This is a genomic window from Cohaesibacter gelatinilyticus (assembly GCF_900215605.1).
GTDB classification, from domain to species: domain Bacteria; phylum Pseudomonadota; class Alphaproteobacteria; order Rhizobiales; family Cohaesibacteraceae; genus Cohaesibacter; species Cohaesibacter gelatinilyticus.
In genome coordinates this window covers 115,344-171,578 of sequence record NZ_OBEL01000003.1, presented here as the reverse complement: position 1 = coordinate 171,578, position 56,235 = coordinate 115,344, and the positions used below count along the sequence as shown (strand labels likewise).

The following is a 56,235-nucleotide window of genomic DNA, read 5'->3' as shown; positions in this document are numbered from 1 at the left end:
CCAACTCTCGCGCTCGTAAACTTAACGACGTCGCGAAAGCCAAGGTTGCTGCAGAAAAGGAAGCTGCCAAAGCTGCCAAGGAAGCTGCTAAGGTTGCCAAAGAAGCAGAATAGGAATAGATCTCTATTCCATTGTGAATTCAAAGGCCTGATACCAAATTGGTGTCAGGCCTTTTTTCTTTGCGCACAAGGCCTATTTATAGGATAATCGAAAATGAAAGACCTCTGCATAATGGTCTTTTTGCACTCTGACTTTGTCAATGTTCGCTTCCGGTTCTCAAATAGGTTCGCCTATGTTCCGATCCTCAGCTTCACATTTTCGCGTCAGATCACAAAAATCCTCATAATGCAGAGGTTTTAATGAGCGATATCGACTGCCCTTTTGGATAAAACATTCGTCTGGGAATGCATTTCTTGTCGGATATTGCTTGACGTTGGCCCTCATTCTATCGCAATACAGTGCCAACACATTTTAGGCCCGCTGGCGGGGATGGACCAATCCCGATATGCCAAGTGATATTGAGCTCCCACAAGGCAAAACACATGCTTTGGAATGGAGCGCAATTGCCGGCCTTTCATCAACACTCTCTAGAGGACTGATAGAAAGCAATGTCTGCAGCTAAGACCCTTTATGACAAAATCTGGGACGCCCATGTGGCTGATCAACAGGAAGATGGCACCTGTCTGTTGTATATCGACCGTCATCTCGTGCATGAAGTGACGTCTCCGCAGGCCTTTGAAGGTCTTCGTATGGCAAAGCGCCAGGTGCGCGCGCCTCAACGGACTTTGGCTGTTGTTGACCACAATGTGCCGACCACTGACCGTAGTCAGGGCATTGATGATCCGGAATCCAGACTGCAGGTCGAAACCCTTGCAGCCAACGCTGCCGAGTTTGGCGTTGAATATTATGATGAGCTGGACAAGCGCCAGGGTGTTGTTCACATCGTTGGTCCCGAGCAGGGCTTCACCCTGCCTGGTATGACTATTGTTTGTGGTGACTCTCATACCTCCACTCATGGTGCATTCGGTTCACTGGCTCACGGTATCGGTACGTCTGAAGTTGAGCATGTGTTGGCTACCCAGACCTTGGTGCAGAAAAAAGCCAAGAACATGAAAGTGGAAGTCACTGGTAAGCTTGGTGAAGGCGTGACTGCTAAAGACATCGTTCTGGCCATCATCGGCAAGATTGGTACTGCTGGCGGCACCGGTCACGTGATTGAATTCTGTGGTGAAGCTATTCGCGATCTGTCCATGGAAGGTCGTATGACCGTTTGTAACATGGCGATTGAAGGCGGTGCACGCGCTGGCCTGATTGCTCCGGATGAGAAGACCTTCGATTATATCCAAGGTCGTCCAAAGGCGCCCAAGGGCGCTGATTGGGACAAGGCTGTTCAATGGTGGAAGACCCTGTTTACCGACGAAGGTGCTGACTTTGATACCGTGGTGACATTGGATGCAGCTTCCCTGCCTCCGATTGTTTCCTGGGGTACCAGCCCTGAAAATGTGGTGACCATTGATGGTGCTACGCCGGATCCGGAAAAAATCGAAGATGAAGGTCGCCGTACTGCTGTTAGGCGTGCGCTGGACTATATGGGTCTCGAGCCAAATACCAAGATGACCGACATCAAGATTGATCGCATCTTCATCGGTTCTTGCACCAATGGCCGTATCGAGGATTTCCGTGCAGCTGCCGAGATTCTGAAAGGCCGCAAGATCAAAGACGGCATTCATGCCATGATCGTTCCAGGCTCTGGTCTGGTGAAGGATCAGGCTGAAGAAGAAGGTCTGGACAAGATCTTCATCGAGGCTGGCTGTGAATGGCGTGAGCCTGGCTGTTCCATGTGTCTGGCCATGAATGCTGACAAGCTTGCCCCGGGCGAGCGTTGTGCATCCACTTCCAACCGTAACTTTGAAGGCCGTCAGGGCTTCAAAGGCCGCACCCATCTGGTGTCTCCGGCCATGGCCGCCGCTGCGGCTGTTGTGGGGCACTTCATTGATGTGCGCGATCTGGACTAATTGGTTCCAGATTTCAGAGATTTCAAAGCCGGGCTCGTTGTAGTCCGGCTTTTTTGTGTCTGCTGAAAGGGCTAAAGGTCTGGATCAATGGTGCAAAACTATCAATTCTTTGTGTGACATTGCGTTAAGTCCTGTGTTCATCTCTCAAAGATTGCTAGGCTTTGCGATAGATTGATTTGAACCAGCACTCATTGGCTGGCCATGCTGATGTGAAGACCTCAACCAAGCGGTAGATATATGAGCAAGATTACAACAAAAATTCTGGATCAGGATGCAGCTGCGGGCTTGGCTCCGTTGATTTCCGCCCACGCACAAGAGCGTAAACGTGGTGCTCCGCGCCAACCGGATCTTTATTATGCTGAAACACTGCTGAATGACCGCACGGCAGAAGTTCTGGGCGCTTTTCGCGGCGATGAAATGGCTGCTTTTGCGACTTTCTTCGATTTGCCAGAAACCGTCTCCGGCAAGCGCGTTGGTCATGTCGATGTTTTGTTCGTTGGCCAGGATTTCCGCAACAATGGCATTACCAAAGCCATGATCGAAGCTCTGGTGGATCTGGGTCAGGAGCGCAACTGGCTTGAACTGCAGTGGAATAGTCCATCTGGCAGCCAGCAAGAAAAGATTGCGCAAGTGTCTGGCATCAGCAGCACCGCCAATGTGCGTGTCAGTGTCGGCATCCATGAGGATTTCACCAAGGTGAAGTAAGGTCTTTTGGGATAGTGGATATTTTCGACCCCTCGCCAATTTTGCGGGGGGTTATTTGTTTGGAGAATGCTGATTAAGATCTGCGAGAAACTTCATCATTGTTTCGCATTCTTGATCCAGCTGGTTTGTCATGAGACGTTGCCACAAAAAGCTCATGAGGAGCTCGGCTCTGATTGCCAGATCAGGTATTTCTGTACACTCACCGCGCTTTTCGGCCCGGGTGAAAAGATCAATCAACCCATCCAGACGTTCCTTGCGATAAGTATCCAAAGACAAGGCAATATCAGCGTTTGATTGGGCTTCGGCAATAATGGCTTTGAAAAAGACACCGATCTCGCCTTTCCAAATATTGGTAAGCTCGTTGGTAAACCAGGTTAAATCGCCCAGCAAGGAGCCGGTGTCTTTATACACAAAGTTTGGTTTGCGGCTTTTATAGACTGCCAAAATAAGTGCGCCACGTGTGGGCCACCATCGATACAATGTTGCCTTACCAGCCTTCGCTCTCTTCGCTACTTCTTGCATGTTGAAACCGGCGAGGCCTTTTTCGGCAATCAACTGTGCTGCGGCATTGAGAATAGCTGCTTCTGTTTCAGGATTGCGGCGTGCACCAACAGATCGTCTTGTGCCCGTTTTTTTAGGTTCAGTTGCCATGGTCATCGCCATTCTTGACAAAACGGAACGTTCCGTTCATATATATCTCCGTTATCGAAACACTGCGTCTCGAAAGGAAGATTGCATGTCTGATACAGTTCGTAAACCATCCCGCATACGATTTGCGCTCCTGATTTTCTGTTTTGTCTATCCAATGGTGACCATCCTGCTCTATGGGCTTGTTGTCATGACGCCAGATTGGGCTCTATGGCAGCGTTCTCTTGTTCTTGTACCGATCATTATTGTCATGATGGTCTTTGTTATTGTACCGATCATTCAGCGTTATATGAACAGATGGATTACCAAACCCGCCTGATGGGATGAATGGATAGTCGTGCAAGGTTTGAGTTGTCGGACAATCAGACCCTGAAGCGCCAGACCTTGGTGGAGCGGATCTCATAATCTTCCAGTTCTCTGGTCACAGGCACCTGATAGGTCTCAATCAATTCAAGTCGGTCTTGGGGAAGACAGGAGCGATTGGGATCGCCAACCAGAATCTCGGTTCCCCGTTGCGCCAATGGTTCCAGTAAGGCTAGCACCGCTTTGGTCATTTCAGCGTCATAAAAGACATCGCCAGCCAGAAAGATGTCAGGTGGGTTTTTGCGTAAATGATCAATGGCATCAGAGGTGAGCAGGTCATCAATGCTGGCTTGAAGCGTGACATTGTTATGCTCTGCATTGATTTGAATGGCTTCAACGGAGAAGGGATCGATATCGGTGGCAAGGACCCGGTTTGCCCCTGCTTTGGCTGCGGCAATGGCAACAAGGCCGGATCCTGAGGCAAAGTCGATAACACTTTTGCCGTTGGTAAGATCCGGATTATCAAGGCAATAGCGAGCCAAAGCTTGGCCGCCAGCCCAGGCAAAAGCCCAGAACGGGGAAGGGAGCCCAAGCTCGAGAAGGTCTTCCTCACCCAGTCGCCAAAGAGGCGTCTGATCATCGGCCAGATAAAGCTCGATTTCCGGTGTCAAGGGAACGGGCAAAAGGGCGGCATGATCCAAAATGAATTGCCGTTTGTTTTCAATCTTGCCCATTCCAGTCGCGCTCTAGGCTTCGATACCCGCCATTTGGCAGACAATTGCCCACTCTTCCTCACTGACCGGTTGTACCGACAGACGGGAATTGTTGACCAGAATCATATTGGCGAGATCCGGGTGGGCCTTGCAGTCGTCCAATGTCACTGGATTGACTACGGACTTAATGGCCTTGATGTCGACGCAATGCCATTTTCCGGTATCGTCCGTAGTGTCTGGATGCGCTTCAGCACAGACTTCCACCACTCCAACAATGCTCTTTTCATTGATGGAATGATAGAAGAAGCCTCTATCGCCGAGCTTCATCTTTTGCATGTTGTTGCGCGCCTGATAATTGCGCACGCCGTCCCATTGCTCACCTTCTTCGCCTTTGGCGAGCTGCTGATCCCAGCCCCAGGTGTTGGGTTCGGATTTGAAAAGCCAATAAGCCATGAATATCCCTCCTCAATGCCTTAATAAATGGATCCCATTATTTGGGAGCGCCGACAACCCATTTCCAAGGTTTGATATCAACGGACTGAAACAGACCAGCTTTGGCATATGGATCATTGGCTAGCACTGCTTCGATCGCCTCGCGGCTTTCTGCTTCGCAAATCAGGCAAGAGCCGATCATGCCACCATCATCATTCAGCAGTGGACCCGCGACAGGAATGGACGCATTATTCTCGGCCAGAAAAGCCAGATGGGCATCACGATTGGATGTACGAACTTCCAAAGCGCCTTCTTTATCGAGGCAAGTTACGACGAAATGCATGTTTTTTCCTTGTCGAAGCGTGATTGTGATTGGTTTGAATGATCTAGAAACCGCGCATACTTTTCGGGAATATGCTCTAGTCGGTCTCTCGCCGCAAGGGGCGGCTCATGAGGCCCGCGACCGCTTCATCAATGGTGATGGATTGGTCCAGAACATTGGCAACAGCCTGCGCGATCGGCATTTCAATGCCGTGCTGGCTGGCCAGTTCCACGGCAACACCGGCAGTGTAAGCACCTTCTGAGAGTTTGGCATTGGGGCCAAACAGATCTGCCAGACTTTTTCCTTCGCCAAGGGCAAAACCAAACGAGAAGTTACGGCTCTGGGCAGAGGAGCAAGATAGTGTCACGTCGCCGAAACCGGAAAGTCCCATCAGGGTTTCTGGACGGGCGCCGAGTTTGCCGGCAAGACGCTGTATTTCTGCAAAACCTCGGGTCATCAGTGCGGCATGGGCACTTGCGCCAAGTTGCTTGCCCTGAACGATGCCGCAAGCGATGGCGAGAACATTCTTCAAAGCACCACCCATTTGCACACCGATCAGATCTGAGCTTGCATAGGGACGAAAAGCACCATTGGACAGGCTGGCGCAGAGTTGCTCGGCCAACAGATCTGTCTCCGCTGCGATTGTTACCGCAGTGGGTAGGCCACGCGCCACATCAGCAGCAAAGGATGGACCGGAGAGGATGGCGGCGCGGGATTGAGGAAGATAGTCTTTCAGCACCTCACTCATCATGCGCTGGGTATTCTTTTCCAAGCCTTTGGCGGCGAGAATAACCGGTGTGCCCTTGCGCACAAAGAAGCTGATGTCTTCGGCGATTTTGGCTGTTGTCTGCGCTGGGGTGACCATCAGAATGCAATCAACATCGGCTGCTTCTGTAAGGTCGGTCGTGACTTCCAGTGGTTGATCGAAGGTGATATCGGGTAGATATTTGGGCAATTGCCGCTCGCTGGCAATTTTGCCCAAGGCTTCGTGATCGCGGCCCCAAAGAATGACATCACGTCCGGCACGCGCTGCGTTGAGGGCCAAAGCGGTTCCCCAGGCTCCGGCACCCAGAACGGAGATGCGTTGAAAGGGAGTTGTCATGCTTTGGCTCCTTTTCGGCCAGAGCCGATCTTATGTCCTGCATTGGGATCCAATGGCCAGCGCGGCTGGGCAGGGCTATCCAGCGGATCGCTCATGCCAAGGGCAAGGCGTTCGGCACCCGCCCAGGCGATCATGGCACCATTATCGGTACAAAGATTGATCGGTGGAGCGATCATTTGTGCATCACGCTTGGCAAGCACGCCATCCAATGTGGCTCTAATAGCTTTGTTGGCAGCAACGCCCCCAGCGACCACCAATTGCGGTGTTTCAATGTCCGGGAAGCGTTCCTTGAAGGTTGTCAACGCCTTGGAGATGCGATCATCAAGAATATCGCAAATGGCCGCCTGGAAAGATGCGCAAAGATCTGCCACATCCTGATCACTCAGAGGAGCAGTTTTTTCAGCTTCGCGGCGCACAGCACTTTTCAGACCCGAAAAGGAAAAATCGTATCCCTCCCGACCCTTCATGGAGCGGGGTAAAGCAAAGCGTTTGGCATCGCCTTTCTTGGCAGCCAATTCCACCTGCGGTCCGCCGGGATAGGGAAGGCCCAAAAGCTTTGCAGTTTTATCAAATGCCTCGCCAAGGGCATCATCAATTGTGGTGCCCCAGCGCTCATAGTCTCCCACGCCCTTGACCAGTAGAATCTGGCTATGGCCACCGGATACCAACAGCAAGAGATGAGGAAATGGGGCATGATTGGTTAGCCGTGCGGTGAGGGCATGGCCTTCGAGATGATTGATGGCAAGGAGCGGCAGTTTGTGTGCGGCAGCAATGGCTTTGGCACTCATCAAACCAATCAATACGCCGCCGATCAGTCCAGGGCCGGACGTAGCCGCAACGCCATCAAGATCAGTAAAAGTCAGATCTGCTTCATCCATGGCTTGCTTGATGATGCCATCCAATGCGTCGACGTGAGCACGCGCAGCGATCTCTGGGACAACACCACCGAAGATGGCGTGATCTTCAATCTGGCTCAGCACCACATTGGAGAGGATTTCCCCTTGTCCATCCTGAGTGCGTTTGACGACAGCAGCCGCTGTTTCATCACAGCTTGTTTCAATGCCAAGTATGATCATGGGGCGGCGTCCCAGCTCCTGATACCAACGTAGGGAAAGAATAACTCATATGACCGGGCTTTCCGATTTTTGTGGTGAGGAGCTGATGCCGCCATGGTCTGGTTGACCATAAGGCAGCAGGGACGCTGTCCACAAAGCTTGGAAAATCGGCCTTTGGTGCTTATCAATGATTTGCTGAACATCGTTATCTTTCTAGGAAAATGCCCCGGCATTGTCCGTCGAAAGCTGCCTTGTCAGCAAGCCATTGATAAGCATCCTATGTGTCATTGTTTCCCTCCGTTGGTATTATTTATTTATCGGTCTCGATATGGTGCCATCTGACAAAGTTTTCACTTGTGGTTTGTGCGTACGGACCGTTAAGTGATGCTTTTAGAGCAATTGTGGGATAATTGGCAGTATTTTATTGCCACATGTCGCCGGCAATTGATCAATTTCAAAGAGCCGGGTCCAATTCGCTGTATAACGATTACGGACTTTTACACAGATCGCCCTGTTTTTGCCATTGCAGACCCGGGCTGACCATAAATTCAGGGACCATGCTTTATGCCCTCAAAATTCGTAAAAATCGGTACACGCGGCAGTAAACTGGCTTTGGCGCAGGCTTATGAAACACGTCAGCGACTGATGGATGCTCATGGCATGAGCGAAGATCAGTTCGAGATTGTGGTGATCAAGACCACCGGCGATATGATTTTGGATCGTCCTCTCTCCGAGGTAGGTGGCAAAGGTCTGTTCACCAAAGAAATCGAAGAAGCACTGCTGGATGGCCGGATTGATCTGGCGGTTCATTCTTCCAAGGATATGCCGACGGTTCTGCCAGATGGTCTGGAAATCTCGACCTTCCTTCCCCGCGAAGATGTGCGCGATGCTTTCATTTCGAATAAATATAAAACCTTGGCAGAAATGCCGGAAGGTGCCGTTGTTGGAACATCTTCCCTAAGGCGTCAGGCCATGGTGAAAAAGCTGCGTCCAGATCTGGAAGTGATCACCTATCGCGGCAATGTTCAGACCCGTCTTGAAAAACTGGAAAAAGGCGTTGCCGATGCCACGCTTTTGGCTTGCGCTGGCCTGCGTCGTTTGGGCGAAGCGCAAGTGATTACCTCTGCCATTGAAGTGGAAGATTTCCTTCCGGCTGTCGGTCAGGGTGCAATTTGTATAGAAAGTCGCGTTGGCGATGAGGAAACGCGCTCCATGCTTGCTGCAATTCATCATGCCGAGACCGAAAGTGCTCTTCTGTGTGAGCGTGCGTTCCTTGGTGCATTGGACGGATCTTGCCGTACTCCAATTGCTGGTCTGGCGAAACTGGACGGCGATCAGTTGAGCTTTACCGGTTTGGTTCTGTTGCCAGATGGCACTGAATATCACACGATCGAAAAGAGCGGATCCGTATCTGATGCTGCCGAGATTGGTCTTGCAGCTGCCAATGAGATCCGCACCAAGGCTGGACAAGCCTTTTTTGATGCCATCCTGTCCGTTTGATCCTATCTAACTGGTTGGATTTGCATCGAAAAGACAAGGAGACGTCATGCGTTTGTTGGTCACCCGACCAATAGAGGATCAGGACCAAACCCTGAAAGCGTTGGAAGCGAAGGGAATGAGCGGACTTTCTGCCCCCGTCATGGAGGTAGAGCGGGTTTGCGGCACCGTTCCAAATGAGCGCTGGCAAGGATTGATCGTGACCTCTCGCAATGGACTTCGTATGTTAAGTGATGAAGAGCTGGCCCCTTTGAAGGGGTTGGCTCTTTTTTGCGTTGGTCGCAAGACAGCAGAACTTGCACGTTCTCTCGGCTTTGAAAATCTGATCCATATTCAGGGTCAGATTACCGGACTTGCTGATGTCATCTCTGATGCTTCTGATCCCAAGGCTGGACCATTTCTTTATTTAAGTGGTGTTCACCGTACTGGACAGCTGGATCAGGATCTGGCTGATCGTGGCTTTTCCTGTCATTTGCAGTCCATTTATGAAACTCGTCCGGTTGCGCACTTTTCTTCAGTGATTCGCGAGGCTGTTCAGGAAGGGTTCATTGATGGCGTGTTGCTCTATTCTGCAAGAAGTACCCAGATTTTTTTGGATCTGATAGATCGGGATAATTTGACGCAATATGCGGCAAATCTTCGCTATTATTGCTTATCAAGGGCTGTTGCCGCGCCTTTGGAGGCTAGAGGTTATCCTTTGGTTGTGGCTGAAATGCCAAATGAAGCATCACTGCTTGTTTGTGCGCAAAATGACCATAACTATTTAAGATAATATCGCTAGAAGCGGTGAAGAGGTAAGCTTTGACTAGGTTATGGTGGCGGGATCTGCTCGTTATGCGAGAAATTCGCGAGATGCGAGAGAGAACCCTGCCCATGCTGGTGGGAATTGAGGAACGACATGACAGCTCGTAAATCTGATGACAAAGGTAAAGGTACGGAGCCAAAGGCTGACGACAATATCAAGGCTGAAGCAGAAACTGGCCCGGTGATTGATCTGGAAGCTGAGGAAATTTCCGAGCTGGTGGCTGAAGAGGAAGCCAAGTCCGAGCTAGGCGACGAGAAGTCTCAAGAGGGTGTTGAAGCTGAAGCATCTTCCGATGTTGATGAAGCCAAGCCTGAAGACGAAAGTTTGGTAGCCTCTGATGAACAAGTGGCTGCTGATAGCGATGATGCACCAGAGGAAATCAAGCAAGAGCCCGCATCCGAGGCCGTTGAAAGCACTCCTGTTTCTCCAGCAGTGGCTCCCACACCGGTTGAAGCCAAAAAAGGCGGTATGGGTGGTGGCCTGATCGCTGGTTTGCTCGGTGGCGTTGTTGCGCTTGGCCTTGGTTATGGTGGTTTGCAACAAGGCCTTATTTCCCTACCGCAGGATAATGCGGCTTCTGCTGAACAAACTGCTCAAACCGAGCAGTTGGACGCTTTGAAATCTGCTTTGGCCGAGCTTCAGGGCAAAGTATCGGAGCAAGGCAGCGCACCTGAAGTTGATGTCTCCGGTCTTGAAGGCCGTCTGAGCGAAGCTGAAGGTAAGTTGGCTGAGTTATCATCGCAATTTGCCAATCTCGCCACTTCTGAAGCTCCTGGTACCGACGTTGGCAATGGTGCTCCGGTTGTCGCTGATAATCAGAAATCTGGTGACACAGTGGGCAATGGTCAGAGTGTCTCAGAGAACACCAATGTTGCGGCGGTTGATCTGACACCATTGCAGGATCGTCTTGGTGCTTTGGCAACAGATTTGACTGCGCTGGCTTCTCGTGTCGATGGATTTGCTGCTTTGTCTGATCAGATAGCTGCTGCTGAAGGCAAACTGGCCGATCTTGAGAAACAGGCAAGTGAATTTGCAGGTTCTGTCGATACCCGTCTGACAGAGGCCAAGGATACCGTTCTTGCTTCGGCTGATCGTCGGATCGACAATGTCGTGACTGATCTCACCAATATGCGAAACAGCATGGGTGAAGAAGCCAAGGCACTTGGCGAGCGACTGACCTCACTTGAAGACAACAATCTGTCTGAGAAGATGCAGTCTTCTGCCAGAACCATCGCACTTGCCGGTTTGAACAATGCAGTGGCGTCGGGTCAGAGCTTTGCAGCGGCGCTCAGCACTTTTGCTGAAGTTGCAGCAGACAATGAAGCGGTGAAAACACTTCAAAGCTACGCAGAAGCCGGCGCGCCGACTGCTCAGGCATTGGCGGGTGAGTTCAGAACCCTGTCTGGTAAATTGTTGAAAGCAGCAGAAGAAGCTGGCGCAACAAGTCTCGTCGACAAGATTATGCTCAATGCTCAAAATCTGGTGCGCATTCGCCCGATCGGCGAGCGTGAGGGTGAAAGCCTGACTGATAAATTGGCCCGTATCGAAGTTCGCGTCTCTGAAGGACGTCTTGGTGAGATTTCCACGGAATGGGACAGCTTGCCAGATGCTGCCAAGGAAGCAGGCAAGAGCTGGTATGAAGGGGTTCAGGCCCGTCTGGCAGTTGATGGATCCATGGATCAGATCCGAGCCGAATTTAGCAAAGATGCAGCGCAGTAAGTTGGGGACTATGAGTTATGATTAAGACACTGATTTTCATCGCGCTGTTGCTGGTCATTGCATTTGGTGGGGCTTGGCTTGCAGATCGTCCTGGCGTTGTGACCGTCGATTGGCTGGATTATCGCGTTGAAGTGACATTTCTGACTGGCGTTGTGGCATTTTTTACCTCGTTGGTGGTTGCTATTGCGATCTGGATTACCATTCGCACCATTTGGCTATCACCAAAGATGGTTGGCGGGTTCTTTTCTTCTCGTCGTCGTGACAAAGGTTATAAAGCGCTCTCCACCGGTATGATTGCTGTTGGTGTGGGTGACTTGGCATTGGCGCAAAAGCAGGCGGCAAAGGCGCGCAAGCTGATTGGTCAGGAACCCATGACCTTGATGCTGGAAGCCCAAACCGCGCAATTGGCAGGCAATGTGACCAAAGCGCGTCAAAGCTTTGAATCCATGCTGGATCATGATGATACCCGTGCACTTGGTCGTCGTGGCCTATTCATTGAAGCGCAGCGCCGTGGCGATGGTGAAGAGGCCATGGAAATGGCGCGCTCTGCAATGGAGGGTGGCAAGTCTGCCAATTGGGCAGGGGCTGCGTTGTTTGACATGCAAACTGCCGCAGGCGATTGGTCGGCTGCTTTGGTCACCTTGTCGCAGAATCAATCTGCCAAACAGATCACCAAAGATGAGTTCCGTCGCAAGCGTGCCGTCATTTTGACTGCTCAGGCGCAAGAAGTGGAGCAGTCTGGTGGATCTGATCAGGACATGCGCCCATTGCTGCTTGAAGCCACCAAACTGGCTCCAGGCCTGACTGCCGCGGCAATTCTGTCTTCCAAGGTCCTCAAAAGTCTTGGTGAGCAGCGCAAAGCTGGCAAGATTGTTGAAGCGGCCTGGAAGCAAGCTCCGCATCCGGATCTTGCGATTGCTTATGCTGATATCAAATCTGATGGCACCGCACTTGATCGCTTGAAATATGTGCGTAGCCTGACCGGTCTGATGCCAGATGATCTGGAATCCAAACTTGCTCTGGCTAAAGCCAGCCTTGAAGCGCGTGAATGGATTGATGCTCGTGCTATCCTTGAGCCATTGGCGGAAGAGCATCTGACCCCCCGCATCTGCATGTTGATGGCACAGTTGGAAGAGGGTCAGGAAGGTGACTTTGGTCGGGTTCGTGAGTGGCTTGCCCGCGCAGTGAGTGCTCATCGTGATCCTGCCTGGACTGCCGATGGTCAGGTGAGCGAGAGCTGGAAACCGACCTCACCTGTAACAGGCAAGCTTGATGCCTTTGAGTGGAAAGTTCCAGTTCAGGAATTGGCAAATTATGATCGTCCATTGATTGATGCGGACAATGCCGAGGCGACCTCCGATGAGGAAGAGGTTGTTCTTTTGGCGCCTAGTGAGGTGTCTGAAACAAAAGACGACGAAGCTGTAGCGACAGTTGTGGATGACAAGGTTGAGGTTCTGGCACCAGAAGGCAAGGAAGTTGAGCCTGAGGTCGAGGCTGACGAGCCTGTCTCAGAGGATGCTGATAAAGAACCAATTGTTGTTGATGCATCTGATGACGAGGATGATGGTAAGGATTCTGGTGAGGCTGAGGAGAGCAGTGAAGAGAAGGATATTTCTGACGATGAAGATCAGAAGGAAGTTGAATTCGCCATGCCTCACGCACCTGACGACCCAGGGCCGAAGAAGAAAGAGGTTCCCAACACCCCCGAGAAGCGGTTTCGTCTCTTCTGACAGAGTGAATTGAGCTTTTATTGATGAATGAGAACCCGGATTTTTCCGGGTTTTCGATTACTTGCTGCCAAGCATGCACAGATCCTGATTTCCCCTCTTGCATCTGGCCAAGCAAATGGTTTAAGAGAAGCGCCATTGCAGAGGGTTTTCACAGTCATTTCTGCAATCTTAAGGGTCTTTCCAGACCCAGTTTGGTGAGCCGCTGTAGCTCAGTTGGTAGAGCAACGCATTCGTAATGCGTGGGTCGTAGGTTCAAGTCCTATCAGCGGCACCATCTTTCTTTGCGCTTTGCTACCCACCCACCCAAAGTGTTTGGCTTGGTTCGAGGTTTCTGTTCTCACCTTCTCTGTTATTTTCCTCCTTGCCAATGGCAAAAACTGTTCTCGCAGAATTCGCTTAATTGATGGGTCCAGAGCCTGGATCTCTGGTTTTTTCATTCTTGAGATGGACAGGCGGTAAGGTTTTTCGTGAGCGGTTCCAGATCTGCTTCTTTTTTCAGATCCACATCTCGTAGAAATGGGAAAAAATCTTCCTGACTGGATGGTTTCAGATAAATTGTCACCAGATAGGATTTCTTTTTGGTGTCAGTTTTATCTGAGCTGGTACCCAAGTTGCAGCTTGCCGCAGTTATAGACATGGATCCTTCCATGTCATCGCCGTGCTGGGATTCCAGCATCTTGAAATTGTTGCGGAATCTTGCCCATCGGAGGATTGCCTCGGGTGGGAGACGGAAGATTTCGATTAGGGTATCGGCTTTTTGTTCTTTTGCCAATTCGGGTGGGAGCGTATGTTCCGGCGATTTTTTCAGAACGAAAGTTTCACTTATTTCAGGCTGTGTCGAACCACCTTTTTGTTTCGAGTTTATGATGCCTGCCATTATGATCAATGCGCTGTCAGGCATGACGCGCATATGGTTGGGTGTGCGTACCGCAATGCGGATTGCAGCAGGATTTGTTTCCAAAATATCCATACGAGATAATTTGATCATGCTTGTAACCGGCATATGGCTACAGCCAGCCACGGACATTCCTGCGATTAACATGCATAAAAACCGGGAAAGCGAAAAAGGCATTTCTGTCTCCTGATGTTATATATTGAGTGATTTATATGGCTATAATTATCGTAAAACAATAATTTTTATATATTTTAAAATAAATTTAACTCAATTATCTGGTTTGAGATGCTTTCTTGGCGAATGGCTTTCGGTCGGAATGAGAGGTTTTTTCAAGGACAATCCCAAAGCATTCTGCATCACTGCAATCTGCTTGAATGATGAGCTTTATCTTTGTCTTTGTTGTCTTGGACTTTGATACCGGACGATCGTGTATTTAATAGTGGGTAATGAGACATCGCAGATATGTCAGATTGCCGACGGCGTGAAGTTGGGTTGATCGTCGTGAAAAGTCATTCCTTGGAAAAGTATTCGTAGTTTCTTTCGGGTTGCTCGCGCTGCGGGTAAGAAATCTGCCCTTCGCTCTTGCTCGTTGGGAATCTGCCTTCTATCCTTTGGGGTTAGATAATCCGTTGCTGGCTTGATCACCTGAACAAAAACAATCAATGGCAGCGGAGGAGGAAATGATATGGTTCACTTTGCCACGCTTGATGATGTCCTGACTGTTCAGAATGAAATGCCATGGGAGGAGCGTGAAGTTGCGCGAACCATGTATGAATTTCTGTCGAGGACAGCATTCAGGTTTGGTGAGCGACCTGCCTTTTCCTATCAGCTTTTTTCCGGTGCTGATGATCCTTCACAAACGCTTAGTTGGTCCGAGTTTCATGGAAAGGTGACGCAAGCTGCCAATCTCTTTCGCTCGCTTGGTGTGGGAGAAGAGGATGTGGTTGCTTATGTGTTGCCCAATTGTCTGGAGACCGCAGTGACCCTGATTGGCGGCACGGTGGCCGGGATTGCCAATCCGATCAATCCTTTGCTGGAAGCAGAGCAGATCGGAGCGATCCTGCGCGAGACCAATGCCAAGGTTGTCGTGACCATGAAGCCCTTTCCAAAGACTGATGTTGCGCAAAAAGTTGCAGAGGCGGTCAAGCATGCTCCAAATGTGCGTACGGTTCTGGAAGTGGATCTGTTGGGCTATCTGACCGGGATCAAGAAGTTCATTGTGCCATTGATCCGCCCGAAAAATCCCGAATCCAAACGCAACCATGTGGATCTGCTGGATTTCAACAAGGCATTGGCCAGTCAGCCCTCGGATCGCTTGACCTTCGAAGATAGTGAGGGTGATCGGGTGGCAGCCTATTTTCATACCGGTGGAACGACTGGTATGCCAAAGGTGGCCCAGCATAAATATTCAGGTATGATCTATAATGGCTGGATTGGGCATACACTGCTTTTTACCGAGCAGGATAATCTCATGTGCCCCTTGCCCTTGTTTCACGTCTTTGCATGTCATGTGATTGTGATGTCGATGATTGCCTCTGGGGCCCATGGTATTTTCCCCACTCCTCAGGGATATCGCGGGGAGGGAGTGTTTGATAATTTCTGGAAATTGATCGAGCGCTGGCAGGTGAGCTTCATCATCACTGTTCCGACCGCCTTGTCAGCATTGATGCAGCGTCCGGTTGATGCGGATGTCTCCAGTGTTCAAACTGCCTTTTCCGGCTCTGCTCCGCTGCCAGTTGAGCTTTATCGCCGGTTCGAGCAGGCGACAGGTGTTGGCATTATCGAGGGCTATGGTTTGACCGAGGCAACTTGTTTGGTGGCCTGTAATCCAATCCATGGGGAGAAAAAAATCGGCTCGGTCGGTTTGCCCTTTCCTTATACCAGCGTAAAAATTCTCAATCATACCCCTGATGGCCCGGTAGAGTGTGGTGTTGATGAAGTGGGTGAGATCTGTATTGATAATCCTGGTGTCTTTGCCGGGTCTACTTATACCGAGTCCGACAAGAACCATAATCTCTTTCATCATGATCGGTATTTGCGAACCGGAGATCTGGGTCGCATTGATGCTGATGGTTATATCTGGATCACGGGTCGTGCCAAGGATCTGATCATCCGCGGAGGCCATAATATCGACCCTGCCGAGATCGAAGAGGCGTTGGCAGGGCATGAGGCTGTGGCTTTTGTCGGTGCAATTGGTCAGCCGGATAGACATTCTGGTGAATTGCCTTGCGCCTATGTGGAGCTGGTTGCAGGGGCGAGCGTTGATATGGATGAGCTGCGCTCTTATTGCAAACGCCACATCCATGAGCGGGCTGCGGTACCAAAATATATTGAAATCCTGCCTGAGCTTCCCAAAACGGCTGTTGGCAAGATATTCAAACCTGATTTGCGTAAATTGGCAATCACTCGCATTTATGATGAGGCGTTGGATGAGGCTGGACTGCAAAGCCGCGTCATGAAAGTGGTCGAAGACAAGAAGCGTGGCCTGATTGCTTGTCTTTCCATCGCTGGAGAAGAGGAACGAGAACAGATATCCCAGCTGCTTGGACAATATGTTGTTCCCTGGCAATGGCAAGATGAGGGAACTCAATAATTCATATATTGTGTTGAGCTTCCATCCTCATAAAAAATATGGAACGCTTCCCTAAACTATAGTTTTTTCCTATAGTCATAAAAGTATCATGTGTTTTCTCTATGAGCCTGATTTGAAAGTCCTAGGCTAGGCCCTCTTCCCCTCCCAAACCACCCACAAGGGTAATATCGGGTGGTTTGGGAGGGGAAGAGGGCGTGACATGCAGCCTAAAAGTTTCATCTAGAGACTTTTAAATCGGTACTATGAGAATTTAATGGAAACGGGGTGCAGGACCAGTAACCCTGTTTTGCCATGTATCATTTGGGTCTTGATTTGTATTCGGCAGGATCCGCTCAACTTTGAACACTTGGGATCGCATCATGGGCCATCGAATTACCCTGGGAGAAGGGGAATCCAATCAATCTTATCACCGAACTTTGTGGGATGCTTCCATGACCCATGCGCCTACGCAGGCGCTGGTGGCCAAGGATACTCGATATTTTATGCGGCAGTCGGTTTCGACCCCTTGCATGAATGCAATCGAGAAAGCAGAAGGTGCCTATATTCAAGATAAGCAAGGGCGGCGTTTTCTCGATTTTCATGGCAATAATGTGCATCATATCGGATACGGGCATCCCCGCCTGAAAGCTGCCATTTCCGAACAAATGGATCAGTTACCCTTCGCTCCGCGTCGCTATGCTTGTGATGTTGCGGCTGAGTTGGCGGAAGAGCTGGTGAATATTTCTCCCTCAGGCCTTGGAAAACTGCTCTTCACGACTGGCGGGTCCGATGCCAATGAGATTGCGCTGAAAGTAGCTAGGGCGGCTACGGGGCGGTTCAAGACCATTTCCTTTTGGGATTCCTTTCATGGTGCTGGTTTTGGTGCGGCCAGTGTTGGCGGTGAAGCGCTATTTCGCTCCCATATTGCGGGACCTTTGCTACCGGGCACAGAGCATGTTGCTCCTTTTGGCTGTTATCGTTGCCCCTATGGCCATTTGAATATTGAAAGCGATGATGATCTGGAGCGCTGTGGTCTCGCCTGTGCCAATATGGTGCGTTATGTACTGGAACGGGAAGGAGATGTGGCAGCTGTCATTGCCGAGCCTGCCCGTGCTGCCCCTTATATCCCGCCCACGGGGTTCTGGAAGGCCGTACGGCAAGCGTGCAATGATTATGGGGCTTTGCTGATCTTCGATGAGATCCCGACGGGTCTTGGCAAAACCGGGCGCATGTTTGCTTGCGATCATGATGAGGTGGAGCCGGATATTCTGGTCATGGGCAAAGCCTTAGGAGGAGGGATCCTGCCAATTGCCGCCTGTCTGGTGCGCTCAGAGTTGGATGTGTGTGAGTCCTTTGCAATTGGTCATTATACTCATGAGAAAAACCCGGTTACCAGTCGGGCGGCGTTGACGACCTTGCAGATCATTGAAGAAGAAGGTTTGGTAGAGAATGCTGCTTTGATGGGTGATTATTGCCTTGAACGCTTAGCAGAGTTGAAAGAGCGCTTTGATGTGATAGGGGATGTGCGCGGGCGTGGATTGCTGATCGGGGTTGAGTTGGTCGAGGATCGTGTCAGCAAGAAACCAGCCAATGACCTTGCGGAAGAAATCTTCTATCGCTGTCTCTCGCAGGGGCTGTCCTTCAAGATCACCATGGGCAATATTCTGACCTGGACGCCGCCACTAATTGTTACCAAAGACCAGATGGATTTCGCCTTGTCTTGTTTGCAAAGTTCGCTGGAGCAGTTATCCGCAGATCGTTAATCTTGCAATGAAGATGATGGTTTTGGGTGTTTTGGGCAGGAAAAGGGGTTGAATGATTTCAGCCCCTTTTTTGTTTTCCACTTGATTTCCAGAGCTGATTGATTTGTACGTGTTTTTTCTGACGGAATTAAGTTGCTGATACTATTCATATTTTATTTTTAATCCTGCTTTTTAAACTCATGAAATTAGAATAATTCCAAACTATTGATTTTGCAGGTATTTTTATTGACATTGCAAATCACTCTCAGTAATAAAATATGAGAAATATATTCAGAAACCTTTGAGCGCAGGGCCTTGAACCCTGATGGATTGGAGGAGAGATGAGCGATTTTTACGGCGCGTTTGAGAAGATGGTTGGGCTTTGTTTTTACGAACCCAGGTTTTTTGGTCCCAATAAAGAGGTGAGCTTGGCTCCCGAAAAAGATGAGACCACATCTGACGCACATCGCCCGCTATCCGATGACTAGGAATTTATGATGAAACTGCTGGCGGAAAGATCCGGCAGATCGTGATTGGCCCTGATTTTTTGTTTCATGAGGACAAGAGAGACATGAAAAAGACCCTTGCTCTGGCAGCTTTTGTGCCAGCATTGATGTTGAGTGCTTCCGCATTTGCTGTGGAAGCCAAAGATGTTTTGAAAACCTATGCTGATATCGCACAGGCAACTTACGACGATTCTCTGACCACAGCGAAAGCCCTGGACAAGGCACTGGAAGCTTTTGTTGCAGCTCCAACCGAAGAGAATCTGACCAAAGCCAAAGCTGCTTGGCTGGCTGCTCGTGTTCCTTATCAGCAGAGCGAAGTTTATCGTTTCGGTAACCCGATCGTTGATGACTTCGAAGGCAAAGTAAACGCATGGCCTCTCGATGAAGGTCTGATTGATTATACCGACAAAAACTATTATGGCACCGAGTCAGACGAAAATGCTCTGTTCACCGCCAACGTGATCGCCAATACCGAGCTCACCATCAATGGTGAAAAAGTTGATGCTGCCAAAATCACTCCTGCGCTGCTGGGTGAAAAGCTGCACGAAGCTGCTGAGAATGAAGCAAACGTTGCGACCGGTTACCATGCTATCGAGTTCTTGCTCTGGGGTCAGGATGTAAATGGTACTGGCAAAGGTGCAGGTTCCCGTCCAGCGTCTGATTTCGACACCAAAAACTGCACCGGCGGTAACTGCGATCGTCGTATCGATTACCTGATGGCTGCATCCAAGTTGATGATTTCCGATCTGGAAGGCATCACCAAGGCATGGACCGAAGGTGGTGAAGCTCGCAAAGACCTGATGGCTCAGGGTGACCAAGGTGGTCTGACCCGTATGCTGACCGGTATGGGCTCCCTGTCCTATGGCGAGCTGGCTGGTGAGCGTATGAAGCTTGGCCTGCTGCTGAACGATCCAGAAGAAGAGCATGATTGCTTCTCCGACAACACGCATAATTCTCACTATTATGACGTGAAAGGCATCCTCAATGTCTATAACGGTTCCTACAAGCGTGTTGATGGTTCCATGGTTGAAGGTGCAAGCCTGAAAGACCTGGTAGCTGCTTCTGATGCTGGCCTGTCCAAAGAACTGTCCGGCAAGCTGATGGCTTCCGACAAGGCATTCTCTGCAATGGTTGAGCGTGCTGAGAAAGTTGAAGCTTATGACCAGATGATTGGTGAAGGTAACAAAGAAGGTAACGCTGTGGTTCAGGCCGCAATCGATAGCCTCGTTGACCAGACCAAATCCATCGAGCGTGTCATTGCTAAGCTGGATCTGGGTAAAATCGAGCTGGAAGGCTCTGACAGCCTGGACAATCCAAAAGCTGTTTTTGAATAAGATTGATGAGACGGGCTGGATTTTCCAGCCCGTCTTTCTTTGGTTCATCCATCGTTGAAAAATGATCTGTGAAGGTGGTATCGAACGGATTGTTTTCGGACCGGGGCGGTTGGATGAGAAACCTTTTCACTTGCAGGGGTAAATTCGGGATGGGCCGAGATTTCTGCAAGCTGTTCTATCTTCAGGACCAAGACATGGCACCCTCATTGTGTCTCATCAAACGCATCCCACGTTTGATGTCTGGCGCTGCGTTTCTTTCGCTGGTCGCTTTCTCGAACCTTTCTGTTGTTGCTCCCGTATCTGCGTCTTCTGGACGTGATGATTTGTCAGACGCTGATCTGGCCAAGGTTGAAGCAATTCTGAAAGGGCCAACCTCTTTCGATAAATCCGAGCCGTTCGAGGCTCTGAGTGCTGGCAAAGCGACTGGTAGTGCCGAGCCTGCTGCCAAAGCTTATTCCCAAGCCAACAAACCATTGAGCCGCGAAGATCGGCAATGGTTCCAGCTTGGCTTCTCCATTTTCAAAAAACTCTGGGTCTCATCTCCCGCGTCGACCAAGGCGTCAGATGGTTTGGGGCCGCTTTTCAATGCACGCTCTTGCTTGCGTTGCCATCCGGCCAATGGCCGCGGTCATCCACCTGAACCGGGTGAGATTGATGCGCGTACGTTCCTGATCCGCCTGTCGGTACCAGCAAGTACCGAAGAGGAAAAAGCGAGCCTTGCTAGTAAGGTTGCCAACGCCATTCCACATCCCGTTTATGGCGGGCAATTGCAAGATCGGGCGCTTCCAGGTTTGCCGCCAGAGGCGCGGGTTGATGTGCGTTATGAGACAGTTCCGGTGGAATTGGCTGATGGTGAAGTGGTTGAGTTGCGCAAGCCGACATTCCAGCTGAGAGACTTCGGTTATGGTGATCCGGGTGATGAGATGATGATGTCTCCTCGCGTAGCGACAGCCATGATTGGTCTTGGCCTGATTGATGCCATTCATCCAAGTGATCTGCAGGCGAATGCAGATCCTGACGATAACGATGGCGATGGCATTTCGGGCAAGATCAACTGGGTGAAAGATAAGCGTAGTGGTGAGATCATGCCTGGCCGTTTTGGCTGGAAAGCAACCGAGCCTAACGTTTATCAGCAGTCTTCTCATGCATCGGTTGGTGATCTTGGTCTGTCTGTTCCTATTCTTCCTTCCCATTTTGGAGATTGCACGGACGCTCAGGAAATCTGCAAACGCTTCCCGCATGGCGGACAGGAAAATCTGGGTGGACTGGAAATTCCGCAAGTGCCAATGGATATGATGGTGTTCTATACGGCCAATATAGCGGTGCCGGAGCGGCGCGATGTCGACGATCCGCAGGTGCTGATGGGCAAAGAAGTTTTCCATGAGGCCGGTTGCGCATCCTGTCACAAGCCAAAATATGTCACCCGGCGTGATGCTGCCTTGAAACAGCATCAGTTCCAGTTGATCTGGCCATATAGCGACTTTTTGCTCCATGATATGGGGCCGGATCTGGCAGATAATCGCCCGATTGGTGATGCCAGCGGATCGGAATGGCGCACAGCTCCGTTATGGGGTATTGGTTTGGCACAGAATGTTGCTCCTGATGCGACCTTTTTGCATGACGGGCGGGCGCGCACCTTGCTGGAAGCTGTGCTATGGCATGGGGGAGAAGCACAATCCGCTCGTGACCATGTGGTTGGTTTGCAAAAGACACAACGAGATGCGTTGCTCGCATTTTTGAACTCCCTGTAAGGGATGAAATTTGGGACATTGATGATGGCGAAATGGATATCCGCAACATTGGGTTTGGTTATGGCTGGAGGGCTGGTTATGCCTGCAGCTGCTGCACCTTTGGAGGCGGATTATCAGAAGGTCGCTCAAAAGGCCTATGGCAATTACATTTTGCCATCATTTGAAGGTCTGCAAGGTCAGGCTGGACGGATGGAAGCGCAGATCAAAGACTTCTGTGCCAGTCCGTCCATTGAGGCTCATGATGCTGTACGTTCAGATTTTGGCCGTCTTGTCTATCAGTGGGGCGCGGTAGAATTCCTGCGTTTCGGTCCGATGCAATCCGAGAACCGCTTTCATCGCCTGCTCTTTTGGCCCGATCGCAAAGGCACTGCGCTGAAAAAAGTACGCCGTGCTATCAATGATCAGGATGCCAAGCGTCTGGAACCGGGGGCTCTAGCAAGTGGATCGGTGGCATTTCAAGGATTGAATGCTCTGGAATATGCGCTGTTTGGTGAGGGTTATGAGAGCCTTTGGACCAAAGGTGATGCAAAAGGCGCTTATCGTTGTGAGCTTGCGTATGCCATCGCAGGCAATATTGTGGCAACCAGCTCGGATTTGGTGAAAGCCTGGTCCATGGATGGATTTGGCAAGACCTTCACCCAGCCAGGCAAAGACAATCCGGTTTATCGTGAAGGCAAGGAAGTGGTCGCCGAACTGGTGAAAGCCCTGGGTACGAATGGTCAATATTTTACTGATGTGAAGTTGCTTCCTGTTGTTGGTAGAGAGTTGAGAAAAGCCAAGCCCAAAAAGGCCATGTTCCGCAGAGCAGGTGCAAGCCTGATTTCCATGCAATCCAGTTTGGATCATGCCGGGCAATTGATCCATGAAGCTGATTTCGAAATGCTGTTGGATGAAGATGCTTGGTGGATCATCAACGGGGCTGAGTTCGAGTTGAAAAATGGTAGCAAGACGCTGAAGAAACTTGGCGAGATCGGCATGCCAAAGGCTGTCACAGACGAGGAAGGGCGCAAGCAATTCCAATATCTGGAGACAGTGGTGCGTGGCTTTGGTGAGATGATGATTTCTGAATATGCGGCTGGCGCTGCTTTGGTGATCGGCTTCAATTCATTGGATGGGGATTGATCATGTCTGCATTGGAGTTGGATCGAAGGCAATTGTTGGCCGCTGGCGGTGTGGCTCTGATAAGTGGACTGATTGGATTGCCAAGAGATCTGGCTGCGCAGTCCAAAGCCTTTTTTGCCAGTGCAGTACGGTTGGCAGATAAGAGCTTTGCTGTCCAGTTGCTCGATGAAGCGGGTATCCCTCTTGCTTCCTATCCGCTGGAGGATCGTGGTCATGATGTTGCGGTTTCCCCAAAAGGGGATCTGGTTGTGGCTTTTGCCCGTCGTCCGGGGCGTTTCATGCTGGCCATTCCGACAAATGGGTCTGAGCCTAACCTGATCTGGGCGCGGGAAGATCGCCACTATTTCGGTCATGGGGCATTCTCGATTGATGGTCAACTTCTCTATGCTGCCGAGAATGCCTTCACAGATAAAGATGACATTACCCATGGAGTGATTGGCATCTATGATGTGCAGGCTGGTTTCAAGCGTATTGGTGAGCATTTCTCCCATGGTGTAGGACCGCACGAAATATTGTTGATGGGGGATGGCAAGACCTTGGCAGTTGCCAATGGTGGTATCATGACCCATCCTGATTATCGCCGGGTGAAGCTCAATCTTGATGATATGAAACCCAATCTGTCTTTTGTTGATATAACCAGCGGCGATTTGCTGGATCAGATGGAATTGCCCGCTGATCTGCACCAGCTATCCATTCGCCATATGAGCATCGATAAGGATCAGCGTGTCTGGTTTGGTTGTCAGCATCAAGGGGAATTGACCGAGGAAGTGCCTTTGATTGGTTCCTACAAGCGCGATGGCGAAGTGCGTATGAGCGAGATCCCGGAAGATCTGTTTTATTCTCTTCGCAACTATGTCGGTTCGGTCATGTGTAATGGCGAAGGCTCGCTGGTTGCTACGTCCTGTCCGCGTGGTGGCAAGGTGCTCTATTGGGATGTGGAGCGAGGCACCTATCTGGGCGAAACAGCCTTGCGTGATGGGTGCGGAATCGCCGCATGGGGCAAAGGTTTTGTGATGAGCAATGGTATAGGTGATTTCGGCCGGGTTGGATTGCCCGCAGAATCAGCCTTTGAGGTCAGTCATCATCAGTCCGGGTTGGCTTTTGATAATCACATGATTGCTCTGTAAATCCCTTCCCACGTGCAAGCGTCTCTTGTTTGGCAAACCCTACAACTTTTCAGGAACGCGCTTTCTCCATGCGAATTCTTGTCTGAAAAGTCTACAACTTTTCAGGAACGCGCGGTAATCACGCTTTTTTTGCGTGTGCGGCCTTATTGATATCGCCTTCTTTCTATCTTTATCTTAACAGAAGACCGATTACACTGAGCTTGCGGTCAGGTGAGTTTGCCTGTTTGTACGAAAAGATAGGACGGAATATGTTTGATAGTTTGATGCAGTTTTTCAAAGGTTTGTCAGCTGAAGACGATGATGCAACCCTTTTCTCTGATGGGGATTATCGCATCGCGGCTGCTGCTTTGTTGGTGCATCTTGTCAGTGTCGATGGTGTGGTGGATGACGCTGAGCAAAAAGCATTGCGCATTATTCTGAAGAGCCGATATGAGCTGAGCGATGATGAAACCGATGCATTGATTGATATTGCGCGTGAGCGTGACAATGAGGCGGTTGATCTTTATAATTTCACATCCGTTCTGAAACGTAATCTCGATGAAGATGGACGTGCCCAGATCATTGAAATGATGTGGGAATTGGTTCTGGCTGACGGGTATATTCACGAATTTGAAGACAATCTTGTCTGGCGGGTAGCTGAATTGTTGGGAGTGTCCAGACGTGATCGCATTCGTCTTCGCAAATCCGTACAGGCACAGCAGGTTGATCAATAGGGATGACCATCGATCAACCTAAAATTCTGGTTGTTCTGCATCAGAAACAATCTATTCCAGGCCGGGTTGGCTGGATGCTGGAACAGCGCGGATTTCATCTTGATATTCGCCGTCCTCGTTTTGGAGATCCTCTACCCATTCATATGGATGAGCATGCGGGTGCCGTTATTTTTGGTGGTCCCATGAGTGCGAATGACCCGGATGCATTTGTCAAACGCGAGATTGACTGGATTCATGTTCCCTTGCAGGCCGATACACCATTTCTTGGCATTTGTCTTGGTGGGCAAATGTTGGCCAAACAATTGGGTGGATCGGTTTCCGCTCGAACAGATGGTCAGGTCGAAATCGGTTATTATCCGGTTCATGCCACAAATGCGGGCGATCAGATGCTGGAATGGCCAGAACGGGTTTATCAATGGCACAGCGAGGGTTTTTCCGTTCCCAAGGATGCGGAGCTTCTGGCGACGGGAGATTTGTTTGCCAATCAGGCCTTTCGGTATGGAAAAGCAGCTTATGGGCTGCAATTTCACCCTGAAGTGACGCTCGCAATGATGAATCGCTGGACAGTGAAAGCTTCGGAACGTTTGAAATTACCGGGTGCAAAACAGCGACATGATCATTTTCGAAATCGTTTTATTTTTGATCCGGCAGTTGAGCGCTGGCTGGTTCAGTTTCTTGATCTATGGATTGGACAGGCTTCAGATCACCAGAAGTAATCTCCATCATTTTTTGCCCTTTCGCAGATTGCAAATTCTCTATTGCAATTTGCACGATATGAGAGCCTAACAAAGGGTAATAAAACCCTATATCTGGGCCTGAGGTCATTTTTTAAACAAGATCTTGTTGTCATTGCCACCCGCCTGATCTGGCACGCTCCTTGCAAAATTCCTGTCATCTGGCATTTGGTTTTGCGTAGCCAGATTTGCGATCTGGATGGGTCCGGTGGTGATTTGTTTTGCGTGCCCTGTTGGGCCCGTCCGGTTTGCAGCTCTCTTTAGCCTAAAATCGTGTCTATCTGTTTTTCCTGCCCGTGAGGTCTTGCAGGAGCGGCTACAGCTCGCTACATGGATAAGGTGAGCCGGGGTTCAGGATCCTGACCTTTCAAATGATTTGCCTGCATTAGGTTTGCTGAGGACATTATGACTGCTGTTATTAATCTGATTGACCTTGTTTTGAGCCTCTATACCTATGTGGTGATTGCAAGCGCCGTTTTCTCATGGTTGTTTACCTTCAATATTGTCAATCCGCGCAATCAGATTGTTGCTGGCATTTATGAACTGTGCTGGAAGCTGACCGAGCCTGTTCTGTCTCGCATTCGTGCTTTCCTGCCTCCGATGGGCGGAATGGATTTGTCACCGATTGTTCTGCTGCTTGCTATCTTCTTCATTCGCAATCTGTTGCGAACCGGTATCTATTAAGATCCTGTGCAAATGAATATATTGATGAGCAGGGGCCATATGGCCCCTTATCTTTTTATGGAATGCGTAGACAAAAAAGGCGCGATCCTGGTTGGGTCGCGCCTTTTCAAATCAAATGTTTCGAAGATTATTTCTTCATGTTGTCGATGGAAGTCTGGATCATTTCCTTGGCTTTTTCAGGGCCTGCCCAATCTTCAATCTTTACCCATTTTCCAGGCTCGAGATCTTTGTAATGCTCAAAGAAATGCTTGATCTGTTCGATCAGGTTCTTTGGAAGATCTTCATAGGTTTTGATGTGATCATAGTGGCTGGTCAATTTGGAATGCGGAACAGCAACCACTTTCTCGTCCTTGCCTCCATCATCTTCCATGATCAGAACGCCAATCGGGCGAGCACGCATCACAACGCCTGGGCTCAGCTGTGCGTCGCCTACGACCAGAACGTCGATTGGGTCACCATCGTCGGCCAGAGTGTTTGGAACAAAGCCATAATCACATGGGTAGGCCATTGGGGTGAAGAGAAAGCGATCCACGAAGACAGCGCCGGAGTCTTTTTCAACTTCATATTTGACAGAAGAACCCTTTGGCACTTCGATCACAACATAGATGTCTTCAGGTGCGTCTTTGCCAGCTGGGATTTCGCTAATATTCATGAATGTCTCTCCATTCGGACAGGGTCGATAGAAAACTGTGTTGATAGCGGTTTAGGGGGTTGTCGGGATCTTGGCAAGACAAACCTTAGGTCTAGGACTGGCAGAAAGTCCTGTTCTTGGAAAAGGCGTGGACAGCTGGCTTAATAAAGGGAGGCATGAGTGCGGAGGCTGTCCAGAAAATGGATTGAATTGAAGAAAAAAGGTGACATGAGGGTCTCATCTCATGCCACCTAAGTACAGCTCATAGCAAAGAGCTGTCTGCGGGGAGTGCAATTCTCTTAGCGCATGATGTCCGTGTCCGGATTGGCCGAAATCTTGTGAATGGCCAAATCGGCACCCATACGTTCATCATCGGATGAGAGGCGAATACCGGTGGTTGCTTTCAGGACGCCATAGACCAGATATCCTCCTGCAAAAGCATAGGCTACGCCCATCAGGCTGCCCACCAATTGAGAGGCAAAGGTTACGCCGCCCATGCCACCCAGAGCGGTGGATCCGAAGATGCCAGCTGCAATGCCGCCCCAAAGGCCACACAGGCCATGGAGAGGCCAAACACCAAGCACATCGTCGATCTTGAGTTTGTTCTGCGCCAGATTGAAGGCATAGATGAAGATTGCTCCGGCAACACCACCGACAAAAAGTGAGCCGATTGGGTGCATGATGTCTGATCCGGCACAAACGGCCACAAGGCCAGCCAAAGCACCGTTATGAATGAAGCCCGGGTCATTTCGACCAATGACGAGGGAAGACAGAATGCCACCGACCATGGCCATCAGCGAGTTCATGGCAACAAGACCGGAAATGCTTTCCAGAGATTGAGCGGTCATGACATTGAAACCGAACCAGCCCACACACAGAAGCCAGGAACCGAGGGCAAGCCATGGCACGGAAGAAGGAGGGATACCAATCGGACGACCGTCTTTGGTATAGCGACCGATACGGGCACCTAGCAGCATGACTGCGGCAAGGGCAATCCAGCCGCCGACGCCATGAACGACAATGGATCCGGCAAAGTCATGGAATGGAGCACCAAGAGCGCTTTCAAACCAGCCTTGCAGACCAAAATTGCCACCCCACATCAGGCCCTCGAAAAAGGGATAGAGCACGCCAACCAGTGCAACAGTTGCGAAGCATTGTGGTGCGAATTTCATGCGCTCTGCTATGCCACCGGAAATGATGGCGGGGATCGCGGCTGCAAAGGTGGTGAGGAAGAAGAATTTCACCAGGGTCAGGCCTTTGGCTTCGAATATTCCCGAGCTGCCTGCGCCGGATAGTTCGCTGGCGCTGACAAAGAAGCTGGTGCCATAGGCAATGGCAAAACCAAAGAAGAAATAGACGACGGTAGAGATGGCAAAATCCACCAGGATCTTGACCAAGGCATTGACCTGGTTCTTGTGACGAACGGTTCCGACCTCCAGGAAGGCAAAACCGGAATGCATCGCGAAGACGAGAATTGCCCCTAAGAGTACGAAGAAGACATCTGCCCCAGTGAATTGGCCTTCCATTGATATTCCCCTTGTATATTTCTTGGCAAAATGCCTAAGAATTACGCAAAACTGATTGGTTCGGGGATTTTAGCTTTCAAGATGTATGCCAATTAGGCAGAAAAATTGATTTCTATAATATTTCAAAAACTTAGTTCAGAAATGATGAAATGTCTAAAAAATAGGCATTGATATTTTTGCTTAAAATTTAAACAGTTTGTGAGGCAAGTGCGGGGAAAGTAAGCAGATAAATGAAAGCCAGACAGGATGTTTGGAGATCCTGTCTGGCTTCCCCCTCTGGGGTCAAGGCTGAAGGGGAGGGTGATAAGCTCCCCATTACGCTGCTATTTTATAGTCTAGCGCTGCCTTGCCCAAATTCTGGATAAGCTTCGACGCCGACTTCGACCTTATCCAGACCCATGGCTTCCTCTGCATCGGAGACACGGATTCCGATGGTGGCTTTCAGGCCGTACCAGATCGCCGCACTGGCGATGAAGGTGAAGGCACCGATGGCAACAACGCCAAGCAGCTGAATTCCGTAGGTTGCATCAGAGTTGGTCAGAGGCACAATCAGGGTGCCCCAGATACCAGCGATCAAGTGAACAGGGATTGCACCAACCACGTCATCGATTTTCAGCTTGTCGAGCAGAGGGACAACAAAGACGACGATCACGCCACCAATCGCACCGATGAAGGCGGCTTGGAAGAGGTTTGGCATCAGTGGTTCAGCGGTGATGGAAACCAGACCAGCCAGGGCTCCGTTGAGAGCCATGGAAATATCCATGCGCTTGTAGAGGATCTGAGTGAGGATCACCACGGTGACCACGCCAGCAGCCGCGGCAATGTTTGTGTTGGCGAAAATGCGCGAAATGGAGGAAGCATCTTCAATGGTGCCCATAGCGAGCTGGGATGCACCGTTGAAGCCGAACCAACCGAGCCAAAGAATGAATGTACCAAGAGTTGCCAGTGGCATGGAGGAACCTGGCAGTGGGATCACGCGGCCATCAGCAGCATATTTGCCTTTACGAGCACCAAGGATCAGGGCGCCAGCAAGAGCAGCCCAGCCACCAACAGAGTGAACGAGGGTAGAGCCTGCAAAGTCAGAGAAGCCTTTGGCATCCAACCAGCCTGCACCCCATTCCCAGGAACCGGTGATCGGATAGAGAATGCCGGTCAGGATGGTGGTGAAGATGATGAAAGGCCAGAATTTGATGCGCTCTGCCATGGTGCCGGACACGATGGAAGCAGTGGTGGCGCAGAAGACCATCTGGAAGAACCAGTCAGAAGCGGCTGCATAATCGCCAGAATCGTCGCCGGGAGCCGGGATGTCTTTTGGCAATGGCGTGCCCATGAAGCCGCCATCGACGCCTTCATACATCAGGTTGTAACCAACCAGCCAGAACATGATGCCTGCAACAGAAAAGAGCGAGATATTCTTCAGACATTGCATGGAGACGTTTTTGGTGCGGACGAGACCAGCTTCAAGCATTGCAAAGCCAGCAGCCATCCACATGACCAAGAAGCCACCAATCAGGAAGAGCAGCGTGTTGAGGATATAGCTGATGTCAGATGCGGTAGCGTATGTCACTGCATCTGCGGCGGCTGTGGTGGCGTCTTGAGCTAATAGTGGCCCACTCATAAGGCCAAAGAGACCAAGGGTTACGGGTAGAATGTGCTTTTTCATGGTATTGATCTTTTGGTTGTCGCGCTTTGGCGAGAAATTGGCAAAGGGGTGGGAGCGCGCCTTAGAGTGCTTCTTGATCGGTTTCGCCAGTGCGGATGCGCATGGCATGTTCCAGATCGAACACAAAAACCTTGCCGTCACCGATTTGGCCGGTGGCCGCTGCTTCGCGAATGGCTTGAATGGCGCCGGGAGCCTTGTCGGCGGTAACGGCAATTTCCAGTTTCAGTTTTGGCAGGAAGCTGACGGAATATTCGGTGCCGCGGTAAATCTCGGTATGGCCGCGCTGGCGTCCAAAGCCTTTGACTTCGGTGACAGTGACCCCTTCGACGCCTTCTGCAGCGAGTGCGTCGCGTACGGCGTCGAGCTTGAAGGGTTTGATGATGGCAGTGATGAATTTCATGGCCTGACTTTCCCTGTTTCGGTTTTGAGGGGGGCCATTGGCGAGAGGCTCTGAACGAGGCAATCGGGCAATGACCTGTTGCCAATCCTCTCTTCAAGAGCCGTGCCAATTTGAAAAATTAATTTCCAAGCAATTGTTTTATAAAGATAAATTTTAATTTTTGTGTTTCTTGATGTGTGAATCAAGGCTGGCTGGTATTATGGGAAGTGCTGAAAAAATGTGCGCAATTTAATTGCAGTGCAAAAAATATGCACAAAAAATCCCGCTGACCGGACACCAGCGGGATATTCATTTTGCTTAATCTTTGATCAGAAATTTTTGATTTCAAATCGATTGGAAATGAGAAAGATTAATCCTTTTTATCGATGATCCGGATCAAGCCTTCCTGTACAGCGGAGGCAATCAACTTGCCCTCTCTTGTATAGAGCGAGCCGCGATTGAAACCACGTGCACCGGAGGTGGAAGGGCTATCCTGACTATAGAGAAGCCATTCATCCGCGCGGAAATCGCTATGGAACCACATGGCATGATCCAGGCTTGCCGGTGCAACATCCTTGTTGAAGACCGAGCGGCCATGAACAAAGAGGCTGGTATCAAGCAGGGTCATGTCTGAGAGATAGGCCAGCGCGCAGCGATGGATGGCTGGATCATCCGGCAAATCTCCGTTGACCTTGACCCAGATATTCTGGATGGGCTTGAATTTCTTGTTGCTGGTATAATGCTCCATATTGACGGGGCGCAGCTCGATTGGTCGCTCTTTGCGGAAATAGGCCTTTATATTGTCCGGGGCCTTGGCCATGAAGGCCTCGACCAATTCGCGCTCATTGGGCAGATCTTCTGGCATCGGCACATCTGGCATATCGATCTGATGCTCCAGACCGGGCTCCTTCTTGTGATAGGACGCCGCCATGGTGAAGATGGCTTTGCCATGCTGAATGGCGACCACGCGGCGGGTGCAGAAAGAACGCCCATCGCGAATGCGGTCCACTTCATAGATGATTGGTACGCTCGGATCGCCCGGGCGCATGAAGTAACCATGAAGACTATGAGCCTCGCGCTCCGGATCGACCGTACGAGAGGCGGCAACCAAAGCCTGACCGATCACCTGTCCGCCAAAGACGCGCTGCCAGCCATCATCAGGGCTGCGACCACGAAACAGGTTGTGTTCAAGCGGTTCCAGATCAAGAATGGTGAGAAGTTTATCTACAGCCGAAGACATAATGGGTGTGCTGTCCTTCAAGGTGAGTTACAAATCTGCAAGCCGATCTGTTGTCAAATCAATGCAGCCATTATTGGAATGGTCTGCTTTAACATGATTGGTTTGGTCCTGACAGAGGGCGAGTGCGTATAAGGCATGTGATTGCTTTGACTGTGCATGACATTTACGCAAAGGTAAAGGAATTTCGGATGACCGACACCAAAGCTCAAACACAAGCAAAATCCGCTGATGCGGGCCATGCGAGTGCACCAAAAGAGCATTATGACATTGTTGTTGCCGGTGGTGGCTATGTCGGATTGTCGCTGGCCCTTTCTATTGCGCAAGCCAGTGATTTAAAGGTTCTGGTCGTGGATCCGCAGCCCTCTGAGCGTCTTCGCAAGGATGAGCGCGCCTCTGCCATTGCTTCCGCTGCTACCAAGATGCTGGATCGGCTCGGTGTGTGGGGTGAAATCGGTCCTGCCAGCGAACCCATTCGCGATATGATCGTGACTGACAGCAAGGTATCCGACCCTGTGCGGCCGATTTTCCTGACCTTTGAAGGGGAGACAGCAGAAGGTGAGCCATTTGCCTATATGGTGCCCAACGGGGCGATGGTTGGTGCATTGTCTGATGCTGCACTGAAAGCAGGCGTTGATCTTATTGAATGTGATAGCGTGAAGGATTTTGCCATTGAAGGGGGCATGACCTCTGTTGTGCTTGAGTCCGGTCACAGCTGCACGGCCAAGCTTTTGATCGCAGCCGACGGGGTTCGGTCCCGTTTGCGTGATCTGGCTGGCATTCCGGTTGTGCGCATGGATTATGATCAGGTGGGTATTGTGACCACCGTTGAGCATGAGCGTCCTCATGAGGGACGGGCGGTTGAGCATTTTCTTCCTGCTGGCCCTTTTGCCATTCTTCCCTTGACTGGAAACCGCTCCTCACTTGTCTGGAACGAGCGGACGGATGACGCCAAGCGTATGCTGGATATGGATGATTTCACCTTCTCGCTAGAACTGGAGCGCCGCTTCGGCAAACAGCTGGGTGAGTTGAAAGAGCTAGGCCCTCGCAAGGGCTTCCCATTGGGTATGACACTGGCCCGTCGCTATATTGACCCGCGTTTTGTCCTGATTGGAGATGCCGCTCATGGCATTCACCCAATTGCGGGGCAAGGGCTCAATCTTGGTTTCAAGGATGTGGCCGTGCTGGCCGAGGTTCTGGTGGATGCTGCGCGATTGGGTCAGGATATCGGTGCATTTGATGTCTTGGAGCGTTATCAGCGCTGGCGTCGTTTCGATACTGTTCAAATGGGTATCACTTGTGATCTGCTGAACCGGCTCTTCTCGAACAGGAGCGATATCCTGCGTCATGCCCGCGATTTCGGTCTTGGTATTGTCGATCGTCTGCCTGGCCTGAAACGTTATTTCATCGAAGAAGCGGCAGGTAATCGCGGTGATGTACCAAAGCTGTTGCGTGGTGACGCTCTTTAGGCTCGATTTTTTGTGTCGCTTGAGGCCGGATCAAGCCCAAAATGCTTGATTTTTGAGGCCCTAAAATTGTGTGTCGACGGGTTTTGCCTGTCGGCGTTTCTTTTTGCTATTATCGTGCTAGATCAGGAAACTACGAGTTGATCGAGGTAGCTTATGCAGCCAATTCTCTCTCCTCAATTGCAAAATCTGGACACATTGCTCTGTCCTTTGGGACTGATGCGCCTCGGAGGCTTTCATGTGCAAGTGGGGGACGAGATTTTTGACATGACTGTCTCGGAACCTTCAACACTTGTGATGGTGGGCAATGTTGCCTCGTCCAATTGGCGAGCCTTCAAAAGCTGGTATGAGGCTGATCACAGCACTGATCCGGACGCCATGGATCATTGGACGCAATTGTCTCTTGCACCAATCGCGAGGGCTTTGGGGGCTGATGTCGTCTTTCCGTTTTCCGGTCCTCCATGGCACCCATTTGTGAGTTGGGCCATACGTACGGGCGAGATTTTCAAGTCACCGCTCGGTATGGGCATTCACGCAAAATATGGTGTCTTCCATGCCCATCGGGCAGCTCTGCTTTTTCGGGAGCATCTCAATTGGCCCGCCGAGACATTTAGCCATCCTTGCGAGAGCTGCGCTTCCCAACCTTGTCTGTCCATCTGTCCGGTCAAAGCCTTTGATGGCAAGAGCTATGATTACATGGCCTGCCGATCCTATCTTTCCGAAAACCCGAAAGCTGAATGCTGGTCAGGATGCGTGGCCCGCAAAGCTTGCCCCATTGGCCCGCACAATCTCTATGAGCCGGACCACGCTGCCTATCATATGCATGCTTTTGTGGGGTAGTGTGTCTCGTGGACAGGAATTTCCCGAACAGGTGTCCTAGTCTTCCAGCTGCCTTGCTTCTTCCGGCAGCATGATAGGAACGCCTTCACGGATTGGATAGGCGAGCTTGGCTTTCCTGCTGACCAGCTCCTGCTTGTCTGCATCATATTCCAGTGTGGATTTGGTCAAGGGACAGACAAGAATTTCCAGTAATTTGGGATCGATCTGTCCGGTCTTGGTTGTGTCAGCCATCGAATTGCGTCCTTCGCATTGAAGAGGGGCCGGTCTTTGCGGTTCAAGCTAAGATATCATTGTAAAATTGTCGAGGGGGCGTCGCTGTCAGTTGCCAGATGCATCTCGGTGATGGCAATCAGGGTTTGCGCACGCAGGGCGAGGCTATCTGCTTCCAAAAGTGCCTGCTTTTCCGCAATTCCATAGGGGCTCATCATGGAGAGGGAATTGACCAGAATCTCATTGGAGGATTTGTCCACGCTGTCCCAGTCTGCCTCCAGATCGTTGGCTTCCAGAAATGAACGGAAAACATCCAGAAGTTCTTTGCGTTCCACAGCTTCTTCGCCGAATCCTTCGATCAGATCCTCGGTGAAATCCTCACAATCGATCTCCGCCATACGATAAGGATCACTGGTTTCTATTTCCTGTATCAGGCGGAAACGGGAAATTCCTGTCAGCGTGATCAATATTCGTCCATCTCCGGTCTCGCCATAAGCTGAAACGCGGCCCAGACAACCAACGGGATAGAGGGTAGAGAAAGCCGGTTCCTCGTCTTGATCCTGTTCTTGCTCCGAATGGGGTTGAATGATGCCGATTATGCGATCATTGCGCATGGCATGATCGATCATGGCCAGATAGCGTTCCTCAAAGATATTGAGGGGCATCTGGGTGCGCGGTAGTAATAATGCTTCTTCCAGCGGGAAGATTGGGATAACCGCCGGAATGTCGCGCGGGCTATCGTAGAAAACATTGCCAGCTTGTGCCATGACGGTCTCCTTTCCAATTTGGTTCGTGACAGCCCATCCTCAGTCTCTTCCTTTCAATATAAGGAAGAAATGACCAGGAAACGATGTCTGGGCTTTCACAATTTGGTGTCACCAGTCCCTTCTTACTTGGTACTGGTGACAAACCAATTTAGATCAGGAGAACAGGATGGAGGACAGCTGACGGCGTCCATAGACACTGGCAGGATCCATCACGCCCCAGCTTTCAAAGAATTGCAGCAACTGTTTGCGGGCACCATCTTCTTCCCAGTCGCGGTCGCGTTTGATGATGGCGATCAGTTGATCAACAGCTTCATTGCGTTTGTTTTTGCCATTCAGAGCAATGGCCAGATCAAACTGAGCCTGATTGTCGTCTGGATTTTCAGCCAATTTGGCTTCCAGTTCTCCAATTTCGCCAAGATCTGCGCTTTGTTCTGCCAGTTCCAGGCTGGCTTTCAGTGCAACCACATCTTTTTCCTTCATGGCTTCTTCTGGAAGGGTATCAAAGACGTCACGGGCGCGTTCGATCTCTTCCAACGCCAGGAAGCATTTGGCCAGACCGACAATGGCAGGCACGTGATCTGGAGACTGCTGCAAAATGGCTCCGAAGATCTGTAGGGCTTGTGCTGCATCATTTTCTTCTTCGAGCAACGTTGTCGCCTGCTCGATTGCCTGCTCGAGTGGGTCTGGAGTAGCTTCACCACCAACCTTGTCGATGAAAGCACGGATCTGGCTCTCAGGCTGGGCACCCATGAAACCGTCGACCGGGCGGCCATCCTTGAAAGCAAGAACTGCCGGTACGGATTGAATGCCCATCTGTCCGGGAATGGCCGGATGATCGTCGATATTGAGTTTGACCATCTTGACCCGGCCATTGGCATCATTGACGGCTTTTTCAAGCAAAGGCATCAATTGCTTGCATGGGCCACACCATGGTGCCCAGAAATCCACCAACACAGTGGTTTCCTTGGAGGTTTCGATCACATCCTTCACAAACTCCTGTGTGGAAGTGTCCTTGATAAGTGGACCCGTCGGAGCTTTGGCAGCAGGGGCAGGAGCAGTACCCAGACCGTTTTGCGGCTGTGCTGTTGGCTGCGAGGTGGAGATATTTGCGGACATTCCACCACCAAATCCGTAAGAGGAGTTGCTCATGGTTATCTGACCCTTTCTTGTCGGCTTGGGTGCGCTGAAAAAAGCTGCACCCTTTTAAGACCGATCTATCAAATTGCTTGTTGCCAATCTATCCCCAAAAAGGGGCGAATGTGGCTTGTTACCTGCCTATATGGGAGAGGAGAGGGGGTTGGTCAATCCTCTTTTTCCAGCTTCACTATGGTTGGCTCATGACCTGTGGCAGAAAAGAATTTCAGCAAGTCGACTTTTGTGATGGCAGTCGTGGCCGTGTTTTCCAGCGGATGATAGTTCAAAAGATCCTGCTCCATCATGTTCGCATCCAGAAACAGTCGAACTTTTTGATGGTCCTTGTCGTTGATCAGGGCAAAAGGGGTGACGGACCCTGGTTTGACGCCCAGCAACTCCCAGAGCAGATCAGCGTTGCCAAAGCTCACACGACCAAAATCAGTCTTTTTGTGAAAGCTTTTCAAATCCACTTCGGTGTCATTGAGACAGACAACCAGACCAATATTGCCCTTTTTGTCTTTTAGAAACAGGTTCTTGGTATGTCCACCAGGCAGGTTTTCCTTGATCTTGTGGCTCTCGGCAACGGTAAAGACTGCCTCGTGATCATGGGTTTTGGTCTCGATTTCCAGTTTCTGCAAAAAATCCAGAAGCTGTTGGCGTGTTACAGGTTCGGACGGGGCCATGGTGTATATCCATTGTCGTGTCTTGAAGTTGGCCAGAGCCTAGGAAGCTTTGCCCCTCGCTGCAAGCTTTGCTGTGCCTGCATGGGGACTTGTGCCTGCTTTCTGACAGATATTCGAACTTTGGTTCGGCTTTAAGATGTGAAAAACCGACAGGGGTGTGAGAAAATGATAAAAAATGTAATTTCTTTGTTGCAATTGCGTAAGAGGTCGTCCATATAGGCCCCCGTCGATGAGAGACATGGAGCCTCATCGAACGCGAGACAAGTTTCGCGGGTGTAGCTCAGGGGTAGAGCACAACCTTGCCAAGGTTGGGGTCGTGGGTTCGAATCCCATCGCCCGCTCCAGTTTGAAGGGTCGTATCTTTGTTGATACGGCCCTTTTGCTTTTTCCATCTATTTTTCTGTCTGAGTGATGGCAAGGCCGAGTCCGGAGAGGAAAAAGAGCCCGCCGGAAAGCTTGTGCCGCAAGCGACCAAGACGATGAATGGCCGGGCGTGCAGAATGGGCCATAGCCACCCAGATCATATCTCCAAAGAACAGAACGCTTATATAGATGAGCGATGGGATTATCAGGGCACTGCTTGATTGATTGGTTGGATCGATGAATTGTGGCAGGAAGGCCGCGCAAAAGATCATGGTTTTGGGATTGACGATGGCGAGAATGAAGCCTTGCCAGAAGAGGTCAAAAGGAGACTTCTTCTTTACGTTCGGGTTTTCAATCTCATTGATTCCCTGTTGCCAAGTCTTGATGCCCAGATAGACAAGATACAGAACACCTGCCCATTTCAACCAGATGAAGGCGTCGGCTGCCAATTGCAGAATGAGGGCAAAGCCAAGCGTAACCAAAGCCAGTTGCAATGTCATACCAAGGGTGGTGCCGACCACAGTGGCCGCACCATAGCGGGCACCATAAGCAAGGGTGTTGGCAATGAACAAAGCGACATTGGGCCCCGGAATGGCGACAAGAACAAGAGTTGCGCTGATCAGGGCTAATGCCGAGCTGATGTCCATGTGATGCTCCTCCCACAGGGATCTTGCTAATTCATGACAGATGAACTCTATCCTGCTTGCGGAATATGGGCAAATGGCTTGGTTTTCCCCTTAATTCACAAACTGTTCGCCATCATAGACAAAGTGTGAAAAAAGTCATCCAAGCCAGTTGCAATTGTTTGCGAGGTCGTTCATATAGGCCTCCATCAACAGCGCTCTGGATACGCTGATGAGCGCGAGACAAATCGCTTGAGGCTTGATGCCAAATAGAGTTTCGCGGGTGTAGCTCAGGGGTAGAGCACAACCTTGCCAAGGTTGGGGTCGTGGGTTCGAATCCCATCGCCCGCTCCAGTTCGAAAAGGCCGTATCAAACATGATACGGCCTTTTTCGTTGCCCAAAGCATCGTGGATTTTTATGCTTGGATTGATTTGATCCCATTTGGAGGCCCTCATGCCATCGCATTCTTTTTCCATATTGTTTGTCTGTCTTGGAAATATCTGCCGTTCGCCTTTGGCAGAAGGTGTGATGCGTCACAAGGTGGGACGGGCCGGACTGGTGGATGGATTTTTCCTCGATTCAGCCGGGACCGGGGCATGGCATATAGGCAATCCGGCAGATCGCCGTTCTGTCTCCGTTGGTGCAGTACATGGGGTGGATTTAAGTGATTTGCGAGCACGGCAGGTAATCGTCGAGGATTTCCATCGCTTCGATCTGATCCTTGCGATGGATGCCAGTAATCTGTCCGATCTTCGGGCCATGCAGCCGGAGGATGGCATTGCTCAGCTGGCGCTCTATCGGAGTTATTGTGAAGATGGCGAACAGGATGTGCCCGATCCCTATTATGGCGGAGATCGGGGCTTTGAGGATGTTTATCAGATGATCAATCGGGCCAGTGACGTGCTTTTGGCCAAGCATGGCCAAGACCGGACTTAGAAGTTCCGAGTACAATCGATTGGTACAAATTCATCCATTTCTAAAGCAGATCGAATGAATCCTCTATGGCATAGGGGCCGCCGCCAATGCTGTCACGCGAGGAATAGAGCACGAAGCGTGGCACGTGGAAACGTTCAGTCTCAAAGCTGTCACGCATCTGCAGATAATTGGCGACATCGATGGGTTCCGCATTTTTCAGGCGTGCCAATGTTACATGGGGTGTGAAACTATGGCGGTCCGGTTTGAAACCAAGGGCCTGCATGCGCCGATCTACCTCGCCTTGAAGCTGAACCAGATCTTCGTTTGCGCCAACGGCGGCGAATACCGAATGAGGTTTTTTTGTTCCAAAGGCGCCGAAGCCCTTCAGCAAGATCTCGAATTCCGGCAGACGGATCTGACTTAGATGGAAGACGATCTCATCGGCCATGGTATGGCTGACATCTCCCATGAAGCGCAACGTGATATGATAATTGGCCTCATCAATCCAGCGTGCGCCAAAAAGGCCGCCTTTTTGCAGGGACAGTCTGGTGGTTATGGTGGGGGGAATTTCAATTCCGGCAAAAAGTCGTGGCATAGCGTCCTCCCTGGCTTGTCTTCAAGCATGAATGGTCGGATTGGCAACCTGTGGCATGGTAGGCCAAGTCCTTGACCAGAATATGCGAATCACGTCAGCACGATGCCATTTCAGCTTACCTCAAAATTTGTGACGATGGGGTGAAAAATGAAAAAGCCCCGACTGTTTTACGGTCAGGGCTTTGGCAATATTCTAGTAATCTGGTGCGATCTTGTCGTTACGGACAAGGGTTTGTGTGCAAGAAATGCACTGCGTCGATTGCCTTTTCCAATTCTTCATCAATGCCCATATCATGGGCTGCGATGTCGGCTTTCAGCTGGTCCAGATTGGTCGCTCCCAAAATGGTGGAAGTGGTAAATGAACGTGTTGTGGCAAAGGCGATGCAGAGTTGGGAAATGTCCCAGTTAAAATCCCTGGCCACTTTCAGGTAGCCACGGATAGCCGCATCAGCACCCGGTGTTGTGTAACGCTCTTGCCGCTTGAACAATGTCTTGCGGGCGCCGGGAGGGGTTGCTCCGTCCAGATATTTGCCCGTCAAAAAGCCTTGAGCCAAGGCAGAATAGGCCAGCAGACCGACATCTTCGCGCATGGACATTTCGGCCATATTCACTTCATAGGTGCGATTGAGCAGGCTATAGGCATTTTGAATTGAAACCACACGAGGGCCATTGCCTTTCTCTGATTCCTGCAAGAAGCGCATGGTGCCCCATGTGCTTTCATTGGAGAGGCCGAGATGGCGGATTTTGCCAGCATCGACGAGCTCTTGCATGACATGCAGAATTTCACCAATTGCGTTTTCTTCGGCGGCCGGTTCCTTGTGACGGAAAATGACTGGATTGGCGCCAAACTGGCTTACCGTGCGATCTGGCCAATGGATCTGGTAGAGGTCGATATAGTCGGTTTTCAGGCGTTTCAAGCTGCCATCGATGGCTTCCATGATTTGAGCCCGGTTCACTTGGGTCAGGGAGCCATCTTCTCGAAACCAATTCATACCGGAGCGGCCGGTTACCTTTGTGGCAATGATGACATCGTCGCGGCTTTTACGTGCTTGCATCCAGTTGCCGATGATCTCCTCAGTACGGCCACGGGTTTCCGGTTTTGGCGGAATGGCGTAAAGCTCTGCAGTGTCGAAGAAGTTGATGCCCTGATCGAGGGCGTAATCCATCTGCAGATAACCTTCTTTCTGAGTATTCTGTTCGCCAAAGGTCATGGTGCCAAGGCACAGAGAGGAGACCTTGAGGTCGGTACGGCCGAGTTGTCTCAATTCCATGGAATGATCGATCTTTCCTGATGAAGCGGGAAATATTAGCTGGGATCAGCAAATGAAAAGCGGGATGTGAACCTTAAGATTGCATGTCTTTGACGAGTTGGGCAACCAGAGGGGCAATTTTATTGGTGATGATGGCAACACCGTCCTTGTTCGGATGAATACCATCCTTCAGGTTCAATTCAGGTATGGCGGCTACACCATCCAGAAAGAAAGGATAGAAGGGCAGCTGATATTGCTTGGCCAGGTCCGGATAGATGGCATTGAAGACATCGACATAAGGTTTGCCCATATTGGGTGGAGCCTGCATGCCAGCCAGCAGAACCGAAATCTTGCGCTCTTTCAGGCGTTCAATCATGGCCATCAGATTGGCTTTTGTCTGATCCAGTGGAAGGCCCTGCAGAGCATCATTGGCACCCAGTTCCAGGATGACCAGATCAGTTCCATCGGGGATGGACCAATCAAGGCGGGAAAGACCGGTAGCGGTGGTATCGCCCGAGACGGCTGCATTCGTGACGTGGGTTTTGAGACCCATCTCATCGAGTTTCTTCTGCAATTGGTCAGAGAAACCATGGCCTTGAGGCAATTGATACCCTGCAGAGAGACTATCGCCGAAGGTGATGATTGAGACAGGTGCCTGAGCCTTTGCTGGCAATGCGAACAGGCAAAGCAAAAGGAAGAGGGTGCTGGCCATGAGTATCATATGAGATTTCAGGGAAGTGGTTTTTGCCGTGGCTGATCGGATGGGCTGGTTTGGCTGCTGCATAACTCTTTCCATGATATGATGAAAGCTTAGGCTCAAGTTTAGTATAGAGTTCTCAGTTCTGATCTGTTTGGTCAGTTTGTATCAAAGTGTAACTGCGACTTTACATATGGAACACCAGCCCCATATCAAGCGTTACCTTAACGAAACCCCGGTGGCAAACAGGGACTGTCTCATAATGTCTGGCCTGCATACTTCTTCTGATCATATGGAAACGAGCTCTGTTCTTGACAAGATGTCAGGCGAGGGAGATGTCGGACAGGATGACAAAAGCATTCTTCCCATCATTTCACTGCATGACGTGGAGCTGAGCCTCGGGCATGGTCGCTCAAGGGTTGATATCTTGCGCGGGATCGATCTTGAGATCACCAGAGGTGACAGCGTTGGTCTTGTGGGGCCCAGTGGTTCGGGTAAATCCACTCTTTTGATGGTGATGGCAGGACTTGAACAGGCTGATAAGGGGCAGGTTCTGGTTGAAAAGGCCGATATGTCCATCATGGGAGAGGATGAGCTGGCCCGTTTTCGTGGTCGTCATATTGGCATCATTTTCCAGAGTTTCCATCTGGTGCCAACCATGACGGCATTGGAGAATGTGGCCATTCCTTTGGAATTGGCTGGTCGAGATGATGCTTTCTCTCGAGCGGAAGAAGAACTGACTGCCGTAGGCCTTGGCCATCGTTTGCATCATTATCCGGCAGAAATGTCAGGTGGTGAGCAGCAGCGCGTTGCCATTGCCCGCGCCCTTGCTCCTCGTCCTTCCATTCTGATTGCCGACGAACCAACGGGCAATCTGGATACCGAGACTGGAAGGGAAATTGCCGATCTGATGTTTGATATTCAAAAGCGTCGCGGCATGACCTTGATGCTGGTGACCCATGATCCAAAATTGGCAGATCGTTGCGCCCATGTGGTGCGCCTGCGCAAGGGTCAGCTCGTCGAGCTGGACAAGGAGGCGTAAGATGGATCAGTCTGCGCTTTCTTCTCAAGGTGAATTGACTGCCGGTCCTGTGCCAAGCAATAGGGCAATCTCGACTGAACTTGCCAAGGATGGTTGGTTCTCTCAGCTCAAACTTGCTTTTCGCTTCGCTCGCCGTGAAATGCGCGGCGGGCTTGCGGGCTTTTATATCTTTCTTGCCTGTATCGCTCTTGGTGTTGCTGCCATTGGCGGCGTTGGGTCTGCGTCCAAAGCCCTGACCGGTGGTTTGGCCGAGCGTGGCCGAGCAATTCTAGGTGGTGATTTGGCGCTTACCTTGTCTCATCGTCCGATTGCGGAAGAGGAGAGATCCTTTCTGGCGCAATATGGTCAGGTTAGTGAGATTGCATCCCTTCGCGCCATGGCGCGCAAGGTGGATGGATCTGACCAGCTTCTTGTCGAGGTCAAGGCGGTCGATGATCTCTACCCGACCGTTGGTGATGTGAGAGTTGCCACCAAGCCCGATCAAGCCGCTGATGTAAAGGCCTTGTTTGCTGGTGCAGAAGGTTCTGATGGCGGTGTTTTGGTTGCACCATTGCTGCTGGATCGATTTGGTTTGTCCGTTGGTGATCAGATTACCATTGGCACCTCAACCCTGACAATTGCTGGCAATATCAGGTCCGAGCCTGATGCTTTGGCAACAGGCGTTGGCTTTGGGCCGCGGGTGTTGATGAATCTGGAGACTTTGGAGAAAACCGAGCTGGTTCAGCCCGGATCCATCGTACGCTATACGACGCGGCTGAAGCTTGATGGCGATAATTCGCAAGCCCGATTGCAGCAGATAGAAGCTGACTTGAAAGAAGCTTTTCCTGATGCGGGATGGCGGATCCAGTCTCGTGGCAATGCCGCAGAAGGTCTGTCACGCAATATCGAACGCTTTGCAGCTTTTCTGGTTTTGGTGGGTCTTGCTTCGCTGATTACCGGTGGGGTGGGGATTGCCAATGCGGTTCGAGCCTTTGTGGCATCCCGTCAAACAACCATCGCCAGCTATAAATGCCTTGGGGCGCCGGGGCGTTTGGTCGTGCTGATCTATCTGGTTCAGATCACGCTGATTGCCTTGATTGCTATTCTCATTGGTTTGTTCTTTGCGATGCTGGTGCCGTTTGGTTTGGCTCTGGCCTTGCCGGATAATCTGCCGATTGCCTCGCAATCTGTTTTCCCGTTCGAGCTTTTGAAAGCAGCGACTTTTGGTTTGCTGACCGCTTGGCTCTTTTCCATGTGGCCTTTGCTGCGAGCGCGTTCCATTCCGGCGACCGCCCTGTTCCGTGATCAGGTTGCTCCGCAAAGCTATAAGAGCAATTGGCAGGATTGGGCTTTGCTGGCCGTGATTGCTGGCCTTTTGATCGCGCTTGTTCTGGTGACCGCACAAGTCACGCAAGTGGCTGCTATTTTCTTGGCTGGTATGGCTGTTGTCTTTGTCAGCCTTCGCTTGATTGCCTGGATGATCATGTCAATTGCTCGTCGTGTGCCTCGTATCCGCCAGGTTATTCCGCGGCTTGCAATCAGCAATTTGCATCGCCCCGGTGCGCTGACGCCATCAGTTTCGCTCTCGTTGGGGCTTGGCCTTAGCCTGCTGGTGACGCTGGTCATGATCGACATGAATTTGCAGCAGCAATTGACCGGCAATTTGCAGGAAAAGGCTCCGAACTTCTTCTTTATCAATATTCAGAGCAATTCCATTGATGGCTTTGAAGATCATCTGACTAAACTTGCGCCTAGTGGTGAGGTTCAAAAGGTTCCCATGCTTCGTGGCCGCGTGGTCTCTTTGAAAGGCATTCCGGCCTCTGAATATGAGCCACCTGAAGGAGCAAGATGGGTGCTGCGCGGGGATCGCGGTGTTACCTATTCCGCAACTCCACCTGAAAATTCGACGCTTGTAGAAGGGGAATGGTGGGATGCTGATTATAAAGGCAAACCTCTGGTCTCGTTCGCTGAAGAAGAGGCGCGTGAACTTGGCCTTTCAATCGGCGATGAACTGGAAGTGAGCGTTCTTGGTCGCACGATCAAGGTTGAAATTGCCAACTTGCGCCGGATTGAATGGGAAAGCATGGGCATCAATTTCATCATGGTGTTCAGCCCAAATACCTTCGCGGGTGCCCCGCATGCATTCCTTGCGACCTTGACGCTGGATGGCAAGGGTGATGTTGCAGATCAGGAAGCCTCAATCCTGAAATCAACCAGCGCTGATTTCCCGACTGTGACGTCTGTTCGGGTCGGAGATGCACTGGATCGGGTCAATGATCTGGTGCGTCAGCTGGCCTGGGGGATGCGAGCCGCATCATCCTTGGCAGTGATTGCGTCCATTCTGGTCTTGGCCGGTGCTTTGGCAGCGGGTCAGCGGGAGCGCATTTATGATGCTGTGATTCTGAAAACCCTGGGTGCCAGCCGAGTACAGGTTCTTGCAGCCTATAGTCTGGAATATGCGCTTCTGGGTCTGGTGACCGCCGGTTTTGCGCTTCTGATTGGCAATGGTGCCGCTTATCTGGTGTTGGATAATGTAATGGAATTGCCGTTCACATCCCAGCCACTGGTCGCGTTTCTGACGGTGCTTATTGCGGTTATTGTGACCATTTCCCTTGGCTTGGCTGGAACATTAAAGAGCTTGTCCGCGAAACCTGCGCGTATATTGCGTGCTGGGTAGAGTGTGATTGGAAAACATGGATCATCGGTTGAATGAAAAGATATCAGAAATCCATGTTTTCTTAAGCATAGTCCGCCAAAAAGCAAAATATCGAACGAGATGACAGAAAAGACTTGAGCTTGACCCACTTCCTACCCATATAGTGGGACAAGTATGTTTTGGACCAGCTTTGCTGGTTAGTGTTTAATAAGACATCAAGACAAATAGATGTTTTGAGGTCTTGGTTGGTGGGTGCGAGGAAGCTTCGCCAACTTCGAGATTTTGGATTTGTGAGGAGAAACCATGTCACACGATTTCCGTCAGACCACTCAGATGGGTGGCCGTGCTGCAGAAATGGCGGCCATTGATCAGGGCCTTCGTGCGCATATGCTCAAGGTCTATAACTATATGGCGATTGCGCTTGGCGTAACCGGTGTTGTTGCTTTTGCCTTCTTCAAGCTGGCATTTGTCGATACCGGCGCTGGTCTTGCTTATACTCAGCTTGGCGCAACTCTGTTCGGTTCTCCATTGAAATGGGTGATCATGCTGGCTCCATTGGGCATGGTTTTCTTCCTGTCTGCCCGTATCAATGCAATGAGCGTGTCTACCGCACAGATGACCTTCTGGGGATTCGCAGCCATCATGGGTGTATCTCTGGCTTCGATCTTTGCCGTTTATACCGCACAGAGCATCACACAGGTCTTCTTCATCACTGCAGCTTCTTTCGCCGGTCTCAGCCTCTATGGTTACACCACCAAGCGTAGCCTGACCGGTATGGGCTCTTTCCTGATGATGGGTCTGATCGGCATCATCATCGCGTCCATCGTCAATATCTTCCTGGCGTCCAGCGCGCTTGGTTTTGCCATTTCCGTAATTGGTGTTCTGGTCTTTGCTGGTCTGACCGCATATGACACTCAGAAGATCAAGGAAATGTACCTGCTGAGCGACAGCACCGCAGTTGCCGGCAAGAAAGCCATCATGGGCGCTCTGAGCCTGTATATGGACTTCCTGAACCTGTTCCTGATGCTGCTGAGCTTGTTTGGCAACCGCGAATAGGGCTTGAGCCTTTTTCAAATGAAAACCCGGCATTTTCTGGATGCCGGGTTTTTTGTATCTGATATCTTTTTAGAACTATTATTTCTCGACCAGCTTGAGCAGCTTCTGGTTCAGCAGCTTGATGATGGGAGACAGGTCTTGTCCGCGCTTCAGGATCTGTCCTTGCTGAGAGACAAGAGCATAGGCTCCTTGCTTGCGGGCCAGTTTGGGATTTTTTTCGATACGATAGAGAGGCATTTCGCTGGTGCGGCGAAAGATGGAGAAAACTGCCTTCTCCTTGAGACTATCGATGGCATAGTCCCGCCATTCTCCTGCGGCCACCATGCGGCCGTAAATATTGAGAATGGTCATCAATTCCGTCCGATTAAAGGATATCTGCGTCGGGATAAAAGGTTTTCCGGGTAGAAAGTTTGTTACCTTGTCAGAGCCTTCTTTCCGCTGCTCTTGGTAGTGATCTGGGGGATTGTCTAGCAAGCGCCACCTCCTTTTCTCATCTTATGATCGCCGGAAATGGCTGATTTGGCAAGGAAGATCCGACTTGGTGTAACTCGCGCGTTAAAGTGAAGGGAAGTGTCCAATAAGGCGAGTGAATAGACCTTGGACATAAATTTACCTTGAAATGGCCTTATTTCGGCCCTTGGAAAGCCATGGCCTACGCCCAATATCTATCATGTTGCCTCGTGGTAATCGGTCATGATTTTCAATCATCATGCTTGAAAATCAATTGAATGGGTGTCTTGCCTCTGCCCCCCTTAAGAGCCCATTCAGACCGATCCTGTTTTTGCGTGTCAACATCCCAACAGCTCCTTAAGGGATGTCTTCGTGGCATCCCTTTTTTTTGTCCTGCTTTCTTTGGGAGAATGCCCCTTGAAAGCATGGGCACGGATTGCTAGATCAGCCCCAGAAAATATTTTGCAAACAAGGGCTGAGTGTTATGTCTGATCAAGCCGATATCAAAGGCGGTTCCGAGACCCATTCGTTTGAAGCGGAAGTCTCCCGTCTATTGCATCTGATGGTGCATGCCGTTTACTCCAACAAGGAAATTTTCCTTCGCGAACTGGTTTCCAACGCTGCCGATGCATGTGAGAAGCTGCGTCATGAATCTCTGACCAACTCCGATCTGGTCAAGGATGACCCGACTTTCCAGATCACCTTGAGCGCTGACGGTGCTGACGGCACCTTGAGCGTGCTTGATAATGGTATCGGCATGAGCAAGGCCGAGTTGATCGAAAATCTTGGCACCATTGCAAAGTCCGGCACCCGTGCATTTCTGGATCAGTTGGCCAAGGAAGAGGGCGATGGCTCTGCTCTGATCGGGCAGTTCGGTATCGGTTTCTATTCTGCTTTCATGGTGGCAGATCGTGTGGATGTGATCTCTCGTCGTGCTGGTGAAGCTGAGGCCTGGAAATGGTCTTCCAACGGCGAAGGGGCTTATGAGCTGAGCGTTGCCAGCGAAGAGGAAGCCCTGCCACGTGGCACCAAGATTGTGATGCATCTGAAAGATGATGAAAAGACCTTCGCCGATGCTGTGACCATTCGCCGGATCGTGCGTGATTACAGCTCTCACGTGCCTGTTCCCATTCGCATGCTGACCAAGAATGAAGAAGCGGATGCGATTGACGAAGAAAAGCTGACCGATGGTACTGCGCTTTGGACCAAGTCCAAGAGCGAGATCACGGAAGAGCAATATAAGGAATTCTATCAATATAGCTCCGGCCAGTTTGATGATCCGGCCGTGACCATCCATTACCGTGCTGAAGGTCGTACCGAATATAATGTTCTGGCCTTCATTCCTGATCACAAGCCGTTCGATCTGTTCGATCCATCCCGCAAGGGCCGCATGAAACTGTATGTGCGCCGCGTCTTCATCACCGATGATGCCGAATTGGTACCAGCTTATTTGCGCTTCGTGCGTGGTGTGGTCGATAGCGAAGATATCCCGCTCAACATCTCTCGTGAGATGTTGCAGGACAATCCGATCCTGACAGCCATCAAAAAAGGTGTGACCAACAAGGTTCTCTCCGAGCTGGAAAAGCTTTCCCGCAAGGATGAAGAGAAGTTCCTCTCCATCTGGGAAGCCTTCGGTACGGTGATCAAGGAAGGCCTTTATGAAGATCCGGAGCGCCGCGACCAGCTCTTCAAACTGGTGCGTTTCAACACCACCAAAGGTGAGAACCGCACTCTGGCGCAATATGTCGAGGATCTGAAAGAGAACCAGACATCCATCTATTATGCGCTTGGTGACAGCAAGGACGCCATTCTGGCCAGCCCACATCTGGAAGGCTATGAAGCACGTGAAGTCGAAGTTCTTCTGCTGGCTGATGCCGTGGATGCATTCTGGGTTCAGACCGCCCTTGGCTTTGATGGCAAGAGCTTCAAATCCATCTCACAGGGTGGTGCGGATCTTGATGCCATCGAGAAAGTTGCCCAGGACGTTGATGACAAGTCTGATGAAGAAAAGGCCAAGGACAAGACATCCGTAGCCGATCTGGTTTCCTTCGTGAAAGAGACTTTGATCGATGATGTCAGTGAAGTTCGCATTTCTTCTCGTCTCGCCACCAGCCCAGTTTGTATTGTTGCCCCGGAATATGGCCCGGATCGTCAGATGGAAAAACTGATGCGTGGTCAGCAGGGTGCGCAGGCGGGTTTGAAGCCGGTTCTGGAGATCAATCCCGATCACGCTTTGATCCTGGCTTTGGCATCGCAGCTATCAAGCGCTGCGGACAAGGCAGAGGTCACCGATGGTGCTCGTTTGCTTCTTGATCAGGCGCTTATTCTGGATGGGGAACAGCCTGCCAATCCAGCCGAATTTGCGGCTCGCTTGTCCAAAGTGATGATGTCAGCGATGGGCTAAGCCCGGTCGGCTCATCTACTTGAATGCCGATCTAGAATTGCCGCGAGGGTCAAACTCTCGCGGCTTTTGCTATTTTGGGCATGATTTTGCGCGTTTAGGCCCTTTGTGTCCCGCCTTTGGGGTGGAAATTTCACTCATTTTTCGCCATATAGAGCGGACTGGTGTGATGGCTGTCGCACCGGAGAGTTTTGTGTTGTCATGATTTAGGGTGACCCGCGCCGATGAGCGAGCAACTGCAATTTTTGAAAATGAATGGTCTGGGCAATGAATTTATCGTCATTGATGCCCGAAAGACCATGCCCCAATTGGGGCCAGATGCAGTGCGCGCGCTTTCCGATCATGCGAGCGGGCCTGGATGCGACCAGTTCATTACGCTGGAAGTACCTCAGTCAGGCGGGGATGTGTTCATGCGCATTCACAATGCCGATGGTGGTGAAGTCGAAGCTTGTGGCAATGCCACGCGTTGCGTTGGTCGATTGATCATGACCGAGCTTGGCGCTGACAAAGCGGTCATTGAGACCGTTGTCGGTAAGCTGATTTCCTATCGCGGTGATGCGCTTGAAATGGTCACGGTGGATATGGGTGTGCCGAAGTTTGGCTGGCAGGATATTCCGCTGGCTGAAGAGTTTGATGATACTCGCGCCATCGAGCTGCAGATCGGCCCGATTGATGATCCGATCCTGCATACGCCATCTGTCGTCAATATCGGCAATCCGCACGCCATTTTTTGGGTGCAGAATGATGTTGAAAGCTATGGTCTGGAAGTCAACGGACCCATGCTTGAAAATCATATGATCTTCCCTGAGCGGGCCAATATTTCGTTGGCGCAAGTTCACAATGATGGCGAACTGACCCTGAAAGTCTGGGAGCGTGGGGTTGGTTTGACGCAAGCTTGTGGCACGGCAGCCTGTGCGGCGGCGGTGGCAGCGCATCGCAACCGTCTGACTGAGCGCAAGGTACTGGTGCATTTGCCGGGAGGCGATATCGTGATCGAATGGCGTGAGGCCGACGATCACATTCTGATGTCCGGGGGGACTGAACTGGAATATGCCGGAGAGATCGATCTATCTGATCTGTCTTGGCAAAAAATGTCCCTGATACAGCAGAAGTCTGATCAGGGCACGGAGCAATCGTCCCTATGAGCATCAAGGTTTTAACCTTTGGATGTCGGCTGAACAGCTATGAATCCGAGGTGATGAAAAAGCAGGCTCAGGAAGCCGGGCTTGAGAATGCCATTTTGGTCAATACCTGCGCGGTGACCAATGAGGCAGTGCGTCAGGCCCGCCAGCAGATCCGCCGTGCCAAGCGTGATAATCCCGATGCCCAGATCATTGTGACCGGCTGTGCGGCGCAGACTGAAAGCATGTCCTTTGCCGAGATGGGCGAAGTGGATCTGGTTCTTGGCAATGACGACAAGCTGAAAGCCGAGAGCTACAAAAGCGTTCCAAGCTTTGGCGTTCCCATTGAGGAAAAGGTCAAGGTCAACGATATCATGAGCGTGCGCGAAACCGCGCTGCATTTGATTGAAGGGCTGGAAGGCCGCGCCCGTGCCTTCGTGCAGGTTCAAAATGGCTGCGATCATCGCTGCACCTTCTGCATCATTCCTTATGGCCGCGGTAATAGCCGCTCTGTTGCCATGGGTCCGATCATCGATCAGATCCGTGCTCTGGTAGAGAATGGCTATAACGAAGTGGTGCTGACCGGGGTAGATATCACCTCGTATGGCGCCGATCTGCCGGGCGCACCAAAGTTTGGCACATTGGTCAGATCTGTGCTGAAACATGTGCCGGATCTGAAGCGTCTTCGTATTTCTTCCATCGACTCCATTGAAGCAGATCCGGATCTGATGGAGTGCATCGCCAATGAAGAACGCTTGATGCCGCATTTGCATCTGTCCTTGCAGGCCGGTGATAACATGGTGCTGAAGCGCATGAAGCGCCGTCATCAGCGCGACGACACCATTGCCTTCTGTCAGGAAGTGCGCAGGCTTCGTCCGGATATGGTCTTTGGCGCGGACATCATTGCCGGTTTTCCGACCGAGACCGAAGAGATGTTCCTAAAGAGCCTTGATATCGTCGAGGAATGCGATCTGACCCATTTGCATGTCTTTCCTTATTCTGCCCGTCCTGGCACACCAGCGGCTAAAATGCCGCAAGTGAAGGGACCGGTGATCAAGGATCGTGCTGCGCGTTTGCGCAAGGTTGGTGAAGTGGCGCTCAATCGTCATTTGCAAAGTCAGATCGGCCGGGAATGCGATATTCTGGTTGAACGAAATGGCCTTGGACGAACCGAGCAATTCACGCTCGTCGAGATTGCAAATGGTGAACCGGGCGATATTGTGAGAGCGAAGATTGTGGGCGCAACCCATCGTCATCTGATGGCTGAGCAGATTTCCTGATCAGTTTGCTATTGTGTCTTGAGGAGTGCATTGAATGAGCAAGAAGCCTGGCCTGTTTTCCCGTTTGTTTGGCTCTGGCAAAGATGCGGCTGAAAGCGCTCCTGATGCCGTTGAAGAAAAAGAAGTTGCTGAGGAAGAGGTTGTTGCGCCTGAAGAAGGCGAGGCAACACCTGAGATAGTTGAAGAGGTTGCCCAAGAAGAGGCCTCAATTGAGGCTGAGGAACAGGCTGAGCCTTCAGAACCAGAGCCTATCGAAGATGACATCACTTCTGAGGAAGAGCCATCCATTGATGAGGTTGAGACCTCAGAGGAGCCAATTGAAGCTTCCGAGGTGGTGGAAGAGAGTGTTGAGGACGATGCTCCTGAAGTTGTGGAAGCTGTCGTCGAAGATGAGCCTGTTGTTGAAGAGCCAAAGCCAGCTGAGCCTGAAAAAAAACTAAGCTGGTTTGAGCGCCTCAAACGCGGTCTGGCCCGATCCTCTGGTGCTCTAGGCGAAAGCATTTCGTCCATCTTCACCAAGCGCAAGCTGGATGATGACACCCTTCAAGATCTGGAAGATATCCTCATTCAGGCTGATTTGGGCGTCGAGACGGCCATGACCATCACCGAGCGTTTGGCTGACGGGCGCTATAATAAGGAAGTGTCCGGCGAGGAAGTTCAGAAAATTCTGGCTGATGAGGTCAATGCGGTTCTGGAACCAGTGGCCAAACCTTTGGAAATCTCCAGCCGAGACGATGGCAGTCCGCATGTTATCCTGATGATTGGCGTCAATGGTGCCGGCAAAACCACCACGATTGGCAAACTGGCTCAGAAATTCAATGCTGAAGGCAAATCCGTAATGCTGGCCGCGGGGGATACTTTCCGAGCTGCCGCCATTGACCAGCTGAAAGTTTGGGGGCAACGCACCAATTCTCCGGTGGTTGCCCGTGAGGTTGGCTCGGATGCGGCAGGTCTGGCCTTTGATGCGATGACCGAGGCGAAAGAGCAGGGCCGTGATATCCTGATGATCGATACGGCTGGTCGTTTGCAGAACCGCACCGAATTGATGGCCGAGCTGGAAAAGATCGTTCGCGTGATCAAGAAGCATGACGAAAGCGCGCCGCATAGTGTGCTTTTGGTGCTGGATGCAACAACCGGTCAGAATGCGCTCAATCAGGTGGAGATCTTCTCCAAGATTGCCGGCGTAACAGGTCTTGTCATGACCAAGCTGGATGGCACGGCGCGTGGTGGTATCCTTGTGGCCATCTCAGCCAAGCATAAAATGCCGGTTCACTTCATCGGCGTTGGTGAGGGTGTTGAAGATCTGGAGCCGTTCAAGTCAGAAGACTTTGCGCGTGCAATCGCAGGCCTTGCAGAATAAGTAATCGGGCTTCGTGCCTTTGGAGTAGACAATGAGCAATTCAAACATCCCGACGGGTCAATCACCAGAGAAGGCTGATGAGCCGCAACTGGAAGAGGGCCAGCTGCTGAAAATGGCACTGGAACTGGGGCCTTTGGTTGTTTTCTTCTTCGCCAATGCCAAAGGGGACGCGCTGGCCAATTGGTTTCCATTCCTGTCGGGTATGCAGTCCATCTTCATTGCGACGGCTGCATTCATGGTTGCGACCATCATTTCTCTGACGCTCTCGCGGATCAAGTTCGGCAAACTGCCTGTGATGCCGTTGATTTCCGGTTTCGTGGTTTTTGTTTTTGGTGGCCTGACGCTCTATTTGCAGGATGATACTTTCATCAAGATGAAGCCGACCATCGTGAATACCCTGTTCGGGACTATTCTGCTGGTCGGGCTGTTGTTTGGCAAAAGCTTGCTTGGCTATGTATTTGATAGCGTTTTCCAGCTTAACGCCACGGGTTGGCGGATCCTGACCTTCCGTTGGGGCGTTTTCTTCTTCTTCCTTGCTGTGGTCAATGAAGTGGTTTGGCGGAACTTCTCAACTGACATGTGGGTCAATTTCAAGGTTTTTGGCGTGATGCCGATCACCATGGTGTTCGGTGCCATGCAGATGCCTTTGCTGAACAAATATGGACCCAATGCTGGGGAGTAATCCTTGGATTATAGCTTCCATGAAAAAGGCCGCGTCCCATATCTGGGCACGGCCTTTTTCTTTAGGAAGATTGAAGAGCTTTATCAGCCTTTTTCTGCGAGGATCTTTTCCAGAATAGGCATGAAGCTGTCGCGCAGATTGGTCGGGGTCAGTGGCCCGATATGCTTGTACCGGATGACACCCTTGCGATCGACAATGAAGGTTTCCGGTGCGCCATAGACGCCCCAGTCAATGCCGGTACGGCCGCTCAGGTCCAGACCCACGGCATCAAAGGCATTGCCGTGATTGTTCAGGAACCGCGCTGCATTCTGTGGCTCATCCTTGTAGGCAATGCCAACCAGACGGTAGCGATTGTCCTTGTTCATCTCCAGCAGCATTGGATGTTCGTCACGACAAGCCGGGCACCAGGAGCCCCAGATATTGACCAAAGTGACCTGACCCATCAGATCGGATGTCTTGAAGCCGGGCATTGGTGCGCCATTGGCCTCAAAGCCCTCCAAAGCAGGCAGGTCAAAGTCAGGAGCGGGCTTGTTGATCAGGACAGATGGGATTTGTGATGGATCACCGCCTTTTGCCATTTGCAGCAGGAACAAGGTTGCGAGGCCAAGGAAAATCACGAGAGGCAGAATGATCAGCAGGTTGATCCCGCCTTTCTTCTTGCCGTCGGTCGTGTCTGTAGTAGCTGGCTCTGTGCTCATCTGGGTGCTCATTTTTCGTGCGGTATGGATTGTTCAAACGCTTGCTGAATCTATTGTTTCTTGCGGGCGGAGCGGCGGGTAACGCCACGGGCTTCCAGCTCTGCCAGAGCTTTGCTCTGAGTGCGTCCATCAATCACGATCCAGACAACAAGGATGGCAATGGTGAGAATGACAACGCCATAGGAAGCAGTGATGAAACCGGTATAGGGTCCGAGCATGATCTGTTTCCTTTTCCTAGTTAGTAGCCTGGGAAGATGCAGCGCGTCTTGCGGCTTGCATCTGCATGGTGCGGATACGACGGCGCATGATCTCGTTTTTCATCACCTTCAGATGCATCATGACGAACATGGCGGTGAAAGCGAGAGCCATGACCAGTAGAGGAATGAGAATGGAGCTATGGACCTTGGAACCATCCATGGTGATGACGCCTGCTGGCTGATGCAAGGTGGACCACCAATCAACCGAGAATTTGATGATCGGGATGATGATGAAGCCAACGAGGGTCAGAATGGCGGCCGCTTTACCAGCACGGATTGGATCTTCGATGGTGCGCCACAGAGAGATCAGGCCGAGATAGATGATCAACAGGACCAGCATGGAGGTGAGGCGTGCATCCCAAACCCACCAAGTGCCCCACATCGGCTTGCCCCAGAGGCTTCCGGTCACAAGGGACAAGAAGGTGAATACCGCGCCCAGCGGGGCTGCAGCTTTGGCGGAGACGTCGGCCAGAGGATGTTTCCAGACAAGCGTGCCGATGGATGACATTGCCATCATGGTATAGGCGCCCATGGCGAGCCAGGCGGCAGGCACATGGATGAACATGATCTTGACCGTTGCGCCCTGCTGGTAATCGTCTGGCGCGACGAAAAAGGTCATGTATAGGCCAATGGCAAAGGAAATGATTGTCAGGCCAAAAAGCCAGGGCATCAGTTTGTCAGCGAATGACAGAAAGCGGGTCGGATTGGCCAGATCCCAAATGCTGAAAGATTTTTTGGCGGTGGCAGTCATGCCTGATCACCTTTTGTCTTGATGGTCCTATCATGCGGCAAAGCCACCGGTCTGGTTCGTTGGTCTGTTTCCAGTTGGTCCTGTCACCAGTCACTGCCAGACGGGCCATGCTTACATGGTTGTCAGATCGGCTTGGATTTATGCTTGGTCCGATCCCATGCCAAAACTTATGGCTGCCACGACATTTCTGCCTTGATCAATATCATGTCTCGCAGTCAGCGCGTATTACGATTTCGTAAGGTTGATCGCGATGCGCCTAAGAGTAGTCCTGAGCCAAGCCCTCTCCCCCTCCCAAACCACCCGATATGGTACCCTCGTGGGCGGTTTGGGAGGGGGAGAGGGCTGGATATTCTGCCTATAGCGCGTTCCCGAAAAGTTGCAGACTTTTCGGATATGAATTCGCTCTTAAAAGTCTCTGTTAGAGTCTTAAAATCAGGCACTAAGATTTATACTGATCGAATATGGCTATTCTTGAGCAGTGCGAAGAGCCGCCGCAGATGCAATCGGTCCGATGATCAGCATCAGCAGCGAAATTGCGCAAAGAATGTAAAATGGCGTGGTGAAGGGAGCGGGCTCAGTCACTGCACCAACGGAGGCACTGACACCGAAAATCAGGATTGGGATGGTCAGCGGCAGAATCAGAATTGAGAGCAGCAAACCACCACGGCGCAGGATTACGGTAAGAGCAGCGCCGACGGACCCAATCAGGGTCAACGCAGGAGTTCCAACCAACAAGGTCGCTGTGACTGCCGCAATGCCGACAGGTTCCAAATTGAGAAAAAGCGATAGCAGGGGAGCTGCCAAAACAAGCGGCAGGCCTGTTGCGACCCATTGCGCCGTACATTTGATCAGGACGATCAATTCCAGAGGATGATCGGTCAGCAGCAAAAGATCGAGTGAGCCATCATCCTGATCTGCCTGATAAAGCCGATCCAGCCCCAAAAGTGTTGCCAGAAGTGCGCCGATCCAGAGCACTGCAGGGCCAAGACGAGCCAGAAGGTTCAGATCCGGTCCGACGGCAAAAGGAAAGACCGTTACAACGATGAGAAAGAACAAAACGCCCATCAAGGCTCCGCCGCCAACGCGCACGGAGAGTTGGATTTCGCGTTTGAACAAGGCACCCATGGCACTCATTGTTGGCTCTCCTGCAGCTGGTCCTGCTCAAATAATTCGTCATCGGCAAACGGATCGGCAATTTGTTCGCGACCCAGCTCCAACCGGTCAGGATTGAGTAATCCCAGCGGGGCGTGAGTGGCTGCTATGATGAGGCCGCCTTTTTCCAGATGCTCTGCCATCA

Annotated in this window: 54 protein-coding genes and 3 tRNA genes (2 of these 57 running past the window's edge); 31 read left to right on the top strand and 26 right to left on the bottom strand. The window is 51.0% G+C overall.

Going from position 1 to position 56,235, the window contains the following annotated elements; genetic code table 11:
• The 3 genes from rplS to CRO57_RS14645 all read left to right on the top strand — a co-directional run.
• A protein-coding gene (gene rplS / locus CRO57_RS14655; protein WP_097154227.1) for a 50S ribosomal protein L19 crosses the window boundary here: on the top strand, positions 1-113 show its end. 352 nt of this gene lie to the left of the window's left edge; 113 of the gene's 465 nt are visible here — the last part of the coding sequence; the start codon falls outside the window, past its left edge; it ends in the stop codon at positions 111-113.
• Between the two features lie 495 nt (positions 114-608).
• Positions 609-2,015, top strand: coding sequence for a 3-isopropylmalate dehydratase large subunit (gene leuC, locus CRO57_RS14650; protein WP_097154226.1), 1,407 nt, complete (start codon positions 609-611; stop codon positions 2,013-2,015).
• Positions 2,016-2,252: 237 nt separating this feature from the next.
• The gene (locus CRO57_RS14645) at positions 2,253-2,720 is read left to right on the top strand and encodes a GNAT family N-acetyltransferase (protein ID WP_097154225.1); all 468 of its coding nucleotides are present in this window, start codon (positions 2,253-2,255) and stop codon (positions 2,718-2,720) included.
• A gap of 51 nt (positions 2,721-2,771) precedes the next feature.
• Here the strand turns inward: CRO57_RS14645 and CRO57_RS14640 are convergent, their stop codons facing one another.
• Positions 2,772-3,371, bottom strand: a complete 600-nt coding sequence (locus tag CRO57_RS14640; protein WP_170956115.1) for a TetR/AcrR family transcriptional regulator — start codon at positions 3,369-3,371, stop codon at positions 2,772-2,774.
• An 85-nt stretch (positions 3,372-3,456) separates the two neighbouring features.
• On the opposite strand from CRO57_RS14640, the gene CRO57_RS14635 reads away from it, so the two are divergent.
• The gene (locus CRO57_RS14635; RefSeq protein ID WP_097154223.1) at positions 3,457-3,687 is read left to right on the top strand and encodes a putative antibiotic biosynthesis monooxygenase; all 231 of its coding nucleotides are present in this window, start codon (positions 3,457-3,459) and stop codon (positions 3,685-3,687) included.
• A 43-nt stretch (positions 3,688-3,730) separates the two neighbouring features.
• Here the strand turns inward: CRO57_RS14635 and CRO57_RS14630 are convergent, their stop codons facing one another.
• The 5 genes from CRO57_RS14630 to tsaD all read right to left on the bottom strand — a co-directional run bounded on the left by CRO57_RS14630 (position 3,731) and on the right by tsaD (position 7,316).
• On the bottom strand, positions 3,731-4,405 hold the full coding sequence (locus CRO57_RS14630) for a class I SAM-dependent methyltransferase (RefSeq protein ID WP_097154222.1): 675 nt from the start codon (positions 4,403-4,405) through the stop codon (positions 3,731-3,733).
• Positions 4,406-4,417: 12 nt separating this feature from the next.
• Positions 4,418-4,837: an EVE domain-containing protein gene (locus tag CRO57_RS14625; RefSeq protein ID WP_097154221.1), complete on the bottom strand. Its 420-nt coding sequence runs from the start codon at positions 4,835-4,837 to the stop codon at positions 4,418-4,420.
• A gap of 37 nt (positions 4,838-4,874) precedes the next feature.
• A complete protein-coding gene (locus tag CRO57_RS14620; RefSeq protein WP_097154220.1) occupies positions 4,875-5,159 on the bottom strand; it encodes a YciI family protein in 285 nt (94 codons plus the stop codon).
• A gap of 76 nt (positions 5,160-5,235) precedes the next feature.
• Positions 5,236-6,240, bottom strand: a complete 1,005-nt coding sequence (locus CRO57_RS14615) for an NAD(P)H-dependent glycerol-3-phosphate dehydrogenase (protein WP_097154219.1) — start codon at positions 6,238-6,240, stop codon at positions 5,236-5,238.
• Positions 6,237-7,316 carry a tRNA (adenosine(37)-N6)-threonylcarbamoyltransferase complex transferase subunit TsaD gene (tsaD, locus tag CRO57_RS14610; protein ID WP_097154218.1) on the bottom strand — a complete coding sequence of 360 codons (1,080 nt, stop codon included), beginning with the start codon at positions 7,314-7,316 and terminating at the stop codon, positions 6,237-6,239. Before tsaD ends, CRO57_RS14615 begins: the two co-directional genes overlap by 4 nt.
• Positions 7,317-7,859: 543 nt before the next feature.
• Here tsaD and hemC point away from each other — a divergent pair.
• From hemC to CRO57_RS14585, 5 genes are all read left to right on the top strand, one after another.
• Positions 7,860-8,795: a hydroxymethylbilane synthase gene (gene hemC, locus CRO57_RS14605; protein ID WP_097154217.1), complete on the top strand. Its 936-nt coding sequence runs from the start codon at positions 7,860-7,862 to the stop codon at positions 8,793-8,795.
• A 46-nt stretch (positions 8,796-8,841) separates the two neighbouring features.
• On the top strand, positions 8,842-9,564 hold the full coding sequence (locus CRO57_RS14600) for a uroporphyrinogen-III synthase (protein WP_097154216.1): 723 nt from the start codon (positions 8,842-8,844) through the stop codon (positions 9,562-9,564).
• 126 nt (positions 9,565-9,690) lie between these two features.
• Positions 9,691-11,316 (top strand): COG4223 family protein, encoded by a 1,626-nt coding sequence (locus CRO57_RS14595; protein ID WP_097154215.1) that lies wholly within the window; start codon positions 9,691-9,693, stop codon positions 11,314-11,316.
• A 17-nt stretch (positions 11,317-11,333) separates the two neighbouring features.
• Positions 11,334-13,046: a heme biosynthesis protein HemY gene (locus CRO57_RS14590; protein WP_097154214.1), complete on the top strand. Its 1,713-nt coding sequence runs from the start codon at positions 11,334-11,336 to the stop codon at positions 13,044-13,046.
• 198 nt (positions 13,047-13,244) lie between these two features.
• Positions 13,245-13,320, top strand: a tRNA-Thr gene (locus CRO57_RS14585).
• A 159-nt stretch (positions 13,321-13,479) separates the two neighbouring features.
• Here the strand turns inward: CRO57_RS14585 and CRO57_RS14580 are convergent.
• Positions 13,480-14,118: a hypothetical protein gene (locus CRO57_RS14580; RefSeq protein ID WP_141401252.1), complete on the bottom strand. Its 639-nt coding sequence runs from the start codon at positions 14,116-14,118 to the stop codon at positions 13,480-13,482.
• Between the two features lie 508 nt (positions 14,119-14,626).
• Here CRO57_RS14580 and CRO57_RS14575 point away from each other — a divergent pair.
• From CRO57_RS14575 to CRO57_RS14530, 9 genes are all read left to right on the top strand, one after another.
• Entirely contained in the window at positions 14,627-16,534 is a 1,908-nt protein-coding gene (locus CRO57_RS14575; RefSeq protein WP_097154212.1) for an acyl-CoA synthetase, read from the top strand.
• A 359-nt stretch (positions 16,535-16,893) separates the two neighbouring features.
• A complete protein-coding gene (gene pbfA / locus CRO57_RS14570; protein WP_097154211.1) occupies positions 16,894-18,276 on the top strand; it encodes a (R)-1-hydroxy-2-aminoethylphosphonate ammonia-lyase in 1,383 nt (460 codons plus the stop codon).
• A gap of 550 nt (positions 18,277-18,826) precedes the next feature.
• Positions 18,827-20,095 (top strand): imelysin family protein, encoded by a 1,269-nt coding sequence (locus CRO57_RS14565; protein ID WP_097154474.1) that lies wholly within the window; start codon positions 18,827-18,829, stop codon positions 20,093-20,095.
• Positions 20,096-20,289: 194 nt separating this feature from the next.
• A complete protein-coding gene (locus tag CRO57_RS14560) occupies positions 20,290-21,846 on the top strand; it encodes a di-heme oxidoreductase family protein (RefSeq protein WP_244580104.1) in 1,557 nt (518 codons plus the stop codon).
• A 78-nt stretch (positions 21,847-21,924) separates the two neighbouring features.
• A complete protein-coding gene (locus CRO57_RS14555) occupies positions 21,925-22,968 on the top strand; it encodes an imelysin family protein (RefSeq protein WP_210200881.1) in 1,044 nt (347 codons plus the stop codon).
• A gap of 2 nt (positions 22,969-22,970) precedes the next feature.
• Positions 22,971-24,095 carry a DUF1513 domain-containing protein gene (locus CRO57_RS14550; protein WP_097154209.1) on the top strand — a complete coding sequence of 375 codons (1,125 nt, stop codon included), beginning with the start codon at positions 22,971-22,973 and terminating at the stop codon, positions 24,093-24,095.
• A gap of 248 nt (positions 24,096-24,343) precedes the next feature.
• Positions 24,344-24,808, top strand: coding sequence for a tellurite resistance TerB family protein (locus CRO57_RS14545; protein WP_097154208.1), 465 nt, complete (start codon positions 24,344-24,346; stop codon positions 24,806-24,808).
• 2 nt (positions 24,809-24,810) lie between these two features.
• Entirely contained in the window at positions 24,811-25,524 is a 714-nt protein-coding gene (locus CRO57_RS14540; protein ID WP_097154207.1) for a glutamine amidotransferase, read from the top strand.
• Between the two features lie 423 nt (positions 25,525-25,947).
• Complete coding sequence (locus tag CRO57_RS14530; protein ID WP_097154205.1) at positions 25,948-26,226, top strand: YggT family protein; 279 nt, start codon at positions 25,948-25,950, stop codon at positions 26,224-26,226.
• A gap of 127 nt (positions 26,227-26,353) precedes the next feature.
• Here the strand turns inward: CRO57_RS14530 and ppa are convergent, their stop codons facing one another.
• The 5 genes from ppa to tesB form a co-directional block, all read right to left on the bottom strand.
• Positions 26,354-26,878: an inorganic diphosphatase gene (gene ppa / locus CRO57_RS14525; protein ID WP_097154204.1), complete on the bottom strand. Its 525-nt coding sequence runs from the start codon at positions 26,876-26,878 to the stop codon at positions 26,354-26,356.
• Positions 26,879-27,156: 278 nt separating this feature from the next.
• On the bottom strand, positions 27,157-28,383 hold the full coding sequence (locus CRO57_RS14520) for an ammonium transporter (RefSeq protein WP_097154203.1): 1,227 nt from the start codon (positions 28,381-28,383) through the stop codon (positions 27,157-27,159).
• Positions 28,384-28,711: 328 nt separating this feature from the next.
• On the bottom strand, positions 28,712-30,046 hold the full coding sequence (locus CRO57_RS14515; RefSeq protein ID WP_097154472.1) for an ammonium transporter family protein: 1,335 nt from the start codon (positions 30,044-30,046) through the stop codon (positions 28,712-28,714).
• A 61-nt stretch (positions 30,047-30,107) separates the two neighbouring features.
• Positions 30,108-30,446 carry a P-II family nitrogen regulator gene (locus tag CRO57_RS14510; RefSeq protein WP_097154202.1) on the bottom strand — a complete coding sequence of 113 codons (339 nt, stop codon included), beginning with the start codon at positions 30,444-30,446 and terminating at the stop codon, positions 30,108-30,110.
• A gap of 349 nt (positions 30,447-30,795) precedes the next feature.
• Complete coding sequence (tesB, locus tag CRO57_RS14505; RefSeq protein ID WP_097154201.1) at positions 30,796-31,665, bottom strand: acyl-CoA thioesterase II; 870 nt, start codon at positions 31,663-31,665, stop codon at positions 30,796-30,798.
• Positions 31,666-31,853: 188 nt separating this feature from the next.
• On the opposite strand from tesB, the gene CRO57_RS14500 reads away from it, so the two are divergent.
• Positions 31,854-33,131 (top strand): ubiquinone biosynthesis hydroxylase, encoded by a 1,278-nt coding sequence (locus CRO57_RS14500; protein ID WP_097154200.1) that lies wholly within the window; start codon positions 31,854-31,856, stop codon positions 33,129-33,131.
• Between the two features lie 153 nt (positions 33,132-33,284).
• Positions 33,285-33,968 (top strand): hypothetical protein, encoded by a 684-nt coding sequence (locus tag CRO57_RS14495; protein ID WP_097154199.1) that lies wholly within the window; start codon positions 33,285-33,287, stop codon positions 33,966-33,968.
• A gap of 36 nt (positions 33,969-34,004) precedes the next feature.
• On the opposite strand, the gene CRO57_RS14490 is transcribed toward CRO57_RS14495, so the two are convergent.
• The 4 genes from CRO57_RS14490 to CRO57_RS14475 all read right to left on the bottom strand — a co-directional run bounded on the left by CRO57_RS14490 (position 34,005) and on the right by CRO57_RS14475 (position 36,762).
• Positions 34,005-34,199: a Trm112 family protein gene (locus CRO57_RS14490; protein WP_097154198.1), complete on the bottom strand. Its 195-nt coding sequence runs from the start codon at positions 34,197-34,199 to the stop codon at positions 34,005-34,007.
• A gap of 56 nt (positions 34,200-34,255) precedes the next feature.
• Positions 34,256-34,945 (bottom strand): LON peptidase substrate-binding domain-containing protein, encoded by a 690-nt coding sequence (locus CRO57_RS14485; protein ID WP_097154197.1) that lies wholly within the window; start codon positions 34,943-34,945, stop codon positions 34,256-34,258.
• A 153-nt stretch (positions 34,946-35,098) separates the two neighbouring features.
• Positions 35,099-36,094 carry a thioredoxin gene (gene trxA, locus CRO57_RS14480; protein ID WP_097154196.1) on the bottom strand — a complete coding sequence of 332 codons (996 nt, stop codon included), beginning with the start codon at positions 36,092-36,094 and terminating at the stop codon, positions 35,099-35,101.
• Between the two features lie 152 nt (positions 36,095-36,246).
• Positions 36,247-36,762, bottom strand: coding sequence for a prolyl-tRNA synthetase associated domain-containing protein (locus CRO57_RS14475; protein ID WP_097154195.1), 516 nt, complete (start codon positions 36,760-36,762; stop codon positions 36,247-36,249).
• A 269-nt stretch (positions 36,763-37,031) separates the two neighbouring features.
• On the opposite strand from CRO57_RS14475, the gene CRO57_RS14470 reads away from it, so the two are divergent.
• Positions 37,032-37,106, top strand: a tRNA-Gly gene (locus CRO57_RS14470).
• Between the two features lie 48 nt (positions 37,107-37,154).
• Here the strand turns inward: CRO57_RS14470 and CRO57_RS14465 are convergent.
• A complete protein-coding gene (locus CRO57_RS14465) occupies positions 37,155-37,772 on the bottom strand; it encodes a LysE family translocator (RefSeq protein ID WP_097154194.1) in 618 nt (205 codons plus the stop codon).
• Between the two features lie 255 nt (positions 37,773-38,027).
• Here CRO57_RS14465 and CRO57_RS14460 point away from each other — a divergent pair.
• Positions 38,028-38,102, top strand: a tRNA-Gly gene (locus CRO57_RS14460).
• A 100-nt stretch (positions 38,103-38,202) separates the two neighbouring features.
• Positions 38,203-38,685, top strand: a complete 483-nt coding sequence (locus CRO57_RS14455; RefSeq protein ID WP_097154193.1) for a low molecular weight protein-tyrosine-phosphatase — start codon at positions 38,203-38,205, stop codon at positions 38,683-38,685.
• 40 nt (positions 38,686-38,725) lie between these two features.
• On the opposite strand, the gene thpR is transcribed toward CRO57_RS14455, so the two are convergent.
• The 3 genes from thpR to CRO57_RS14440 all read right to left on the bottom strand — a co-directional run bounded on the left by thpR (position 38,726) and on the right by CRO57_RS14440 (position 41,292).
• Positions 38,726-39,259, bottom strand: a complete 534-nt coding sequence (gene thpR, locus CRO57_RS14450) for an RNA 2',3'-cyclic phosphodiesterase (protein WP_097154192.1) — start codon at positions 39,257-39,259, stop codon at positions 38,726-38,728.
• Positions 39,260-39,476: 217 nt separating this feature from the next.
• Positions 39,477-40,529: an aldo/keto reductase gene (locus CRO57_RS14445; protein WP_097154191.1), complete on the bottom strand. Its 1,053-nt coding sequence runs from the start codon at positions 40,527-40,529 to the stop codon at positions 39,477-39,479.
• Positions 40,530-40,602: 73 nt separating this feature from the next.
• Positions 40,603-41,292, bottom strand: coding sequence for an arylesterase (locus tag CRO57_RS14440; RefSeq protein WP_425291284.1), 690 nt, complete (start codon positions 41,290-41,292; stop codon positions 40,603-40,605).
• A gap of 232 nt (positions 41,293-41,524) precedes the next feature.
• Between CRO57_RS14440 and CRO57_RS14435 the strand changes: the two genes are divergently transcribed.
• From CRO57_RS14435 to CRO57_RS14425, 3 genes are all read left to right on the top strand, one after another.
• Complete coding sequence (locus CRO57_RS14435) at positions 41,525-42,247, top strand: ABC transporter ATP-binding protein (protein ID WP_097154470.1); 723 nt, start codon at positions 41,525-41,527, stop codon at positions 42,245-42,247.
• 139 nt (positions 42,248-42,386) lie between these two features.
• Positions 42,387-44,903, top strand: coding sequence for an ABC transporter permease (locus tag CRO57_RS14430; RefSeq protein ID WP_244580120.1), 2,517 nt, complete (start codon positions 42,387-42,389; stop codon positions 44,901-44,903).
• 282 nt (positions 44,904-45,185) lie between these two features.
• Positions 45,186-45,938: a Bax inhibitor-1/YccA family protein gene (locus CRO57_RS14425; protein WP_210200880.1), complete on the top strand. Its 753-nt coding sequence runs from the start codon at positions 45,186-45,188 to the stop codon at positions 45,936-45,938.
• Between the two features lie 78 nt (positions 45,939-46,016).
• Here CRO57_RS14425 and CRO57_RS14420 read toward each other — a convergent pair whose 3' ends face one another.
• Positions 46,017-46,325, bottom strand: coding sequence for a DUF2794 domain-containing protein (locus CRO57_RS14420; RefSeq protein WP_244580119.1), 309 nt, complete (start codon positions 46,323-46,325; stop codon positions 46,017-46,019).
• Between the two features lie 547 nt (positions 46,326-46,872).
• Here CRO57_RS14420 and htpG point away from each other — a divergent pair.
• The 5 genes from htpG to CRO57_RS14395 all read left to right on the top strand — a co-directional run bounded on the left by htpG (position 46,873) and on the right by CRO57_RS14395 (position 53,232).
• A complete protein-coding gene (gene htpG / locus CRO57_RS14415; RefSeq protein WP_097154188.1) occupies positions 46,873-48,792 on the top strand; it encodes a molecular chaperone HtpG in 1,920 nt (639 codons plus the stop codon).
• A gap of 221 nt (positions 48,793-49,013) precedes the next feature.
• On the top strand, positions 49,014-49,934 hold the full coding sequence (dapF, locus tag CRO57_RS14410) for a diaminopimelate epimerase (protein ID WP_097154187.1): 921 nt from the start codon (positions 49,014-49,016) through the stop codon (positions 49,932-49,934).
• On the top strand, positions 49,931-51,190 hold the full coding sequence (gene mtaB / locus CRO57_RS14405) for a tRNA (N(6)-L-threonylcarbamoyladenosine(37)-C(2))-methylthiotransferase MtaB (RefSeq protein WP_097154186.1): 1,260 nt from the start codon (positions 49,931-49,933) through the stop codon (positions 51,188-51,190). Before dapF ends, mtaB begins: the two co-directional genes overlap by 4 nt.
• Before the next feature lie 34 nt (positions 51,191-51,224).
• On the top strand, positions 51,225-52,550 hold the full coding sequence (gene ftsY, locus CRO57_RS14400) for a signal recognition particle-docking protein FtsY (RefSeq protein WP_097154185.1): 1,326 nt from the start codon (positions 51,225-51,227) through the stop codon (positions 52,548-52,550).
• A gap of 31 nt (positions 52,551-52,581) precedes the next feature.
• A complete protein-coding gene (locus CRO57_RS14395; protein ID WP_097154184.1) occupies positions 52,582-53,232 on the top strand; it encodes a septation protein A in 651 nt (216 codons plus the stop codon).
• Between the two features lie 83 nt (positions 53,233-53,315).
• On the opposite strand, the gene CRO57_RS14390 is transcribed toward CRO57_RS14395, so the two are convergent.
• The 5 genes from CRO57_RS14390 to ccmA all read right to left on the bottom strand — a co-directional run.
• Positions 53,316-53,930, bottom strand: coding sequence for a DsbE family thiol:disulfide interchange protein (locus CRO57_RS14390; RefSeq protein WP_210200879.1), 615 nt, complete (start codon positions 53,928-53,930; stop codon positions 53,316-53,318).
• Between the two features lie 50 nt (positions 53,931-53,980).
• Positions 53,981-54,148: a heme exporter protein CcmD gene (gene ccmD, locus CRO57_RS14385; protein WP_097154182.1), complete on the bottom strand. Its 168-nt coding sequence runs from the start codon at positions 54,146-54,148 to the stop codon at positions 53,981-53,983.
• A 16-nt stretch (positions 54,149-54,164) separates the two neighbouring features.
• Positions 54,165-54,938, bottom strand: a complete 774-nt coding sequence (locus tag CRO57_RS14380; protein ID WP_097154181.1) for a heme ABC transporter permease — start codon at positions 54,936-54,938, stop codon at positions 54,165-54,167.
• 465 nt (positions 54,939-55,403) lie between these two features.
• A complete protein-coding gene (gene ccmB / locus CRO57_RS14375) occupies positions 55,404-56,063 on the bottom strand; it encodes a heme exporter protein CcmB (protein WP_097154468.1) in 660 nt (219 codons plus the stop codon).
• Positions 56,064-56,068: 5 nt separating this feature from the next.
• A protein-coding gene (gene ccmA, locus CRO57_RS14370; protein ID WP_097154467.1) for a heme ABC exporter ATP-binding protein CcmA crosses the window boundary here: on the bottom strand, positions 56,069-56,235 show its final stretch. 502 nt of this gene lie beyond the right edge of the window; 167 of the gene's 669 nt are visible here — the last part of the coding sequence; its start codon lies off the right edge, out of view; the stop codon is at positions 56,069-56,071.

Excerpts from the sequence above, each read along its gene's own strand:
- leuC (WP_097154226.1), top strand. The coding sequence starts at position 609 with ATGTCTGCAGCTAAGACCCTTTATGACAAAATCTGGGACGCCCATGTG.
- CRO57_RS14645 (WP_097154225.1), top strand. The coding sequence starts at position 2,253 with ATGAGCAAGATTACAACAAAAATTCTGGATCAGGATGCAGCTGCGGGC.
- CRO57_RS14640 (WP_170956115.1), bottom strand. The coding sequence starts at position 3,371 with ATGGCAACTGAACCTAAAAAAACGGGCACAAGACGATCTGTTGGTGCA.
- CRO57_RS14635 (WP_097154223.1), top strand. The coding sequence starts at position 3,457 with ATGTCTGATACAGTTCGTAAACCATCCCGCATACGATTTGCGCTCCTG.
- CRO57_RS14630 (WP_097154222.1), bottom strand. The coding sequence starts at position 4,405 with ATGGGCAAGATTGAAAACAAACGGCAATTCATTTTGGATCATGCCGCC.
- CRO57_RS14625 (WP_097154221.1), bottom strand. The coding sequence starts at position 4,837 with ATGGCTTATTGGCTTTTCAAATCCGAACCCAACACCTGGGGCTGGGAT.
- CRO57_RS14620 (WP_097154220.1), bottom strand. The coding sequence starts at position 5,159 with ATGCATTTCGTCGTAACTTGCCTCGATAAAGAAGGCGCTTTGGAAGTT.
- CRO57_RS14615 (WP_097154219.1), bottom strand. The coding sequence starts at position 6,240 with ATGACAACTCCCTTTCAACGCATCTCCGTTCTGGGTGCCGGAGCCTGG.
- tsaD (WP_097154218.1), bottom strand. The coding sequence starts at position 7,316 with ATGATCATACTTGGCATTGAAACAAGCTGTGATGAAACAGCGGCTGCT.
- hemC (WP_097154217.1), top strand. The coding sequence starts at position 7,860 with ATGCCCTCAAAATTCGTAAAAATCGGTACACGCGGCAGTAAACTGGCT.
- CRO57_RS14600 (WP_097154216.1), top strand. The coding sequence starts at position 8,842 with ATGCGTTTGTTGGTCACCCGACCAATAGAGGATCAGGACCAAACCCTG.
- CRO57_RS14595 (WP_097154215.1), top strand. The coding sequence starts at position 9,691 with ATGACAGCTCGTAAATCTGATGACAAAGGTAAAGGTACGGAGCCAAAG.
- CRO57_RS14590 (WP_097154214.1), top strand. The coding sequence starts at position 11,334 with ATGATTAAGACACTGATTTTCATCGCGCTGTTGCTGGTCATTGCATTT.
- CRO57_RS14580 (WP_141401252.1), bottom strand. The coding sequence starts at position 14,118 with ATGCCTTTTTCGCTTTCCCGGTTTTTATGCATGTTAATCGCAGGAATG.
- CRO57_RS14575 (WP_097154212.1), top strand. The coding sequence starts at position 14,627 with ATGGTTCACTTTGCCACGCTTGATGATGTCCTGACTGTTCAGAATGAA.
- pbfA (WP_097154211.1), top strand. The coding sequence starts at position 16,894 with ATGGGCCATCGAATTACCCTGGGAGAAGGGGAATCCAATCAATCTTAT.
- CRO57_RS14565 (WP_097154474.1), top strand. The coding sequence starts at position 18,827 with ATGAAAAAGACCCTTGCTCTGGCAGCTTTTGTGCCAGCATTGATGTTG.
- CRO57_RS14560 (WP_244580104.1), top strand. The coding sequence starts at position 20,290 with ATGGCACCCTCATTGTGTCTCATCAAACGCATCCCACGTTTGATGTCT.
- CRO57_RS14555 (WP_210200881.1), top strand. The coding sequence starts at position 21,925 with ATGCCTGCAGCTGCTGCACCTTTGGAGGCGGATTATCAGAAGGTCGCT.
- CRO57_RS14550 (WP_097154209.1), top strand. The coding sequence starts at position 22,971 with ATGTCTGCATTGGAGTTGGATCGAAGGCAATTGTTGGCCGCTGGCGGT.
- CRO57_RS14545 (WP_097154208.1), top strand. The coding sequence starts at position 24,344 with ATGTTTGATAGTTTGATGCAGTTTTTCAAAGGTTTGTCAGCTGAAGAC.
- CRO57_RS14540 (WP_097154207.1), top strand. The coding sequence starts at position 24,811 with ATGACCATCGATCAACCTAAAATTCTGGTTGTTCTGCATCAGAAACAA.
- CRO57_RS14530 (WP_097154205.1), top strand. The coding sequence starts at position 25,948 with ATGACTGCTGTTATTAATCTGATTGACCTTGTTTTGAGCCTCTATACC.
- ppa (WP_097154204.1), bottom strand. The coding sequence starts at position 26,878 with ATGAATATTAGCGAAATCCCAGCTGGCAAAGACGCACCTGAAGACATC.
- CRO57_RS14520 (WP_097154203.1), bottom strand. The coding sequence starts at position 28,383 with ATGGAAGGCCAATTCACTGGGGCAGATGTCTTCTTCGTACTCTTAGGG.
- CRO57_RS14515 (WP_097154472.1), bottom strand. The coding sequence starts at position 30,046 with ATGAAAAAGCACATTCTACCCGTAACCCTTGGTCTCTTTGGCCTTATG.
- CRO57_RS14510 (WP_097154202.1), bottom strand. The coding sequence starts at position 30,446 with ATGAAATTCATCACTGCCATCATCAAACCCTTCAAGCTCGACGCCGTA.
- tesB (WP_097154201.1), bottom strand. The coding sequence starts at position 31,665 with ATGTCTTCGGCTGTAGATAAACTTCTCACCATTCTTGATCTGGAACCG.
- CRO57_RS14500 (WP_097154200.1), top strand. The coding sequence starts at position 31,854 with ATGACCGACACCAAAGCTCAAACACAAGCAAAATCCGCTGATGCGGGC.
- CRO57_RS14495 (WP_097154199.1), top strand. The coding sequence starts at position 33,285 with ATGCAGCCAATTCTCTCTCCTCAATTGCAAAATCTGGACACATTGCTC.
- CRO57_RS14490 (WP_097154198.1), bottom strand. The coding sequence starts at position 34,199 with ATGGCTGACACAACCAAGACCGGACAGATCGATCCCAAATTACTGGAA.
- CRO57_RS14485 (WP_097154197.1), bottom strand. The coding sequence starts at position 34,945 with ATGGCACAAGCTGGCAATGTTTTCTACGATAGCCCGCGCGACATTCCG.
- trxA (WP_097154196.1), bottom strand. The coding sequence starts at position 36,094 with ATGAGCAACTCCTCTTACGGATTTGGTGGTGGAATGTCCGCAAATATC.
- CRO57_RS14475 (WP_097154195.1), bottom strand. The coding sequence starts at position 36,762 with ATGGCCCCGTCCGAACCTGTAACACGCCAACAGCTTCTGGATTTTTTG.
- CRO57_RS14465 (WP_097154194.1), bottom strand. The coding sequence starts at position 37,772 with ATGGACATCAGCTCGGCATTAGCCCTGATCAGCGCAACTCTTGTTCTT.
- CRO57_RS14455 (WP_097154193.1), top strand. The coding sequence starts at position 38,203 with ATGCCATCGCATTCTTTTTCCATATTGTTTGTCTGTCTTGGAAATATC.
- thpR (WP_097154192.1), bottom strand. The coding sequence starts at position 39,259 with ATGCCACGACTTTTTGCCGGAATTGAAATTCCCCCCACCATAACCACC.
- CRO57_RS14445 (WP_097154191.1), bottom strand. The coding sequence starts at position 40,529 with ATGGAATTGAGACAACTCGGCCGTACCGACCTCAAGGTCTCCTCTCTG.
- CRO57_RS14440 (WP_425291284.1), bottom strand. The coding sequence starts at position 41,292 with ATGCAGCAGCCAAACCAGCCCATCCGATCAGCCACGGCAAAAACCACT.
- CRO57_RS14435 (WP_097154470.1), top strand. The coding sequence starts at position 41,525 with ATGTCAGGCGAGGGAGATGTCGGACAGGATGACAAAAGCATTCTTCCC.
- CRO57_RS14430 (WP_244580120.1), top strand. The coding sequence starts at position 42,387 with ATGCGCGGCGGGCTTGCGGGCTTTTATATCTTTCTTGCCTGTATCGCT.
- CRO57_RS14425 (WP_210200880.1), top strand. The coding sequence starts at position 45,186 with ATGTCACACGATTTCCGTCAGACCACTCAGATGGGTGGCCGTGCTGCA.
- htpG (WP_097154188.1), top strand. The coding sequence starts at position 46,873 with ATGTCTGATCAAGCCGATATCAAAGGCGGTTCCGAGACCCATTCGTTT.
- dapF (WP_097154187.1), top strand. The coding sequence starts at position 49,014 with ATGAGCGAGCAACTGCAATTTTTGAAAATGAATGGTCTGGGCAATGAA.
- mtaB (WP_097154186.1), top strand. The coding sequence starts at position 49,931 with ATGAGCATCAAGGTTTTAACCTTTGGATGTCGGCTGAACAGCTATGAA.
- ftsY (WP_097154185.1), top strand. The coding sequence starts at position 51,225 with ATGAGCAAGAAGCCTGGCCTGTTTTCCCGTTTGTTTGGCTCTGGCAAA.
- CRO57_RS14395 (WP_097154184.1), top strand. The coding sequence starts at position 52,582 with ATGAGCAATTCAAACATCCCGACGGGTCAATCACCAGAGAAGGCTGAT.
- CRO57_RS14390 (WP_210200879.1), bottom strand. The coding sequence starts at position 53,930 with ATGAGCACAGAGCCAGCTACTACAGACACGACCGACGGCAAGAAGAAA.
- ccmD (WP_097154182.1), bottom strand. The coding sequence starts at position 54,148 with ATGCTCGGACCCTATACCGGTTTCATCACTGCTTCCTATGGCGTTGTC.
- CRO57_RS14380 (WP_097154181.1), bottom strand. The coding sequence starts at position 54,938 with ATGACTGCCACCGCCAAAAAATCTTTCAGCATTTGGGATCTGGCCAAT.
- ccmB (WP_097154468.1), bottom strand. The coding sequence starts at position 56,063 with ATGGGTGCCTTGTTCAAACGCGAAATCCAACTCTCCGTGCGCGTTGGC.